Genomic DNA, 54,973 nt, shown 5'->3' on the forward strand with positions numbered 1-54,973 from the left:
CCCGTGTGATAGTTTGGGGGGGGTTGGTGACGTTCCGCCGTCACCAACCGCAGCAAACGTAGACACTCACCGCACGTCAGTGCTTCGTCTTGCCTCCGCTCGAGAGGACGAACTGCTGCTGGGGCGTGTCCGACAAGGCCGCACGGGCCCGAGAGGTCGTCGCCCTCGGCGCCGTCTTCGTGGAGATGCACGCCGGCCTCGATGAGCAGGCGGAGGACGGCTACAGCCTCGACGCCCTGCTCGCCGCCGGCGCGGCCGCCGGAGTTTCGTTCTCCGTCGCCGGCGGCGTCAGCGCGGACTCCGTCGAGGCCGTCCAGCGGGCGGGAGCAGACGTGGCCGTCGCGGGCAGCGCCATCTACGGCGCATCGGACGTCGCCGGCGCTGCCGCCGCCATCCGCTCCGCCATCAGGTGACCACCGCCCACCGCATCCCGTGGTGAGGGGCAGGTGACGGCACGCCCGGACCCTTTCCCCTCCCACCGGGTGCGGTGGACGCAGAAGCGCTCGATCCGCGTCATGGCGATCGTGACGTGCCGGGCGGCGCCGCGGCGCATCCCAACGGCCCCGCCGTGGGCGATGTCGCTGCGGTCCCCTCGGACCTTCTCCGCGCCGGACCCGTGGTGGAGCGGCGCTCGTCCGCGTGACACCCCCGCTGGAGCTGCCCGCCAGGACCGGCGCCGGTGACACCGGTCCCTCCGCGACGTGCGCGAGCCGACGGCCCTGGCACCAGTGATCGTCCACCCTCGCCCCGCGATGCGATCCGAATCGGGGGGTGAGGGGCGTCAGGAGCGTTGCAGCGACCTGCCCCCGTCTCCCCCGATCACACCCCCTACGCACTCGTCACCGCCGCTGAAGCTCCGGCATGCTGGCCCCACCGGCGCCAGGCCCGCCCCGGGCATCGTCCAGGACGGGATCGGCGAAGGATCCGTGCACAGAGCCGGCCCGGGATCAGGCGGGGATCATGCCGTGGGGATCGATGATGAACTTCTCCGAGACACCGGTATCGAACTTCGCGTAGGCGTCGGGGGCCTCGTCGAGGCTGATGACCTTGGTGTTGAGCATGTCGCTGAGGTAGGGCATGCGGTCCCACAGGATCGACATCATCAGCTCACGGTTGTAGTGCATGATCGGGGCCTGGCCGCCGGAGATCCGAGGCGACTTGATCCACGCCTTGCCGAAGTCGAGCGGGTAGGTGCCCTCCTGCTCGGCCTTGGACGAGGCCAGCGGGTCGGGGCCGTAGACGCCGACGATGCCGGTGGCACCGCCTGCGCGGGTGGCGTCCATGACCTGGTTGATGGCGTGTGCGGGGCTCATGTCCTTGGCCTCACTGCCGATCCCGTGGGCTTCGTTGCCGACGTAGTCGACGGCGCAGTCCACCATGGGTTCGCCGAGGATGGCCTCGATCTGATCGGTCAGCGGCACGTCCTGGTTGAGGTCGATGGTCTCGCAGCCGTTGTTCTTCATCAGGTCCAGCCGGTCCTGGTGGTAGTCACCGACGATGATGCAGGAAGCGCCCAGGAGCCGGGCTGCTGCGGCGCCACAGCGTCCCACAGGTCCGGCGCCGGCAATGTAGACGGTCGAGCCGGGCTTCGCCCCGGCCTCCATGAGGCCGTGGAACGCGGTGGGCAGGATGTCCGAGAGCAGGGCGAGGTCACGGATCTTCTCCATGGCCTGGTCCTTGTCCGGGAAGCGGAGCAGCTGGAAGTCGGCGTAGGGGACGAACAGGTACTCCGCCTGCCCACCCTGGAAATCACCCAGGTTGAACCCGTAGGCGCCGCAGGACACGTCGGGGTTCACGGTCTCGCACACCTCGGTGTGGCGGGCACGACAGTTGCGGCATCGGCCGCAGGCGACGTTGAAGGGAACCGAGACCAGGTCGCCTTCGGAGAGGAATTCGACGTCGGAGCCGATCTCAACGACCTCGCCGGTCATCTCGTGCCCCATCACCATGCCCTGGGGTACGGGGAAGGAACCGCGGTAGATGTGCAGGTCGGAGCCGCAGATGTTGGTGGCGACGATCTTGAGGATGACGCCGTGCGGGGCGCTCCTCCCGTTCGGCATCTCGAGCTTCGGGAAGTCGAGGGTCTCGACGCGCATGTCCTTGACGTTCTGGAACACGACGGCGCGGTTGCTGCTTGCCATGACGATCTCCTCCAGTTGGGGATGGCCCGGTCGCGGAAGTGCCACGGTCATATGGATGCCCGTCGTCCGCGACCTCGGCTCGTTTCGAGCATAGGACAAGGCGGAGCCCCGTGCTCCACCCTGGCGCCTGCCCCCGCTGCGGCGACAGGCGCCACGGGCAGGTGGGCCGTGGAGGACGGGGCCGTGCTCCGACCGATGGGTGGAACGCGTTGCTAGTGTCGCCGGCATGGTCGAAGCACGCAGGTCCTCGTCGTCGGACTCCTCACCCGTTCAGCCCGACGTGCTGGTGCTCGGCGCACGCGAGCACAACCTCCAGGACATCGACCTCACGGTGCCCCGCGACGCTCTGGTGGTGTTCACCGGGGTCTCCGGCTCGGGGAAGTCGTCTCTGGCGTTCGGAACCCTGTTCGCGGAGTCCCAGCGCCGTTATCTCGAGTCCGTCGCCCCCTACGCCCGTCGCCTCATCGACCAGGCAGGCGTCCCGGACGTCGATTCCATCACGGGCATGCCGCCGGCCGTCGCTCTTCAGCAGCAGCGCGGGGGCCGCAGCGCGCGGTCCTCAGTAGGCAGCATCACCACGCTCTCGTCACTGGTGCGCATGCTCTACTCCCGGGCCGGCCACTACCCCGATGACCAGCCGATGCTCTACGCCGAGGACTTCTCCGCCAACACCGTGCAGGGCGCATGCCCGGAGTGCCACGGCATCGGCCGGGTGTACGAGGTCACCGAGGACACGATGGTGCCGGACCCCTCACTGACGATCCGCGAGCGGGCCATCGCCTCCTGGCCGACGGCCTGGCACGGTCATCAGCTGCGCGATGTGCTCGTCGCGCTCGGCTACGACGTCGATGTGCCCTGGAAGGACCTGCCGAAGGAGGATCGGGACTGGATCCTCTACACGGACGAGACGCCGTACGTCCCGGTCCACTCGCGGCTCACGCTCTCCGAGGCGCAGGCCGCGACCGCGGCAGGCGTGGAACCGAGCTACTCGGGCACCTTCGTCGGAGCTCGTCGGTACGTCCTGGACACGTTCGCGAACACCAAGAGCGAATCGATGAAACGGCGCGTGGCGCAGTTCCTCACGGTTGCTCCCTGCCCTGCCTGCCATGGGAAGCGGCTGAAGCCGGAGGCCCTGTCCGTGACGTTCGACGGCCTCGACATCGCCGATCTCTCCGCTCTGCCCCTCGCGGAGCTCTCGACGCTGATCGACCGGGCGGTCGAACGGGCCACCAGCGCTCTCGACAGGGCCGATTCGGCGGGCAGCACCGGTGGCCGGGCTGCCCGACGCGACGCCGGGCAGCGGGCCGACTCCGCGGGATCAGCGCCCGCGGCCGCCGACGGCGTGATCCCGGCGCCTGACCGCTCGGTCGAGAAGCTGGCAGCGACAGCGCGATTGGGCGCGGAACTCGTCAACAGACTGCGGCCGATCATCGATCTCGGTCTGGGGTACCTGTCCTTGGACCGCACCACACCCACGCTCTCCGGCGGGGAGCTGCAGCGACTGCGACTCGCGACCCAGCTGACCTCCGAGCTGTTCGGTGTGGTCTACGTGCTCGATGAGCCGTCCGCTGGGCTTCATCCGCAGGACGTCAGCGCGCTGCTCGGCATCCTCGACGGGCTCAAGCGCCGGGGCAACAGCCTGTTCGTGGTGGAGCATTCGGTGGACGTGATGCGGCACGCCGACTGGCTGGTCGACATCGGGCCCGGCGCGGGTGAGCGCGGCGGCCGCGTCGTCTACAGCGGGCCCTACGAAGGGCTCGCCGAGGTGGAGGAGTCCGTCACCCGCGGATACGTCTTCGGGGGCAGCGGCCTGCCCCACCGGACGCCTCGCGAGCCGCAGGGATGGCTGAAGCTCGAGCACGTCACGCGCAACAACCTGCGCGACGTGTCGATCTCCTTCCCGCTCGGGGTTTTCACCGCCGTCACCGGAGTGTCGGGATCAGGCAAGTCCAGCCTGGTCAGCCAGGCCCTCCCCGCGCTGCTCGACGAACGGCAGGGACGAGCTGACCAGGCGGAGGACGCTGACGCCGCCGAAGGGGACGAGTTCCTGCTGTCGGACGAGCCCGACGAGCTCGAGGGAGAGATCCGCGGCGACGTCGACGGGGTGCGCCGCGTCGTGAGTATCGACCAGAAGCCCATCGGGCGCACCCCGCGCTCGAACGTCGCCACCTATACGGGCCTGTTCGACCACGTGCGGCGGAGGTTCGCGGAGACGCCCGAGGCTCGCGCTCGCGGGTACAAAGCGGGCACGTTCTCCTTCAACGTCACCGGCGGTCGCTGCCCGACCTGCAAGGGCGAGGGATCCGTCATGGTGGAGCTGCTCTTCCTCCCCTCGGTCTACACCGAGTGCCCCGACTGCCACGGCACCCGCTACCAGTCCAGCACGTTGGAGATCGCCTGGCGCGGCCGCAACATCGCGGAGATCCTCGCCATGAGCGTCGAGGAGGCCCACGACTTCTTCCACGGCGAGTTCGACATCATGCGGTCGCTCGCGGCGCTGGTCGACGTCGGCCTCGGGTATCTCCGTCTCGGACAGCCGGCCACCGAGTTGTCCGGAGGTGAGGCGCAGCGGGTGAAGCTCGCCTCCGAGCTCCAACGATCCCAGCGCGGGGACACCCTCTACGTCCTCGACGAGCCGACGTCCGGGCTGCACAGCGCCGATTCCGATCGGCTCGTGACCCACCTACAGGCCCTCGTCGACGCCGGCAACACCGTCGTCGCGGTCGAGCTCGACATGCGCATCGTCGCCGTGGCGGACCACGTCATCGACCTCGGGCCCGGGGCGGGGGACGATGGCGGCACGGTGGTCGCCTCAGGCACACCCGCGCAGGTCGCCTCGTCCGGAGCCGGTGCGTCGGCACCGTACCTTGAGGCCGCGCTCCGGGAGGCCGCCTCCCGGACGTGAGCGTCGGACGGATGCGACGGGGTCGATGACCTCGTCGCAGGGAGCGCATCGGACGAACAGGCTGCGTCGCCTGATCGGCGACCCTCGAACGACGCTGACCGGACGTCCTGTGGCGTCGTCGACGTCCTCGTGCCCCGGCGTCCCGGCGTCCCGGCGTCCCGGATGAGATGGCCACGGGCGCCCCGTCGCTGACGTACGAGGTCTACACTGGCTGACGGGCCAGACGCTCACATTCGGCCAGGCCCCGGTGAAGAAGCCCCACCGTCGATGGCGGAACGTCAGCGACGACCTCCGGGCCGAAGGTTTTTCTCCGTCCCCCACCACCCGGCCCGAGAATCGGCAGCCACCACCTGCCGGTACCTCGATGAGCGCAACGACGACTGCACCCGAGTCGTCCTGCACCCGAACCACGCCGCCCGGTACGGACGGCGTGCGGCTCGCCCCCACGGGCGAGCCGTCATCTCTCGCAGAACGGAGCAGAACATGGCAGACGAATTGCATGGCAAGCGGATCGCGATCCTGGCCGCGGACGGCGTCGAGCGCGTGGAGCTCGAGCAGCCGCGACAGGCGCTTCAGGACGCCGGGGCCACGACCGTGCTGCTCTCGCTGCACGATGGCGAGATCAAGGCCCGCGAGAACGACCTGGACGAGGCCGGAACGTTCTCGGTCGACGCCCTGGTGAAGTCCGCCTCGGCCGACGAGTACGACGCCCTGCTGCTTCCCGGCGGCACGGTCAACCCCGATCAGCTGCGCGTGGACGCCGACGCCGTCGGATTCGTGCGCGACATCATGGTCGCCGACAAGCCGGTCGCCGCGATCTGCCACGGACCGTGGACGCTGGTCGAGGCCGGTGTCGCGAAGGGTCGGACGCTGACCTCGTACCCGAGCATCCGCACCGACCTGCGCAATGCCGGAGCGAACGTCGTCGACGAAGAGGTGGCGCGCGACGGGAACCTGATCACCAGCCGCTCGCCCGAGGATCTCCCGGCCTTCAACGCCGCGATGGTCGAGCTGTTCAGCCAGGAGAAGTGAGGAAAACATGGTCAACGTTGCATTGTCGGTCGTCGTTCACGCCAAGCCGGGGAAGGAGCAGGACGTCGCGGACTTCCTCCGCAGCGCCCGCCCCATCGTCGAGCAGGAGGAGGGGACGCAGGCCTGGTTCGCCCTGCAGTTCGACGCATCGACCTTCGGGATCTTCGACGTGTTCCCCGACGACGAGGCCCGCCAGACCCACCTCTCGGGTGGCGTCGGTCAGGCACTCGCTGCGCAGGGAGCTGATCTGTTCAGCACCGAGCCGAGCATCCAGAACGTCGACGTGATCGCGTACAAGCTGCCCGGCGAGACCGCCTAGAGCATCAGCGTCGATTAACGATCTGGCCGCGATATCGCGGCCAGATCGCTATTTCTGCACCAGATGCCCGGGCCACCTTGGGCGACCCACCGCAACGCGGCGCCGGGCAGCCCGCGGCTGCCTAGACTCACGGAGTATGTGCGGCATCGTGGCGATCCATGACCCAACCGGTCCGAACGAACAGATCGGGCGCGAGATGCTGGCCCGTATCCGCCACCGCGGCCCCGACGGCGTCGGCGAACACCTCGCCGGCCCCATCTGGCTGGGCCACGTGCGCCTCTCCATCGTCGACCTCGCGGACGGAGACCAGCCGCTCGGCCCAGCCGACGGCTTCTGGGCCGTCGTGAACGGCGAGATCTACAACCACCGCGAACTGCGCAAGGTCGAGGGCCTGCACTTCCGCCGCGACGCCACGGACTCCGACTCCGAGGCCGCCCTCGCGGCCGCCGTCGACGGTGACCTGGAGGCGCTCGCGGCCCTGCGCGGCATGTACGCCTTCGTCGTCGCGCACCCCGACGGGCGCGTCACCGCCGTCCGCGACCCGCTCGGCGTCAAGCCGCTCTACTGGGCGCACTCCGGCGGCGCGGTCTACTTCGCCTCCGAACTCGCGGCGTTCCCCGAGTCGATGCGCGGCGCCGTCGAGGACTTCCCGCCCGGCTTCCGCTGGACGCCCGACGAAGGCCTCGTACGCTTCCGTGAACTCCACATCGGCGGCGAGTTCGTCGCGTCGAAGGACGAGGCCCGCACCGCCATCCGCGACACCCTCGTCACCGCGGTGCGCCGCCGCATGATGGCGGACGTCCCGGTCGGCGTCTTCCTCTCCGGCGGCCTCGACTCGAGCCTCGTCGCAGCCATCATGGCGCGCTACGCCGACGACGTGCCCGGCCCGATCCACTCGTTCGCCGCGGGCACGGCGGGCAGCTCCGACCTTGCGGCCGCACGCCGCGTCGCCGAGCACCTCGGCCTCACCCACCACGAGCGCATCTACGACGCCGACGAAGTGGTGGCCGTCCTGCCCGAGGTCGTCACGTCGATCGAGTCCTACGAGCCGTCCCTCGTGCGCAGCGCCGTGCCCAACTACCTCCTCGCGGAGACGACCGCCGAGACCGTCAAGGTCGTGCTCACCGGCGAGGGCGCCGACGAACTGTTCGCCGGCTACGCGCACTACCGCGACATCGACGAGGCCCACGACCTCGCCGACGAACTGCGTCGCGGCATCAGCGGCCTGCACAACCTCAACCTCCAGCGCTGCGACCGCGTGACGATGGCGCACGGCCTCGAAGCGCGCGTGCCCTTCCTCGACCGCGACCTCGTCAACCTCGCGGGCCGCATTCCGATCGAGTGGCGCCTGCCCGGAGAGCTCGGCCAGGAGAAGGCGCTCCTGCGCGAGGCGTTCACCGGCTGGCTCCCCGAGGATCTGCTGTGGCGGACCAAGGAGCAGTTCGGAGACGGCAGTGGCACCGCCGACGTCATGACCGAACGCGCGGCCCACCTCGTGCCCGAGGACGACTGGGCCGACGAACGCGTCGCCGGCCTGCCTGCGCCGCGTACCCGCGAAGAACTCGCTTACCAGCGGATGTTCGCGACGCGCCTCGCCGGAGTGAACTCGCACGTCCTGGGCCGGTTCGCGACGGCGTGACGCGTGGCGCGAAGCCCCGACTCACCGTGAGTAGCGGACTGCGCCGTCGGTGTAGCGATACCCGATGGGGAACTCGGTGATGATGACCCCGTTCGGGTAGTCCACGAGGACCTCGTCGGCGTACGCGTCCGCCTCGTCCGCGGTGGCGAAAACCCCGAGCACGGTGTTGTGAGGGGACTCGTCGTGCTGGACGATCCAGACGGAATCCGGCTTGCGTCCGGTCGGCCCGGTCGGTCTGCGCATGCTTGTCATGGTGGCACGCCGATGGCGGCGTAACACCGGCGAGCGCCCCACCCTGCGGGGTTCGATCCTGCGGTGGAAGCCACCCGATCCCTACGTACTGAACGGTAGGTGCTCCGTGGGCGGCACCATGGCCTGAAGAGGTCGCTCGAGCACGCGAGTGACCTCGGGACGTCACGCACACATACCCGTGAGGCGTCAACCAACAGCTTCGACAACAAGGGGAGTTGGCTCAGTTGGCAACGGAATCCGCACACCGACCAGTCGAGAGCGCCGTCGTCGTCGGCGCTGGGATGGTGGGCCTGGCCACGGCGTGGCACCTTCAGGAACACGGTGTCGAGGTCACCGTCCTCGAGCGCTCCGGGGTGGCCGCCGGCAGTTCGTGGGGCAACGCCGGCTGGATCTCCCCGGGCCTGTGTGTGCCGCTTTCCGACCCGTCGGTGCTCAACTACGGCCTCAAGTCGCTGCTTGATCCAGACTCGCCGCTCTACGTCCCGTTCAAGCCGGATCCGTCGCTCGCTCGCTTTCTCCTCGGCTTCGCGCGCCGATGCACGCCGGGTCAGTGGAAGCGGACGATGGCCACCTTCGTGCCACTCAACCAGCGCGCCATCGGCGCCTACGACACCCTCGAACGCGGTGGTGTGCAGTCGACCTCGCACGAGGCGCCGATCGTCGCCGCCTTCAAGAACCCGGATGACGCCGCGGGCCTCGAGCACGAGTTCGACATGATCCGCGGCGCCGGGCTCGACCTCGAGACGGAAGAAACGAGCCCTGACGTCCTGCGCCGCACGGTGCCGATCATCAGCGAGCACGTCCAGCGCGCGGTGAGCATTCGCGGGCAGCGCTTCATCAACCCCGGCGAGTACGCCCAAGCTGTGGCGGACGCCGTCACCGCCCGTGGCGGGCGTGTCATCACGGGCGCCAACGTGCGCGCTTTCCAGCACGTGCGCGAAGGCGTGCGCGTCGACCTGACCGCGGGTGAGCCGTTCACTGCTGACGTCGTTGTGGTCGCCACGGGCGCGTGGCTCCCGGAGCTGACGGCGGGCTTCGGTGTGAAGGTTCCCGTGCGCGCCGGACGCGGGTACAGCTTCAAGCTGCCCATCACCGACCCGGCAGCTCGCCCGGTCGCTCACCCCATCTACTTCCCGTACGAGCGCATCGCGTGCACGCCGATCGACGACGGCCTGCGTGTCGGCGGCACGATGGAGTTCTGCGACACGGACGACCCGCTCCACGTGGGCCGCGCCGACGCCATAGCCCGAAGTGGCCGCGACCTGCTCACCGGCGTCGACTGGGAGGCGCGCGACGACCTGTGGTGCGGCAACCGGCCCGTGCCGCTCGACGGCCTGCCGCTTGTCGGAGCGACCCGGGTGCCGGGCGTCTACGTCAACGGCGGGCACGGCATGTGGGGTATCACGCTCGGCCCGCTCTCAGGCGAACTTCTCGCCGAACAGATCGTCACCGGACGCGTTGCCGACGAACTGCGTCCGCTCGACCCGCTGCGCTGACCACTCCGGACAGCCGAACGCGAAAAACGGTCCGCACCGAACCGGTGCGGACCGTTTCACGTGAAACGTCAGATGACGTCGACCGACTCGTGGTCGCCCACGCCCTGCGCGAGACGTGCGAGGTGGTAGCGGGTGTCACCGAAGGTGCGCTCGATCGATGCGAGGCGTGACGTGTAGTGACCGACTGCGTACTCGGCCGTCATGCCGATGCCGCCGTGCAACTGGATGGCCTCCTGGCCGACGAGACGCCCGTAGGTACCCACGAGGTACTTCGCGCGGGAGACCGCGTCGACGTCGACCTCCTCGGCCAGCGCCATGGCGGCGAACAGCACGGCGCTGCGCGTCAGCTCGACGCCGACGTACATGTCGGCCGCGCGCTGCGTCAGCGCCTGGAACGTCATGAGCGGCACCCCGAACTGCTTACGCGTCTTGAGGTACTCCACCGTCATGCCGAGGGCGGCTTCCATCGCGCCGATCGCCTCGCCCGACTGAGCGACGTTCCCCAGCGCCAGTGCGGCGTCGAGTACCTCGCGACCACCGAGGCGAACGGCTGAGGCGCCGTCGAACGTCGCGACGGCCCGGTCGACCGAAGGCGCCTCCACGAGGTAGACGCCGAGTTCGCCGTCAGCCAGCGCGGTCGTGACGACCGCATGTGCCTCGCTGAGATCGGTGTTGCCGACGCCGACGCCGCTCAGCGTGACGCCGTCACCCGAGCCCGTCGCCGTGCGCGTCGGCTGATCGGGCGCCCAAACGCCGCCCTTCTCACCGAAGGCGGTGAGAACAACCTTCTCGCCGCCGACGACTTCGGCCAGCAGGTCGCTCCCCGCGGCGTCGAGCGCAGCAGCCGCAGCCATGGCGTCGGCGTACGGCAGAGCGACCCGGGCCTTGCCCAGCTCCGACGCGGCGAGAGCGACCTCGATCGACGAGGCGCCGAAACCGCCCGCGTCTTCGCTGAACGGCAGGCCGAGCAGGCCCATCTCCGCCATGCGCGACCACCCGGTGGGGTCGAACGGCTGCGGGCCCGTGGGGGCGCCGTTGCCTTCGTCCTTCGGAGTGAGGCTCGGGGCCATGTCGCGCACGGCCGAGGCCAGCGCGCGCTGTTCTTCGTTCGGCTTGAAATCCATGAGTCAGCCCCTCAGTCCGAGAATGCCGCCGGAGATGATGTTGCGCTGGACCTCGTTCGATCCCGAGTAGATCGAGGCCTTGCGGAAGTTGAGGTAGCGCGGCAGCGTCTCTCCACCCCAATCACCCGTGTGCCAGGTGAGCGCTTCGACGCCGGCGACGTCGACCATGAGCTCGAAGACCTCCTGCTGCAGTTCGCTTCCGCGCAGCTTGAGGATGGACGACGCCGGGTCGGGCCGGCCGTCACGCGAGTCGCCTGCGACGCGCAGCACCGTCAGCTCCAGGGCCATGACCTCGGCCTCGAGTTCGGCGAAGCGTGCGGCGAGCAGCGGTTCGTCGAGGGCGGTGCCGTTCGGCGAGCGGGTCTCGCGGGCGTGCTGCTTCGCCTGGGCGAGAGCGGCCTTGATCGAGCCGACGGGCGCGGCGGACGTGCGCTCGTTTCCGAGGAGGAACTTCGCGTAGTCCCAGCCCTTGTTCTCCTGGCCGACGAGCTGGTCGGCGGGCACGCGCACGTTGTCGAAGAACACCTCGTTGACCTCGACGCCGCCGTCGATCAGCTTGATCGGACGGACCGTCAGGCCCTCGCTCTTCATGTCGATGAGCAGGAACGAGATGCCCTTCTGCGGCTTGTCGGCCTTCGGGTCGGTGCGCACGAGCGTGAAGATCCAGTCGCCGTACTGCCCGAGCGTCGTCCACGTCTTCTGACCGTTGACGACCCACTCGTCACCCTCTCGCACCGCCGTGGTGCGCAGCGACGCGAGGTCGGAACCCGAGTCCGGCTCGGAGAAGCCCTGGGACCACCAGATCTCGAGGCTCTTCGTCTTCGGGAGGAAACGCTCCTTCAGCTCCTGGGAGCCGAACGCCGCGATGACCGGCCCGACCATGTTGATGTTGAACGGCAGCGGGCTCGGCAGCCCGGCGCGCTGCAGCTCGGAGCGGTAGATGTGCAGTTGCAGCTCGTCCCAGCCGCGGCCACCCCACTCTTCGGGCCACTGTGGGGCGGCGAGGTTGTGCTCGTCGAGGAACTTCTGCGATTCACGCAGGATCTCGGGGACGGCTTCTCCGTCCTTCATGTAACTGTTCTTGAGGTGGTCCGGCACCTCGTTCTCGAAGAACGCGCGCAATTCGTCCTGCAGCGCGACGTCCTCCTCGCTCAGTTTTCGCTCCACGGTGACTCCCTGGTGTGTTCGAGGCGAAAGGCGAACCTTCCTCATCCATGTCTACACCGTTGTTGAGCAATGCTCAATAAGCAGTATGCGGCCTGGAACGCGAAAGCGGCCCGGAGCGTCCGTGACGGACGTTCCGGGCCGCTCGTGCGAGCGCTTCGGCTCAGTGCCCCATGGCAGGTTCGGCCGGCTTCTTGACGAAGAAGGTGAGCGCGACGGCGAGGCAGCAGATACCCGCGGCCACCCACATCGCGAGCGAAACGCCACCGGAAACTGCGTCGGCCTGGTTCTCGCCCGCTTTCGCGAGCGACTCGGCGCGTGACGTCATCACTGTGACGGCGAGCGCCGTTCCGGCGCCGGCGGCCACCTGCTGCAGGGTGCCGAGGATCGACGAGCCGTGCGAGTACAGGTGACCCGGCAGCGAACCGAGACCCGCGGTGAACAGCGGCGTGAACATGAGCGCGAGGCCCAGGCTGAGCAGCGGGTGGATGAACAGGTAGACCCACCACTCGGCGTGCGGTGCGACGAGCCCGCCGAGCGCGGTGGCGACGACGACGATCATCGCGCCCGGTGTGACGAGGGGCTTCGGCCCGACCTTGTCGTAGAGGCGCCCGATACGCGGGCCGAGCAGACCCATCATGAGCCCACCGGGCATCATGACGAGGCCCGCCTCGAGCACGCTGAGGCCGCGGGTGGCCTGCAGCCACAGGGGCAGCAGGATCATCGTGCCCATCATCGCGAGCATCGCGATGCACATGACGGCGACCGCGACGCCGAAGCCGGGCGAGGCGAGGGCACGCAGGTCCATGAGGGGCGCGCCGCCGTTGCGGGCCAGGCGCAGCTGACGCCACACGAGCACGGCGATGCATGCGGCGCCGACGATGACGGCCACCCAGGGGTCGACGACGGGCTCGCCGCCCGGCGTGTGCCCGCCGAACTGGCTCATGCCGTAGACGAGGCCGCCGAAGCCGACCGCTGCGAACGGGATCGAGATGAAGTCGAGCGTTTCGCCCGCCTGCGGTCCACTGCGCGGCATGAGGCGGAAACCGATGACGCCGCACACAACGGCGAGCGGCAGCACGAGGAGGAACAGCCAACGCCACGAGGCGAACTGGAGGATGAGCCCCGACGTCGTCGGGCCCAGGGCCGGTGCCACCGAGATGGCGAGCGAGACGTTGCCCATCGTGCGGCCGCGCTCGGCGAGCGGCACGATCGTCATGACCGTCGTCATGAGCAGCGGCATCATGATGGCCGTACCCGTCGCCTGCACGATGCGCCCGACGAGGATGACCCCGAAGTTCGGCGCGATCGCGGCGAGCAACGTGCCCAGCGCGAACGAGATCATGGCCGCGGCGAACACGGCGCGGCGTTCGAAGCGCTGCAGCATCCAGCCGGTCGTCGGGATGACGACGGCCATCGTCAGCATGAACGCCGTCGAGAGCCACTGCGCGGCGTGGGCCGTGACGTGGAGCGACGACATGAGCTGCGGAATCGCGTTGACCATGATCGTCTCGTTGAGGATGACGATGAACGTGGCCACGGTGAGGATGCGCAGCACGAGCTTGTAGTCACCCACCGGCTCGGGGGCGCCGGGCGCACTCACCGCGTCGCTCTCGGCGGCGTGCTCGGAGAACTCGTCGCTGGTGGCGGCCGGCGGCACGGGGGTGGGGATCTCGTCGGTTGCGGTTGCCGATGACGTGGGGGTTTCGGGCATGCGGGTGCTCCGGCATCGTGGAGGGTGGATTCCGGCGAAGGTGACGAGCGTCGATGTCCGGAGAAAAGTCGGGCTTCATACTCTACGGTGAAGCGCGCTGACACAGCGAACGATTTTCGCGCCGTGACGTATGGTCTTCGTCGCGCTCCCCACGAAACGGTTCCCTCACCGGACGGCTCGAAGCCGCCCGTCGTCGACCCGGCAGACTGGGCGCAGTGGAAGGGACGAGGTGTGAGCACCGACCGCATGACGTGGGCCAGCCGGGGACGGCGAAAGCCGGTCTACCGCCACCCCGACAAGATCGAGCGCAGCGGACGCCATCTGGGTCGTGCGTGGGTGGAGAACGTCTTCTTCGTCCTCGTCATGCTGCTGTCGTTCGGCTTCGCCGTCCTGCTCCTGCTTGAGGTGCGCTGGTCGTGGTCGCTGCTGCTGTTCCTCGTCCTGTTCTGGGTCGTCATGGCTTACCTCGCGCTGCCGCGACTGCAGCGTGTGCTCACGTCGATCTACGTTCCCGACTACTTCATCGGCCGCAGCCGCACGAGTGACGGCCTGCTCGGCGATCCGCTCAACCTCGCCGTCATGGGCAGCGAGGAGCAGATCCACGAGGCGATGACGCGTGCGGGTTGGACGCGCGCCGACCCCGTCACGCTCGCCTCGAGCGCCCGGATCGTGTACTCCTCGCTCGCCCGACGCAGCTATGCCGCGGCGCCCGTGAGCCCACTCGTCCTGTTCAACAAGACGCAGGCTTTCGCCTACCAGCAGGAGGTCGAGGGCAACCCGTCGCAGCGCCACCACGTGCGGTTCTGGCCGACGCCGGAGGGTTGGCTGCTGCCCGGCGGCACGCGCGTCGACTGGTTGGCTTCGGGTACGTACGACCGCGCGGTTGGTCTGTCGCTGTTCACACTCCAGGTGACGCACAAGATCGACCGCAACATCGACGTCGAGCGCGACTACGTCATCGGCACGGTGCTCCACGCCGTCGAGGAAGCCGACGTCCACGTCATCGAGAACTTCTCCACGGGGTACCACTCGCGCAACGGCGGCGGCGATGCCGTTCAGACCGACGGCAACCTGCCGACCCTGCACCTCGAGAAGGTGGAGGTGGCGCCCGAAGCCGGGGGATCGGCGGATGCGGTGTCGTCCGGCGCCACGAGGGTGCAGACATCCACTCCAGGCGACCGAACTCTCGAGGCGACCAACAGCGACAGCGCTCGCGACGTGCTGACGGAGGTCGGTCGACGGCCCATCCCGGTCGTCGCGGCCTTCGTCCTGACGGTGGCATCGGCGCTCCTGGCCATGGTCGGGTTGTTGTGGCGCGACCACGAGGCGCTCGGTGACAGCGGCCCGGACGTCATCAACGGGGTGCCCGTTGGTGTTTCCGAGACGACGGCGCTGTGGATCAGCGTGCTCGCCTACGCGCCCATCCTCTGGCTCGCGTGGCGCACGTTCCGAGGCGGCCTGTGGGCGCGGCTGACGATGATCGCGCTCGTCACGGCGTCCCAGGCGTGGCAGATGTGGCAGTACCTGCAAGGTGGACGCCCCACGATGACGGCGCTGCTGGCCCTCAGCATCGACCTGCTCATCGTGTTCGCGCTGACGAGCCTGTCGGCCCGTGAGTGGGTCGAACACCGGCGCTCCGAGACCGAGGGCGCGGACGTCGACTGACGGCGCTCGCCGCGTCACAACGTCGTGGCGGCCTCAGTCCGTCGCAGCGGGGTAGGTGGCGCGTCCGTTCTTGACCACGGCACCCGGCGTCAGCGTGGCGGGCTTCGGCTCGCCCGGCCCCATGATGTGGCGGACGGTCTCTCCGGCGGCCAAGAGCTGGTCGGCGATGAGGCGACGGTGGCAGCGCCACCACACCGCCTCGGAGCACAACATCGCGGGAACCTCGGCGTCGAGTGAACGCAGTTGCGCGAGGCCCTCGGCGAACTCGTCGCTGAGTGTGAAGTCTGCGTAGTTGTGGAAGCTGCGGTTCTGCCAGAGGGCGTTGACCTCGTCGGGCACGTCCGGCTGTTTGGGCCTGCGGCCGGTGAGCGCAGTGAGGTGGACGTAGCAGATGGCGCGCTCCTGCAGGCTGGCCGTCAGTGCGTCCTGGTCGAACCACTGATACTTGCGCGAACCGGGTAGGCGGCGCACGTCGACGACGACATCGACGCGGGCTGCCTCGAGCAGTTCGAGGAACTCCGCGATGCTGCGGTCGGAGTGGCCGATCGTCAGGAACTCGACCGGTGAGTCAGTCATCCTTGACGAGACTCAAGGCCGATTCCTTGTGCGCGGCGACGTGATCCGTCTTGTCACTCTTGATCTCGTACTGCGGCTCGTCCTGCGACGCGTGGCGGGTGCGGCCCTTGTACTCGAAGTCGGACGTGTGGACCGTGGTGATCGTGCCGGAGACGTGGCCGGCCTCGGAGTTCCAGGTGACGTGGTCACCCTTGCTGAATCGCGTGCTCATGACGTACCTCCTGCCTCGACGATAGCGCTGCGAGTTCCCACCCCCGGGGAGGCTGGAACGTGAGGGCAAAGGTGTCTACATTCGAGGCATGAGCGACAACGAGAACGAGACCTTCAAGCCCGAAGTCGACCAGCAGGACGGCGGCCCCGGCGCCCAGACCGGCGGCGACGGCGGTGAGTACAACGACACGGCCAGCGGCGGCCAGTCCGACGCCGGCAGCGAGGACGAGGGCCAGCACGGCGACGCCGACAACGCCTGATTCACCGCACGAGGGGCCACCGAGCAACGCGCTCGGTGGCCCCTCGTACCTCGGTGGGATGCGCAGGCAGCGAGAAGGCTGGTTGCGCGACTCACCGGGCCGAAGGTCCCTAAGCCTTCGGGGTGGCTGCGCCTAGCGTGGGAAGTGATCCTTCGAAGAAAGGCAGTCGCCATGTCAGAGCAGGAGCTTCGCCCCATCGTCGTCGGATTCGACGGCTCCGAGCCCTCCCACCGCGCCCTCGCGTGGGCCACGCGGCAGGGGCAGGTCACCGGCGCGCCGGTCGAGGTGTTGACGACGTGGCAGTGGCCGACCAACTACGGCTACGCGATGGCCTTCGAAACCACGTACCGCCCGGACGACGTGGCCCGCGAAATGGTGGAGGAGGTCGTGCGCAAGGCTGCGTCGGAGCACCGTGACGTGACGTTCTTCGCGCACATCGTCGAGGGCGAGCCGCGCAACGTTCTCGTCGACCGTTCCTCCGAGGCCGAGATGCTCGTGCTCGGATGCCGCGGCCACGGTGAACTCACCGGCATGCTGCTGGGCTCCGTGAGCGGCTACTGCGTCACGCACGCCCACTGCCCGGTGCTCGTCGTCCGCGACTGAGACCCTGGCCCCGACGACCGTCGGCCCCTGATCCGGTGGTCCGCCTCTTCCTGGGGAGAGGCGGGCCACCGATGTTGAGCGGTGAGTGCGGCATCCGTGCCGCGTTCATCGCTCAACATCGCACGCTCAGGCGGCGGCCTCGGCGCGCTCGCGCTTGCGGTCGTACATGCAGAACGCGGTGGCCACGACGATGAGCACCATGATGAGGCCCATCGAGATGCGGAACGACGTGGGCCACGCCGTGCCACCCTCCGTCAGCGTGAACAGCACGCCGGGGATGAGCGCCGTGCCGACGGCCGTGCCGACGCGCTGACCGAGCGACAGCACACCGCCCGCGACGCCGCCGAACTTGGGGTCGACGGCATTGAGCGTCAGCGTCTGGTTGGGGGCGATCGTCATGCCCTGGCTGACGCCGATGAGCGTCAGCGGCACCGCGAATGCCCAGTACGGCAGGGAACCGGACTCGACGGGCCCCGCCACGAGAACGACGCCGAGCACCGCAATGAACGCGACGACGAAGCCCGCGATGACGAGGCGACGCCCGAGCGTCATGACGTAGCGCCCGGCGATCTGCGAGGAGACAGCGGCGCCCACGGACGAGGGCAGCCCGACGATCGACGACTCGAACGCCGAGTGGTGCAAGTGCATCTGCAGGTAGAGCGGGATGAGGATCCAGATGCTCGTCATGCCCATGAAGAACGCCGTGACGATGAGGATGCCGTTGCGGAACGACTCGGCACGGAAGATGTCGAGGTCGACCATCGGCGGGCGTCCACGGCCCTTGTACCGCTTCTCCCAGACGACGAACGCCGCCACGAGCGCGAGGCCCACCGGCAGGAGCGCCCAGACGGCAGCCCCGGCACCGCGCTCCATGAACGGCAGCATGATGACGAGCACCGCGACGGCGAGCAGCACGGTGCCGACAGGGTCGAGGTCGAGCTTCTGATCGGGTCGACGACGGTCGTTGGGCACCCAGCGCAGGCCGAGGAGGAGCGACGCGAGGCCGAGCGGCACGTTGATGAAGAACATCCAGCGCCAGCCGGCGTCGTTGCCGAGGATCTGGATGAGCAGACCACCGATGACCGGTCCGACGGCGGTGGCGACAGCGACCGTCGTCGCCATGAGAGCGAACGCCTTCGCGCGCTCCTGGCCGCGGAAGTGCTGCTGGATGAGCCCGATGGCCTGCGGGTTGACGAGGCCCGAACCGAGGCCCTGTACGACACGGGCGATGTTGAGGACGACGATGTCCTGCGCCAGGCCGGCCATGAGCGAGCCGAGCGTGAACAGTGCGATGCCGACGAGGAGCATGCGGCGCCGGCCGATGACGTCGCCGGCGCGGCCCGACGGCACGAGGAGGACGCCGAAGGCCAGTGCGTAACCGGAGATGACCCACTGCAGGCCACCCGAACTCGCGCCGGTGGACTCGCCGATCGCCGGGAGCGCGACGTTGATGACCGAGATGGCGACGAGCGCCATGAAGAGGGGGATGAGGAGCACCGTCAGGAGCCGACGGGGCCCGACCTCGGGGGTTTGTTCGGTCGTCTGTTCGCTGCTCACCGAACGACTGTACGCCCGCCCTCGCGCCGGTCTATAGCAGACGTGGGCACGATCACTTTTCCGCGTGGTTCCGGGTGTTCCGGGCCACTTCAGGGATGAGATTCGCCCCGGCACACGACCGACCGCGAAGGGCGGATCGCGCACCGGGGCGAATCGAAGGGAGGCCGTCAGACGGCCGCGCGCACGACCTCCGTGATCGTCGTCGGTGCGTGACCCATGAGCTCCTCGAGGGCGTTCGAGTCGGTGTGCATCTCACCGGCGGCGATCGAACGGTCCACGCGTGCCTGGATGTTCGGCCACGTGGCGTCTTGGCCGTCGCTCGTCATGGTGGCGACGAGTTCGTCGGCGCTGACGACGCGGTGCACCACCGTCGTACCCGTGGCCTCGGTGATGGCCTCCGCCAGCTCGGTGAGCGTGAAGGCAGGGCCGCCCAGTTCGAACGTGCGCGACTCGGCGCCCGCGGAGCGCAGGGCGCCCACAGCGGCAGCGGCGAAGTCTGCGCGTGCCGCAGCGGAGATCGGGGCGTCGTCCGTGGCGCTGAGGATCTCGCCGGTGGCGAGGTACTGCGGCAGCTGCGTCGTGTAGTTCTCCGAGTACCAGGCGTTGCGTAGGACGGTGTGTGCGACGCCGCTGGCGGTAAGCACCTTCTCCGTCGCGATGTGCTCGTCGACGAGGGGGTTGCTCGAGGCGTCCGCGTTGAGGATCGAGGTGTAGACGATGTGAGCGACGCCGGCGTCCCTGGCCGCTTCGATGACGTTGGTGTGCTGCTCGACGCGCGCGCCGACGGCGTCGCCGGAGATGAGCAGAAGCCGCTCGACACCCTCGAGCGCCGTGCGCAGCGCGGCCGGGTCGGCGTAGTCGGCCTCGCGGACGGTGACACCCTGCTCGGCGAGGCTCGCAGCCTTGGCGGGGTTACGGACGACGGCGACAACCTCGTCCGGTGCGGTGCCGCTCTCGAGGAGGTCGGCGACGACGAGGCGGCCGAGCGCTCCGGTGGCGCCGGTAATGGCGAGGGTGGTCATGGCAGGTCCTTTCCAGGGGCGGATGCTGTACATGCAACAGCGCCCCCACGCGGATGCTTCCGAGGCGCCACCCGAGGACCAGCAGGTGGACGCGTCAGGGCTGCCGAACCGCGCGTACGACGGCGTCGACCCCGCCCATCTGGTCGTCGCGGCGGCGGTTCTCCAGGGTGACGATCTCCCACTCGTCGCCTCGTAGCGCGGCGCCCGCCTCGTCGATGCTCACCTGGTGCTGCCCTGCGGCACGGGTGGGTTCGCCCGTGGCCGGATCGACGCTCTGGCGGCCGACCATGAACAGCGTCCCGCCGGGTGCGACGCCGCTGGCGAGGCGCGTGATCATCTCGGCCATGTCGCCCGCGCAGTGAACGTAGAGGCACAGGACGACGTCGTGCGCGCGAGGCTCCGGCGCCCACACGCCGAGGCCGCCCTCGACCCAGGTGATGCGCTCGGCGACGTCGGCCCCGGCCTGTGCTGCGTTGCGTTGCCCGAAGTCCAGCGCAGCGGGCGAGAAGTCGACGGCGGTGACGTTCCAGCCGTGCGCGGCGAGCCACAGGGCTTCCGCGCCGTGGCCGGCGCCGGCGTCGAGAACGGACGGTTCGCTGTCAGGGCGACGTGTGGTGAACAGCTCCTCGAGCTCACCCGTGACATAACGGGTTCGGCGCCTTCGTGGCAAGCATGTCGGCGTGCGACGCCATGACCTACTACCAGCGCTGCTCCCAGCCGTCGCGGTCGAACGAGGGGGTGTTCATCGCGCGATCAGACGTGGCCGCTGAGCTGCGCCATGCGTGCTTCGAGCGTGGCGAGCAGCGAGTCGAGCTCCTTGGAGTTCTCGGCGCTCACGGGCAGCACGTCGATGGAGATCTTCGCGCCGCCTGCGAGGGCGCGCAGTTCGTCGAGCTTCGCGGCGAAGGGCGAACCGCTGCCGGGAGAGTAATAGCGCACCGCCTCCTCCAGCCGGTCAGGGTAGAGATCGGCCTTCGTCACGGCGATGACGACCCACACGGGGCGCTCGCGACGCACCGCCATGGCGGCGATGCGGTGCGCGGTGATCGTCCAGTCCTCGAGCTCGGCCGCGAGCTGCTCCTCGACGCTCCGCTCCGGCGCACTACCGCTGACGCCGCCGCTGCGTCGGGGCGTGGCGTGGCCGTGGGCGACGACGTGGATGACCCCGTCGACGGGTGCCTCGTAGAAGACCTCGTCGAGGGCCGTCAGGCGCGTCGCCGCGTTGTCACCCGGCACCACGCGGAAGCGGAAACCCTTGAGTCGCGCGGATTTGGACGTACGGCGCTCCATCGTCGCCGACCCGTTCTCGGTGACGGCCTCCGGCGTCGTGCGTCGAGCAAGCCGGTCGACGAGACGTGTCTTGCCGACACCCGTCATGCCGGTGACGGCGACGGTCGGATAACGGCGGTGCAGCAGGGTCGACAACTTCTCCGGTGCCGTGGACACCGCGGTGAGAGCGCTTCCGGCGATGCTCGTGCCGATGGCGGCCTTGCCGGAGCCGCTCACGGCCTTTCCGATGGTATTCACGTTCTACCTCGCGTGACGTCGATGTACATCGGGGTCAACCTTACGGACGTCACCTGCGTACTCGTGCACGTCAGCGCGGCCACCGCGACAGCAGGGGACGAAACTCCCTCCAAGGGGTGGGGGTGCGAAGGGTCGTGCCGGTTAACGTGGGGGCATGACACGCGATGACATTCACGAAGCAGCCGAGAACGACGAGCCCAAGGGCGAGAAGCCGGGCTCCGGTGCCGAGCGTTCCGAGGGCGGGAGCGGGCTGAGCGGTTCCGACGCCGGCGCCGACGCCGTGCCCGAGAACACGACGGGTGGCACGAGCCCGCGCACGCCCAACCAGAGCGACTCGCCGAAGACCGCGAACTGAGCGCGCCGACCGGCGGGTAATGGCGTCGCGGCGCGCTTCCAGGGGTGAAATCCGTTGGGGGGTACCGGTTGTCGGAGGGCGTTGCTAGTGTCGCGAACATGACCGACATGAATGCACAGCAGCCGCCCACCGACCCCGACAGTGCCGCGGCGCAGGACGCTGGCGCCGCGCGTGAGCCGTCCGGCGCCCAGGGTGGCGCAGAGACGATCGGCGCCACGCCGAACAGCGACGCGGGCCGCAACGACGCGCTTCAGCGTGACCCGCAGGAGTGGGCCACGGGTGACGAGCCCATGACCGAGGCGCAGAAGTCGTACCTCGACACGCTGGCCAAGGAATCCGGCGAGCAGCTTCCGGCCGACCTCACGAAGGCCGAGGCGAGCGAGCACATCGATCGCCTGCAGGGTAAGAGCAACCGCGTCGACTGAGGTCGGCTCACTCCTCTCGCCGGGGCGGGTTCGTCATCGCCTCGGCGAGCTCGTCGTGCGCGTGTCCCTCTGACTCGCGCACGACGCCGTCCCGCGCGCCGAGCCGATCGGCGTCGGTGCGGTGCGAGCCCACCTTGAAACGGCCCTCGAAGCGTTCGATCGGCAGCGAGATGCCGACAATCTTCGTCAGCATGTCGTCGATGTAATCGCCGGGGGCTTACCCCATGTGCCAGGGGTTGTCGCGCCCGGCCTCCATCGCGCCGGTGAGCCGGGCGACGACGCCGCGCACCCACTTCGGGTCGTCGTGGACGACGAGCGGCCCCCACGCGTGAACGACGAGGTAGTTCCACGTCGGCACGACGCGGTGGTGCTCGGCCTTGCTCGGGTACCACGTGGGCGAGATGTAGTGCTCGCCGCCGCCGAACGTTACGAGGCTCGTGCCCACGTGTTTGCCGTCCTCCCACAGGGGGTTCGCGCGGGCCACGTGTCCGACGAGGGCCTTGCCGCTCGGCGTCTCGGCATCGTCGACGGCGAGTAGTGGCACGAGATCGGCCTGCGGCGTCACGCCGTCATGTGTGATGAGCGTGGCGAGGGGGTGGGCGCCGACGAACTCTGCGAGCACGTCGACGTCGTCGACCCGGTCGTGGTCGGGGTTGTAGCCCATGCGTCGACTCCTGTGCTGACGTGCGATGTTGCGAGTTCCGGACGTGACGACGGCCCGCGCGGGCGGCCGATCGGGCCGGTGAGGCCTCAGTGTCGCACTGTGTCGGGCGGATTGGCGGGCGACCTCGCGGCACCGGTGTCGGTGGCTGCCGCTAGCGTGAGCGCATGTCGAACACCCGTCACCTCAGCGTCGTCATCGCCCGTGAGCCGGAGGCCGTCTACGCCTTCGCCCGCGATGTCGAGAACCTGCCGCGCTGGGCGGCGGGCCTCGCGACCGCCGAGGTGCACCCGGGTGATCGCGACGGCGAACTCGTCGCCGAATCTCCCATGGGCACAGTGACATTCGCGTTCGCCCCCGACAATCCGTTCGGGGTGCTCGACCACGACGTCACACTGCCGGACGGCGCCGTCGTCCACAATCCGCTGCGCGTCCTCGCTCACCCGGACGGCGCGGAGGTCGTGTTCACGCTGCGGCGCCTCGCGATGAACGACGAGGAATTCGACCGCGACACCGCGATGGTCGAGGCAAACCTCGAGCGGCTCAAGGGGTTGCTCGAAGCGCCCTGATCCGCCGCCGCTCGACGGCCCTGAGCCGCGGATTGCCGCGCGGATTTCCGCCTCTGGGCGGAGGCGCACCCTGAGTCTCGGCGCTAGCGTCGAGACATGAGCAAGAAGTCAGCGTTCGACGTCGGCCCGTCGCCGGAGGAGGTTCGTCGCGTCGCGCAGGAAGCACGAGACCTCCCGCGGGAACAGCTCGAACGGGGCGTGCTGGGATGTCTCGGGCTCGTCGTCGCGGTGTGGGCCGTGACGGTGGCGGTGGTCGCGACGAAGCTGCCGGAGCGGGTTCCGACGCACTGGTCGGGTGAGACGCCCGACGGGTGGTCGAGCCGCACGGGCGCCATCGCCCTGTTCGTTCTCACGCCCATTGCCATCTCGGCTCTGCTGGTGCTCGTCAGCGGGCTGGTGATGCGCTGGCCCCAGAGCATCAACGCGCCGCAGAAGGAGGAGTGGCTGCGCACACCGCAACGGTTGCGCACGCTCGAGCGGCTGATGCGGGAGGACATGGTGCTTCTGTCGGCGCTCATCTTCGCGCTCTTCGCCCTCATCACCGCGACGACGGGCTGGGCCGCACATCAACCCGGTGGCGCCATGCCCGGCTGGCTCATCGGCGGGGTGCTCCTCCTGTTCGTGGTGGGCATGCTCACCTTCCTGGTCACCCGGATGCTGGGCAGTCGCTACACGCCGACCGACACCGTCGACTGAGCACATGCGTCGCCCCAATCGCCCCGAGTGTCGGCGCGGCAGGGCACAGTGGGGGCATGGCTGAGATGTGGAGAGACGACGAACTCGTCGTGGGCGAGTTCACCTTCGACGCGCTGCGCTGCGGCCCGAGCGACGGCGAGACGATCCTTCTGCTGCACGGCTGGCCCGAGTCGAACGCCCAGTGGCGCGACGTGGGCCCGATTCTCGCCGAGGCGGGCTACGACGTCGTCGCCCCGAACCTGCGCGGCTACGCGCCCGGTGCGCGCCCCGCGGGCGTCGAGGCGTACGGCGTGGAGCAGCTCAGCGGAGACGTCGTCGGCATGATCGAGGCGCTCGGCACGGAGCGCGTGCACCTGGTCGGCCACGACTGGGGCGGCATCATCGGGTGGTTCGTTGCCGGCGAGCACCCCGAGTTCCTCACGACGTACACCGCCGTCAGCACCCCGCACCCGCAGGCCGTCGTGCGCGCCACGATGGCAGACCCCGAGCAGCACGAGAAGCTGCAGTACATCAACCTCCTACGTCAGGAGGGGGTGGCCGAGGAGAAGCTCGCGGCCGACGACTGGGCGTACCTGCGCCGGATGATCGGCAACCTCGGCGGCGCGCGCCTCGACGAGCATCTGCGTCTGCTCGGCCAGCCCGGCGCCCTCACCGCCGTCCTCAACTACTACCGCGCCTACCGCCCCGAGACGGGCCTCGCGCTTGGCCCCGTCACCGTGCCGACGACGTACGTCTGGGGCAACACCGACGTGGCCTTCGGGCGCCGTGCCGCCGAGGGCACGGCCGACTTCGTCAACGCGCCGTACACCTTCGTCGAACTCGACGAGGGGCACTGGATCAGCGATTTGCAGCCGGAGCCGTTGGCCGACGCGATTCTCGCCCGGGTGCGCGGCTGATCAGCGCGGCAGCATCATGCCGAGCGAGTGCGGGGCCGTCTCGACGAAACCGAGCTTCGCGTAGAGCGGTCGCCCCGGCTCGTCGGCCATGAGCGTGACGTAGGGGCGAGGCGGCGCTTCCTCGCGGATTTTCTCGAGGAGCGCTTCGAGCACCGCCTGCCCGAGGCCCTTCTTCTGGTGCTCGGGCAGCGTCGCCATGTCGGCGATGTGGAAGTACCACCCGCCGTCGCCGATGACGCGGCCCATCGCGACAACCTCGCCGCTCGCGCGGTGGCGCACGTGCACCCACGCCCACGAGTTCACGAGCGGCGGTTCGCCCTGGGCCTCGGTGACGGGTGACAGGCCCGAATCGGCGCGCAGCCGAAGGTAATCCGCGAGCGGCGGAGGCGAGAGCGTGAGGTCGTAGTCGGGGTGCACGGTGGCTCCTCTCGGGTCAGGGGGTCGTCGTGGTGAACAGTGGCCTCAGAACAGGCTCTGCTGGCTCATCGTCTCCGGGGAGCGCACGTCCGCCGGGGCGATGCGTCGCCCGCGCAGCGCGTCGAGGTCGACGACGAGTGGGGCGTCGTCGTCATTGACGGTGACGAGCGCGACACCGCCGACAACAGCGGTCGGGGTGAGGCAGTGTTCGCCGCGGCTGAGCGGGTGCGGGTACGTGCCGAACACACCGTCCCCGGTGAAGAACCCCGCGTGCTGCGCTGGTGGGTCCCACGGGTCGAGCGCGAGCTCGAGGCCACTGGCTTGGAGGAACGCGCGGGCGTGTTCGACCGCGTCGGCGTGCGCGCCGTCGAGGCGCTCGCGGGAGAGCGGTTTCGTGAGAGACCCGGCCTTGCTGCTCCTGTGTTTCGTCTGCGGGATGCCGGTCTCGGCCGTCACCGCGTCCTCGTGCACGCGGACGGCGGTGCCGTCGGCTGCTCGGGCAATGTAGGTGGCACGCACGGCGCCCTGCTCGTCGAGGCGTGCCCTCCCGCGCGACGCCGACGCGGTGCCGACCTTGCTCGCGCCGTCCGCGAATGTCGCGATGTAGAGCCAATGCGGCCGCGCGAGATAGCCCGTCAGCGACTCGGGCACGTAGCCCCCGCGGTGCACGTGATGCATGAAGCGCGAGTCGTCGCGCTGGGCACACTGCTCGCACTGCACTCCGACGGTGACGGTGCGCCGCCCGTCGCAGGGCACGTGACGGGCGTCCCCGGGGCGGGCTGCGTCGAAGCGGCCGGTGCAGAAGCGGACGTCGGGCTGGACGCGGAACGCCATGCGGCGGTCCATGATCGGCGCGCGGAGCCGTTCGCCGTGGTCGGTCAGGACGACGAGGTGCGGCTCACCGCCCGCCCACGAGGTGGTCTGCACGAGAGCAGGGGCGTCGGAGCGCCAGAAGTAGTCGTGCATGGTGCCCAGCAAACCACGGTGGCGGTCGGGTCGAGTTGGCCGGTCGTCGCAGCTGACGCAGTTCGGCGCGCCTGATGCGTTGTGAGCGGGTTCAGAGTGCGTCACGTGCACCGAAATGTATCAGCTGCCCACTAGTTCGGCGGAACATGTGCGGCTCGTTCCCTGTTGGCTCCTGCGAACCACGACCCCGAACAAGGAGTTCGACATGTCGAAGATTCTCTTCGTCGTCAGCGCAGCCACGAACTGGACGCTCGCGGACGGCACGCAGCACCCCACCGGATTCTGGGCCGAGGAGCTGCTCGCCCCGTACCGCCTCTTCACCGAGGCCGGTGACACCGTCGAGTTCGCGACGCCCGGCGGCGTCGCACCCGTCGCGGACGAGGCGAGCCTCGCCCCCGAGATGAACGACGGCAACGACGTGCGGCCCGAGCTCGACGCCATCGACGCGCTCAAGCAGCCGCTCAACCTGTCCGACGTCGCACTCGACGACTACGACGCCGTCTTCTACCCCGGCGGTCACGGCCCGATGGAGGACCTCGCGGTCGACGCCACGTCCGGCAAGCTCATCGCCGACACCCTCGCAGCGGGCAAGCCCGTCGCCATCGTCTGCCACGGCCCGGCGGCGCTGCTGCCCGCGCGGGACGAGAACGGCGACCCGGTCGTCAAGGGCCGCAAGCTCACCGCCTTCTCCAACGAGGAGGAGCGTGCAGGAGGCAACGCCGACAACGCCAAGTGGCTGCTCGAAGACCGCCTCCGTGAGGACGGCGCCGAACTCTCCGTCGGTGAAGCGTGGCAGCCCAACGTCGTTGTCGACGGCGACCTGCTCACCGGCCAGAACCCGGCCTCCAGCAAGCCCCTCGCCGAGGAGCTCAAGAAGCGCCTGGGCTGACGCGTCGCCGCGCCCGAGCGCCTCAGGGCGCTGGGTCGATCTCGGTGCGGTTGGGCAGGGTGTGCGACTACCCAACCGCACCGAACTCTGCCCAAGGCAGGCTCCGCACCCGAGGCGCGTGGAGTCACGTTGTCGGTGGCGGGTGTCATGCTCGATTCATGAAGACTCCGGACGGCGGGCACACCACCAACTACGCCGACACTCTCATCACGGTCGCGCCAGGCACCCGCGCCGTGGCGGGCTCGCCGCCGCCCACCGGCAAGGGCAGCGTGGCCGAGCGTCAGTTCGCGCTGCTCCATGGGCATGACTACGAACTGACGAGCGACGACGTTCTGTTCACCGTGAGCGCCGATCGCAGCGGTGTCCCGGACGGCGAGCGTCACGCCGCACGCGAGGCCTTCTTCTCCAACGGTCAACCGTGCCTGCGCACGTCACCGCTGGCGAAGACGTACGGGTGGGGTTTCCACTTCGACGCCGACAGCCGCGTCGCGCTCGTGGCCGTCGACTCGCCCCGTTACGCCGAACTCGTCGAGGACGACGCCGTGACCAAGCACCCGTCCATGAAGTCGCGTCGTTGAGCGGTTTTCGAGCGCTCTCTGAAGCACCTCAGAGCCTTGAGGGGTGAGGAACCCCACCCCTTCCGTCTTGGGTGAACCGCACATCGGTGACAAGGTGGAAAGGCGAATCCGTTGCGGCAGCGCTTTCTTCGCCTTGCCTACGGGCCCGCTGTGGGGGCTGCCGTGACCTGTTGACGACAAGGAGGTCACATGGCGAACTCATCCGACGCTCCGCCAGAGAGCGAAGCATCACAGGGCGCGTCCGCGTTCGACGAACACGCGTCCACTTACTCGTCCACCCTGCAGAGTTCCTTCCCTGAACTCGACGTCGAGGTGCGCGACTCGGCCAAGCCGATCGCCCCGCACCTGCAGATCGCGGAGGAGGACGACGACGAGACCATCACCGAGAAGCTGAAGCTCCAGGGAGTTCGCCTCGGCAAGGGAATGGTTTCCCCGCGGGTCTTCTGGCCGGCGCTCATCGTCATCCTCGCGGTCGCCGTGGTCGGCATCGCCGCCCCGGAATCGACGAGTGACGTCCTCGTCGACATGCAGTCGTGGATCGTCACCAACTTCGGTTGGTACTACATGCTTGCGATCGGCTTCTTCATCGCCTTCACGGCGTTCGTGGGCTTCAGCAAGTACGGCACCATCCGTCTCGGCCGCGACGGGGAAGACCCTGAGTTCGGGCTCCTGTCGTGGTTTGCGATGCTCTTCGCCGCCGGCATGGGCATCGGCCTCGTCTTCTACGGCGTCGGCGAACCGCTCACCTACGCGACGAGTGACCCGAAGCCCGGCTGGGAGGGCAGCGAGACGGAGAAGGCGCAACTCGCCATGGCGCAGACCTTCCTCCACTGGGGTCTGCACCCGTGGGCGGTCTACGCCGTCATCGGTCTCGCGCTCGCGTACGCCATCCACCGCCGTGGTCGTCCGATCTCGATCCGCTGGGCCCTCGAGCCCCTCTTCGGCGATCGGGTCAAGGGCTGGCTCGGCGACCTCGTCGACGTCCTCGCCATCTTCGGCACCGTCTTCGGTGTCGCCACGTCGCTCGGTCTCGGCGTGCAGCAGATCGCGTCGGGCATGAAGTCGATCGGCATCGTCGACAACACCGACAACGCCGTGCTCGTGACGCTCATCGTCGTCATCACGTTCCTGTCGACGCTCTCGTGCGTCTCGGGTCTCGGCAAGGGCATCAAGTACCTGTCGAACATCAACCTGAGCTTCGCGGGCCTGCTGCTCATCTCCATCCTGCTGCTCGGCCCGACGCTGTTCCTCTTCCAGAACTTCGTCGAGTCGCTCGGCGTCTACCTCGCCAACGTGCTGAACATGACGTTCGACGTCGGTGCTTACACGGGTGAGAAGGGCGCCACCTGGAACGCGAGCTGGACGATCTTCTACTGGGGCTGGTGGATCTCGTGGGCACCCTTCGTCGGTGTCTTCATCGCGCGCATCTCGCGCGGTCGCACGATCCGCGAGTTCATCGCGGGCACGCTGTTCGTGCCGACGATCGTCGGGTTCCTGTGGTTCTCCGTGCTCGGTGGCACGGGCCTCGACCGTGAGCTCTTCGGCAAGGGCGGTCTCGTCGACCCGAAGGAGGGCGTGGACGCCTCGACGGTGCTGTTCACCGTGCTCAAGGACCTGCCGCTCGGTTCGGTGCTGTCGATCCTCGCCATCGCACTGGTGGCGGTCTTCTTCATCACCTCCTCCGACTCGGGTTCGCTCGTCGTCGACATGCTGGCCTCCGGCGGTCACCCCAACCCGCCGACCTGGTCGCGTGTGCTGTGGGCTGTGCTCGAGGGTGCGCTCGCCATCGGTCTGCTCCTCGCGGGCGGTCTGAGCGGGCTGCAGTCCGCGGCGATCGCCACGGCGCTGCCGTTCAGCGCGGTGCTCATCCTCATGTGCTTCGCCACGCTGCGAGCGCTGCGTGCGGATTTGGCGCTGCGCCGTCGTGACGAGACGGCTGAGCGCATCCGAGCGCTGCAACAGGAGTTCCAGGAGAGCTTCAACGAGCACTTCGGCCGCCACGTCGAGCCGCGCATCGACTACCGCATCTCGCGGACGACGTCACCGCGCGGCGGCGGACGCGGCGCCCCGACGTCGCGTCCTCCCGAGGCCGACTGACGCTGCGGCACGCGAACGGCGGGCCACCCTCACGAGGGGTGGCCCGCCGTTCGTTGTGGGCGGCCGGATCGAACCCGCGTCAGCGCAGGTCGCGCGGGAGCTGTTCGAGCATGCGCAACCACAGCTCCGACGCCGTCGGGTAGCTCGGCACGGCGTGACGCAGCACGCTGACAGGCACCTCGCCGACGATGGCGATCGTCGCGGCGTGGAGCAGTTCAGCCGCGTCCGGGCCGACGAACGTGGCGCCCATGACGACGCCGCGACGGCGGTCGACGACGATCTTCGCGCGCCCGTCGGCATCGTCACGCAGCAGCGACGTTCCGGCGGCGGTGCCGAAGCCCACCTCGGAGGTGACGACGGCGTCGTCGCCCAGCGCGGAGCGCGCCTCGGCCTCGCTCTGGCCGACGGAGGCGACCTGTGGGTCGGTGAAGACCACCTGCGGCACCGGCACGTTGGCGGGAGCGGGAGCCTCGTCGGCACCCGCGAGCTTCGAGCCGAGCACGCGCGCCTCGTACTTGCCCATGTGGGTGAGCGGGGCGCCGGGGCCGGCGTCGCCGACGGCGTGCAGCCACTCGGGCAAGGTGCCGCTTCGCACGTCGTCGGCGGACAGACCGAGCGCGTCGAGGCCGACGTCGGCGAGGTTGGGGCGGCGTCCGGTCGCGACGAGAACCTCGTCAGCGGTGAACGTGCCCGACGCGGACGTCGTCACCGTCACCTCGCCGCCGTGGACGCGCCCCAGGCCCGTGTCGTCCGCGTGCTCACGAACGGCGGACGTGACGTCGGCGCCGAGGACGACGGCGATGCCCGCCTTCTCGAGGGCGGAGCGCACGATGTCGCCCGCGAACGGTTCGTTCTTCTCGAGCAGTGCCGGGCCGCGCACGAGCATGCGCACCTGCGAACCGAGGGCCGCCATCCACGTGGCCGCTTCGACGGCGATGACGCCGCCACCGACGACGAGGAGCCGCTCGGGCACCTCGACGACGCCCGTCGCGTCACGCGAACCCCAGGGGCTCACGCCGTCGAAGACGGGCGGAACGACCGGCACCGAGCCGGTCGCGAGCACGACAGCGCGCTCGGCCGTGACGGTGCGCGTGCCGTCGGGGCCGCTGACCTCGACGCGCCTCTCCCCGACGATGCGGCCGTGGCCGCGCACGAGCGTGATGTCGGCGCCGTCGGCCCACTTCACCTGGCCGGAGTCGTCGTAGTGCGACACCCACGTGTCGCGGCGGGCGAGGAGCTCCTTCGGCTGGACGGCAGCGTCTTCGACGCCGGGCAGGTGCGCCGTCGTGTGGGCCACGTCGATGGGGCGCAGGAGCGCCTTGCTCGGCATGCACGCGTAGTACGAGCACTCGCCGCCGAGCAGTTCGCCCTCGACGAGCGCGGCGCTCAGGCCACCCTCGACGGCGTACTGGGCGACGTTCTCGCCCACCGGCCCGCCGCCGATGACGACGACGTCGGCGTTGAGTTCGTCAGTGTCAGTCATCCGGGTCAGTCCTTCGCGGTGGTGGCGGGGGCGCCGTAGACGAGCTCGACGTATTCGCGGTGACGACCGATCCAGCCCTTGATGAACGGGCACAGCGGCAGCACCTTGCGGGTGCCCTCGTCACGCACGTCGTCGAGCGCGAAACGGGCGATCTGCGAGCCGACGCCCTTGCCCTCGTAAGCCGGGTCGACCTCGGTGTGGGTGAACACGGCGAGCTCGTCGGTGAGCTGGTACTCGGCGAAACCGGCCAGCGCGTCACCGTCCCACGCCTCGTAGCGGTTGGCTTCGGTGTTGTGCTTCATGGTCAGGTCGGACATGGCGATCTCCTCGGGGGATCTGGGTGCGTCGGGACGGTCGGATCGGAGGCGGGGTCAGCCGCCGATACGGCCGCGACGGTTGCGCGGGCGCAGGTGGACAGGCGGGATGGGCGGTGCCGGAATGCGGTCGGTCTTGCCGGTGTAGCCCTCGACGTGGCCGAAGCGCGGGTCCCCGGCCTCGTACTGTTCACGGGCTTCGACAATCTCCTCGTGGCTGCGGCCGACGAAGTTCCACCACATGACGATCTCCTCCTCGAACGGCTCGCCGCCGAGCAGAACGAGACGGGCGGGGAACTGGCCGATCGAGAAGTGCAGCTGCGAGCGGCCCGGGTCGAGGCACGCGAGGTCGCCGCGCTTGAGCTGCGTCCCCTCGAACGTCACGTCGCCGGAGTCGACGAGGACGGCGTGCTCGAACGACGAGTCGACGTCGAGGGTGAGTTCGGTGCCCGCCTCGAGGCGCAGCTCTGCGCCGAGCAACGGCGTGTACGTCGTCATGGGCGAGCGATCGACGCCGGGCAGCTCACCGAGGAAGACGAGCGCGACGCCGGCGAAGCCACCGTCGTCACCGGTGAGGTCGACGTCGTCTGGGGCGTGGTGCTCGAACGCGCGTGCCGTCTCGCGGTCGGCGTCCGGCAGCGCAACCCACAGCTGGACGCCGTGCAGTGTGTCGGTCTCCGGCGTCGAGACCTCCGAGTGGGCGATGCCGTGACCGCTCGTCATGAGGTTCATCTCGCCGGGGCGCACCATGCCGTGCACGCCGCCGGTGTCGCGGTGCTCGATCTCGCCGTCGAACAGCCACGAGACCGTCTGCAGGCCGGTGTGCGGGTGCGGCGGCACGTCCATGCCGTCGCGTTCGAGGTCGCGCACGGGCTCGGGGCCGTAGTGGTCGACGAAGCACCACGCGCCGACGAAGGAGCGATCCTTGTGCGGAAGGGTGCGGCGCACCTCGAGCGATCGCATGCCGCCGAGGGGAACCTGACGGGCCTCGAGTACCTGGACGTCGTTCATGTGAACCTTCGTTTCTCCTCGCGGTGCGTCGTCCTGGCGGACGGCGCGGCGGGCACGTTCGGTGCAACGACTCGCGGCGCCTACCCCTTCCCGCACCCCGCTCGGGGCGCGTCGCGGACACGAGCGTGCATCTGAAACGTATGACGCCGTCGGCGCCCCGGCAACGTCGGTCGGCGTCTCGGGGCCGATGGCCGTTAGGTTGGGCCCGTCCCCCGAACGATTCGGCCGGGCCGCCCACGGTGCGGTGCGGTGAGAAGGAGTCCGACATGAGCGGTGGCGACCCGGAGCGCCCCTACATCGACAAGGTTCAGCCCCTCACGCACGCGGCGATGATCGAGGCCGCGAAGAGCTCGCGCGCCGCGTCGAAGGAGGCCGGCCTCGACGTCGGGCTCATCGAGCTCGTCAACACGCGCGTCTCGCAGATCAACGGCTGCGTGACGTGCCTGAGCGTCCACGTGCCCGCCGCCCGCGACGCCGGCGTCGACCCGCTCAAGATCGACCTGCTGCCCGCGTGGCGTGACGCCGACCTCTACACCGACGTCGAGCGCGCGGCGTTGGAGCTGGCCGAGGCCCTCACCAACCCGCGCGAACTCGATCTGCGCGCGGCCATCGCTGACGCGTCGGACGTCATGTCGACGGAGGCGCTCGCGGCCCTCGAGTGGGCCATCGTGCTCATCAACGCGTTCAACCGCGTGTCGATCGCGAGCGCGCACCCGCCGCGCCGCCGCCGCTGATCTCGACGACGATCGTGGCGAGTGCCGCCACGCCGAACGCGACGAGGGAGGCGCTCAGCCACGTCGGTGCGCTGAGGCCGATGGCCTCGCCGATGGAACGCCACATGTCCGACCACGCGCCGAGCGTGCCGGGCGCGACGAGCTCGTAGGCGACGAACCCGGCTGCCCAGGCGACGAGCATGAGCGGACGCGAGGGTGCGTCGACGGTGGTGTTCCAGCGGTGACGCCCGCCGAACAGGTAGTAGTCGACGAGGAAGACGCCGAGCAGCGGCACGAACACCGAGCCGATGAGGGCGAGGAAGTGCGCGAAGCCGTAGATGTCGACGGCGAGGGCGAGCACCGTCGAGGTGACGCCGAGCGCGATCGAGATGAGGCGACGGTCGAGGCGCGGCGCGATGTTCTGCAGGGACACCGTCGTCGAGTAGACGTCGACGAAGCACTGGTCGATCTCGCGCAGCGTCAGCACGAGGAAGCACAGCGAGCCGCCCGCGACGCCGAGGAAGATCGAGAACACGGCGTCGCCGTTGCCGCCGGCCAGCAGCAGGGTGATGATGCCGATCGAGTAGACCGCGATCTGGGTGACGCAGTAGCCGAGGTAGCTGCCGAGCACCGCGGCGCGGTGGGACGTGGAGTGGCGCGCGTAGTCGCCGGCGACCGGCACCCACGAGACGGACAGCGCGATGATCGCGTCGACGGCCACCATCCAGCCGCCCCAACCGTGCCCGGCGTGGGCCGGCACGTCGCGGGTGAGCAGCTGCGAGGCGAGATAGATGAGCGTGACGATGACCGCCACCGTCACGTACTTGCGCAGCACCTTGACCCAACGCAGCGGGTAGAGCGCGAGCAGCGTCGTCACGGCGCCGATGACGACGACGATCGGCCAGCGCGGCAGCTCGGGCCACAGGGTGCGGGCGGCCATCGTCGTCGTGACGATCTCGAACGTGCCCCAGCCGAGGAGCTGGATCATGTTGAACACCGTCGGCACGTACGACAGGCGGCCGCCGAACAGGCCGCGCAGCATGACCATGGCGGGCTGACCCTGCTGCGACGACGCGAGGGCCATCGCGGAGACGCCGGCCGTGCCGACGAGGGTGCCGACGACGAGCGCGAGCACGGCCTGCCCCATCCCCATGCCGGGCTCGCCCAGGGGCTGCAGGACGACGATGGCGCCCGCGAACGCGAGCAGGCTCATGCCGAGGTTGCCCCACATGCCGAGCTGGTCGAGCAGGCCGAGGTTGCGCGGGGCCGGCCCGCCCTCGAGGGTCGTGGGCACGTCGTGGAGGTCGTCCACGTCGGGGGTGCGTCGGGCGGCGGTGCCCTCGTTCTGCGTAGCGGCGCTCGCGGTACTCACTGGCGTGCTTCCCTCCTGCCGGGCTGCGCCGGGGGAGGCGGCTAGCGCGGGTCGTCGATGCGCCGGATGACGCATCGGCAGACTATCGGCGCGAAAGTGCCAGAAATCTCGTTTGGCACGGACGTGCCACGGCGGGTTGGGGACAGGTTTGCCGGGTGGGTGGACCGATTCTGTAGACGTTCGGCGTCACATGCGACGCCGAACGTCTACAGAACCCAGCGTTCGCCGCGCTTCAGCGGCCTTCGACGTGCAGGGGCGTGTTCGCTGGGTCGACGACCTCGGCCTTGAGCGGCGGCGGGGGAGGCGTGCCGCCGTCGCCCCACGTGTTGGCCTCGAGGTGGTCGCGTCCGTGCGGGGTGAGCCAGCCATCCAACGCCGGACCCTTCGGGACGATACCCGTCGGGTTCACGTCGGTGTGGACGATGTAGTAGTGCTCCTTGATCTGCACGAAGTCGTTCGTGTCTCCGAACCCCGGCGTCTGGAACAGCTCTCGGGCGTAACCCCACAGGTTCGGCAGCTCGTCGAGCTTCTGCCGGTTGCACTTGAAGTGGCCGTGGTAGACGGCGTCGAAGCGCACGAGCGTCGGGTAGAGGCGAACGTCGGCCTCGCTGATGCTCGGGCCCATGAGGTAGCGACGCAACTCGAGCCGCTTCTCGAGTTGGTCGAGCGCTGACCAGAGTTCGTCGTAGGCCTTGTCGTACGCCTCCTGCGATGTCGCGAAGCCGCACTTGTAGACGCCGTTGTTGACGGTGTGGAAGACGAACTCCATGAGCTCGTCCATCTCCTCGCGCTGTGCCTCGGGGTAAAGATCGGGTGCGCCCGCGCGGTGGAATTCCTTCCACTCAGTGCCGAAGTCGAGCGTCATCTGGTTGAAGTCGTTCGTCACGACCTCGCCGGTGCGCTCGTCGACGATGGCGGGCACTGTGATGCCGCGCTCGTAGTTCGGGAAGCGCTTGTTGTAGGCGTCGCGCAGGAAGTGGATGCCGAGCACGGGGTCGACGCCGCCCGGGTCGAGATCGAAGGTCCAGCTGCGTTCGTCGTGGGTCGGGCCGGCCATGGCGACGGAGATGACGTCGTCGAGGCCGTAGAGGCGGCGCGCGATGAGCGCACGGTTCGCCCACGGGCACGCACGTGCCGCGGCGAGGCGGTAGCGGTGCGCCTCCACCGGGTAGCCGTCCTCGCCGTCGCGGGTGATGCGGGTCTGGATGTAGTTGGTGTCGCGCTTGTAGGAGCCGCTCTTGTCGGCCATGAGTCCCCACCTCTCATCGGATTGCCCTTCGACCGTAGCGCCCTGTGCGCCGCCGCGAACAGTCGCAGGCGTGTGGATCAGGAGAGCGTGAGGAAGAGTTTCTCGAGCGTCTTGGCGTTCTCCTCGCTGACGGAACCCTCCTCGGCGAGGCACTGCTGCAGCCCCGAGGAGAGGATGGCGAAGCCGGCCCTGTCGAGGGCGCGACTCGTCGCGGCGAGTTGCGTGACGACGTCCTGGCACTCGGCGCCACTCTCGATGAGTCGGATGACACCGCCGAGCTGACCCTGAGCCCGCTTGAGGCGGTTGAGCACGGGCGTCATGTCATCGGGTGAGAGCTGCATGGCAAGCCTTTCGGTTCGGTGGTCGCGGGGCCTCGGTGGTGCCCGAGGGAGACGGTGCCGCCCCGGCGACGCAGAGTCCCAGCATACGGGGTGGGGTATCGAATGTCGCTCCCGTCAACGTCGGGCGCTCCCCGGATCATCCGTAGCGGAATCCGCGGAAATGCGGGCGAAGGCACCCCGCTTGATACGGGTGGGGGTATATGTGATCTAATGGAGCCAGATACCCCAGGGGGTATAAATCGAAGCGAGACGCGGCCCGGTGGTCGCGCGGAAGGAGGGCACGATGGTTGCCATCGTCCCGATCGACACGCCGTCACTCGGCGACCGCTCCTACTTGGCCCACGACGGCGAGGTCGCCCTCGTCGTCGACCCGCAACGCGACGTCGACCGCGTCCTCGCGGTGGCGGAGCGCGAAGGGGTGCGCATCACGCATGTCTTCGAGACGCACGTCCACAACGACTACGTCACCGGGGGCCGGGCGCTCGCGAACGAGACAGGCGCTACGTACCACGTCAACGCGGACGACGAGGTCTCGTTCGAGCGCGTCGGTGTGCGTGACTGTGATGTCGTCACCGTCGGCAGCATGAGCGTCACCGTCCTCGCGACACCAGGCCACACCTTCACCCACCTGTCGTACGCCCTCGCCGGCGACGAGGGCACGATCGGCGTCTTCTCCGGCGGATCGCTGACGTTCGGCTCGACCGGGCGCCCCGACCTGCTCGGCGAGGAGAACACCGACGCACTCGTCCACCACCAGTACGACTCCGTCCAGCGCCTCGCCTCCGAACTGCCCGACGAGGCGCAGGTGCTTCCGACACACGGTTTCGGCAGCTTCTGTTCCGCGACGCAGTCCGACGCCGATTCCTCGACCATCGGCACCGAGAAGCGCACCAACCCGGCCCTGACGAAGAGCGAGGACGAGTGGGTCGAGGAGATCCTCGCCGGCCTGTCCGAGTGGCCCGCGTACTACGCGCACATGGGGCCGGCGAACGCCGACGCTCCGCAGGACGCCCCTGATCTCACCCTGCCCGCCACCGTCGACAAGGATGAGATCCGTGCCTCCCTCGAAGCCGGGGAGTGGGTCGTCGACCTGCGCAATCGCGAGGCGTACGCCAAGGGGCACGTCGGCCGCACGGTCAACTTCGGCGTCGACGGCCAGTTCGCCACGTACCTCGGCTGGATCATGCCCTGGGGCGCCTCGCTCACACTGCTCGGGGACAGCCCCGAGCAGGTCGCCGAAGCGCAGCGCGAACTCGTGCGCATCGGCATCGAGCGCCTCCGGGGGCAGGCCACGGGCGCTCCGCAGAAGTGGACCGACGAGGCGCTCCAGTCGTTCGAGCGCGCCACGTTCGCCGACCTCGCTCAGGTGCGTCACCACCGCGAAGTGACCGTCCTCGACGTGCGACGCGCCGACGAGTTCGGCCCGTCCCACATCGACGGCGCCGTCAACGTGCCGCTTCACGACGTGCTCGAGCGCCTCGACGAGATTCCTTCCGGCGAACTGTGGGTGCACTGCGCAGGTGGCTACCGCGCCTCGATCGCGTCCTCCCTCCTCGCAGCTGCGGGCCACCACGTGGTCGCCGTCGATGACAGCTTCGCGAATGCAGCCGAGACGGGCCTGAGCCTGGTGGCAGGCTGATCCTCGTGCTCATCGCTCTTGTCGCTGGGGTGGTCGTCGGGCTTCTCATCGGTGGCCTCGGCGGAGGTGGCGCCGTCCTCACCGTCCCGGTGCTCGTGTACGCGGTGGGCAAGGATCCGCACGAGGCGACGACGGCGTCGCTCGTCATCGTCGGTGTGAGCTCCCTCGTCGGTCTCGTGCCGCACCATCGTCGCGGCGCCGTGCAGTGGGGCCAGGGCGTGACGATCGGTGTGCTGGGCGTCGGCGGCGCCTACCTCGGCACCCGCGCAGCGGCCGGGGTGGACGGCAACCTCCTGCTCGCGATGTTCGCCGGCTTGCTCGTCGTCGTCGCGGCACTCATGATCCGCAAGGCGCTCGTGGGTTCCGCAGACGTCGAGGACCGGCCTCGCGACGTGCTTCACTTCCACGACGAGGGCAGGTGTGACGTCGGCGGAATCATGAAGCTCGTCGTGACGGCGACCGGGGTAGGGTTGCTCACCGGCTTCTTCGGCGTCGGTGGTGGATTCACCATCGTCCCGGCTCTGACTCTGGTTCTCGGCTACGGCATGCCGTTTGCCGTCGGTACGTCGCTGCTCGTCGTCACGATCAACAGCGTCAGTTCGTTTCTCTTCCACTCCTCCGGTGGGAGCGTCATCGATTGGTCGATCGTGACGCCCTTCCTCGCCATGGCCGTCGCGGGTGCGCTCGTCGGTGGCCGACTCATGACGAAGATCCCGAAACGTACCCTGCAACTCGGGTTCGCGTCCTTACTTCTGCTCGTCTCGTTCTACACGGCGTGGCGCAGCATTCCTCACCTGTTCTGATCAACCTCTCGAAGGAGAACCCCCATGACCATCACGCCCCGTATCGACGCCGCCGGCCTCGCCTCGGCGAACTCGGACGACCTGCTCCTGCTCGACGTGCGAACGCCTGCCGAGTACGGCACCGCCCACATCCCCGGCTCGATCAACGTGCCGGTCGATCTGCTCGACGCGAACGCCGCCGTCATCGGTGGTCGTATCGACAGGGACGCCGTGCTCATTTGCCGCGCCGGGCCGCGCGCCGAGCGCGCTCAGCGAGCACTCGCCGGTGTCGGTGTCACCCGCACGTCGGTGCTCGAGGGTGGCTTCGAGGCGTGGCGTGACGCCGGCCAGGACGTCGAGTACGGCGAGGCACGCTGGGATCTCGAGCGGCAGGTGCGCCTCGTGGCGGGTTCCCTCGTCGCCACGGGTGTGCTGGCGAGCACGCTCGTGCCGAAGGCGAAATGGCTCTCGGGCGCGGTCGGCGGGGGTCTCGTCTTCGCGGCCCTGTCGAACACCTGCGCCATGGGCAACCTGTTGTCGAAGCTGCCCTACAACCAGGGTGCCGGCGCGCCGTCGGTGCGCCAGGTGACGGCTCAGCTGCGTTGAGGGCGAGCCCCTCACTCGTCCCGCTACCGTATGGCGCATGAGTGACGCGCCCTCCGGACTGACCCATGTCGCCGTCGTCGGCGGCGGAATCGCGGGCCTGACGTTGGCTGCGGCGCTCGACCCGTCGCGCTTCGACATCACTCTCGTCGAGGCCCAACCCGAGCGGACGACGGGTGCCGCGCTCGGCCTGTGGCCCGGCGCTCGCCGCACGCTCACGCGCCTCGGTGTCGCACTTCCCGCGCCGACGAAGGCCGACCACGGCGGCCTCTACCGCCTCGACGGCGCCCGCGTCGCGACGGTCCGCGGCCCGGATCTCGCCATGGTGATGCGCCCGGCCCTCATGGAGGCGCTCGCTGCGGCTGTGCCCGGAAGCGTTCGTCGCGTGATGGCCGAGGTCACCGATCCGAGCACCCTCGACGCCGACCTCGTCGTCGGCGCTGACGGCGTGCGCTCGCGGGTGCGGGGCCTCGTCCAGCCCGGCGCGGCCGAGCGTCGTGAGACGCCCTACGTCACGTTGCGTGGCATCGTGCCCGCCGGCGCTGCGGCCGGCAGGTTGCGGCCACTGGTCGGTGAGTACTGGGGCGCCGGAACGCTGTTCGGGCTCGCGCCGGTCGGGGATGCGCTCTACTGGTTCACCGGACACGTGAGCGACCTCGGCCCGGAGCCGCTCGACGTGACGACCGTGGTCGCCGAGGCGCGCGAGCGCTTCGCCGCGGCTGCCCCGCATCTGCGGGAGGTGCTCGACGCCGCGGGCGATGACACACTCGCGACCCGCCTGTGGGTCACGCCGCCGATGCATCGCTACGTCTCCGGGCGGTACGTCGTCATCGGCGACGCCGCCCACGCCGCTCTGCCGAACCTGGGACGCGGTGCGAGTGACGCCGTCCTCGATGCGGCCTGCCTGGCGCGCACCCTGAACACCAATCGGTCGCTCGCATCGTGGCAGGTGCGCCGACTGCCCGTCACCCAGGTCGCCCGCACGGCGGCCGGGTGGGGAATGCGGGTTGCCCTGTCGCCCACCCGCGATCTCCTGTGGCGGCGGCTCGGCACGAAGTAGGCACCTGATCCCGTCGTGTGCCCCAGGGATGTTTCACGTGGAACCACACACCCCTGCGGGTTGAATCTCATTTGAATTGAATGATTCTCGACGACCCACTGTTCCCCCTCGTGAGAAGTGAGATCACTTCACGAAGCACGAAGGGAGATCCATGACCTACCGCATCGAGAACCCCGCCACCGGCGTCGTCGAGAAGGAGTTCGACTCCACCTCCGACGCCGACGTGCGCGCAGCCGTCGAACGTGCCCACGCAGCTTTCGACACTTGGCGTCGTGAATCGGCTCAGACGCGCGCCGACGCCATGAAGCGCGTCGCCGATGCCTACGACGAGCGAGCTGACGAACTGGCGCGCACCATCGCGACGGAGATGGGCAAGCCCCTCACAGAAGCCAAGGGCGAGGTCGAGCTGGCCGGCTCGATCTTCCGTTGGTACGGCGAGCACGGCCCCGCCCTGCTTGAGGAGGAGAAGCTCGACATCGGTGACGAGGCGTCGTCCGTCGTCGTGACCGACCCGATCGGTGTGCTCATGGGCGTCATGCCCTGGAACTTCCCGCACTACCAGGTGGCCCGCTTCGCGGCGCCGAACCTCATGCTGGGCAACACGATTCTGCTCAAGCACGCGTCGATCTGCGGCTCGTCCGCTGTGCTCATCGAGGAGATCCTCCACGCTGCCGGGGTACCCGAGGACGCGTACATCAACCTCTTCGTCAGCAACGACCAGGTGACGAGCATCATCGAGGACTCGCGGGTGCGCGGCGTCTCCCTCACCGGGAGCGAGGGCGCCGGAATCGCCGTCGCGGAAACGGCGGCGAAGAACCTCAAGAAGAGCGTGCTCGAACTCGGCGGGTCGGACCCGCTCATCGTCCTCGACGACGTGGATGTCGCAGCGACGGCCGAGGCGGTCGCCAAGGCGCGGATGAGCAACGCCGGGCAGGCGTGCAACTCGCCGAAGCGAATCTTCGTGCCGCAGGCCATGTTCGCCGAGTTCACCGACGTCGTCGTCACGACGGTCGGGGAGCTCAAGGTCGGCGACCCGCTCGACGAAGCCACCGAGATGGGTCCGCTGTCGTCGATCGAGGCGCGTGACGGCGTCGTCGAGCAGGTGCGCAAGGCCGTCTCCGAGGGCGCGACGCTGCGTGCCGGCGGTGATGCGCTCGACAAGGACGGCGCATGGATGGCGCCGACCGTGATCACCGGCGTCACGAGCGAGATGGACGCGTACGCCGAGGAGATCTTCGGCCCGGTCGCGATGATCTTCCCGTACAGCTCAGTCGACGAAGCCGTGCGCGTGGCCAACGACTCGTCGTTCGGCCTGTCCGGCTCCGTCTGGGCCAAGGATGTCGAGAAGGCTGAAGAGATCGCTCGGCGCCTCGAGGTCGGCATGACCTACGTCAACGAACACGGCACGACAAAGGCCGGTCTGCCCTTCGGCGGCGTGCGCCGCTCCGGGTACGGGCGCGAGCTCGGACGATGGGGATTCACCGAATTCGCCAACACGAAGCTCGTCCGAGTCGCCTCCTGATCGAGGGTTCTTCGACGCGCCGGTCGCCGGCGGGGAGACTGGTGGCATGACTGCTGACACGCTCCTCATCGGCGCCGGCGACCTCGGCACCGAGATCGGCCTTCGTCTCGCTGCGGCCGGGCGCTGCGTCGTCGCCGTCCGACGACGGGCAGCACTCGTGCCCGCTCCGCTCGTCGGTGTGGCGGGCGACGTTTCGGACAGACTGCCTGATCTGCCCGCCTTCGACGGTGCTGGTGACGGTCCACGCCTCCTCGTCATCTGCCTCACCGCGGGCGGCCGAAGTGAAGAGCGGTACCGTGCCACCTTCCTCGACGGTGTCGACGCCGTTCTGCGTGACGTCGCAGCACGCGGCTGGGCGCCGGAGCGGGCCCTGTTCGTCTCGTCGACCGGCGCGATGGGGCATGCGCAGAACGGCGACGCGTGGGTCGACGAAACCTCGTCCGAAGCGGCGGACACCCCCACGGGCCGCGTGCTCGCCGAGGCCGAGCAGAACTTCCTCGCGGGCCTGCCGGTGGGAACGCGGGGCATCGTCGTGCGCCCCAGCGGTCTCTACGGACCGGGACGCGAGTGGTTCATCGACCAGGTGCGTGCCGGCAACCTCGCCGACCCCGACCGCATGACGAACCGCATCCACCGCGACGACGCCGCGGCGGCCGTCGTCCACCTGCTCACGGTGAGCGCCGAAGCCGACGAGCTGTACCTGCTCACCGACGACGCACCTGCTCCGGCGCGCGAGGTTGCGACGTTTCTCGCCCGCGAACTCGGCGTCGACACCGAGCCGTTCACGGAGCACGAGGGCGCGGCGCGCCCCTCGGCCACCCGGCGGCTGAGCAACGCGCGCCTGCGTGGAACGGGCTTCACCCTCACCTACCCGACCTTCCGCGAGGGCTACGCGAGCATCCTCGCCGGTGAGGGCGAGCGTCATCCCTGACTGATCGCCAACGTGCAGGTTGTGCGTGAAATATCGCGCACAACCTGACCTTTCCCGAATCACCGGGGCGCTCCGCGAAATTCAGGTGACGTGTGCTCGGTTCGCGCCGGATGGTTCCCCCTCATCCGAGGCAGCTGACGGTGTGGATCAGAAGACGCGTCGACGCGTTCCACCGATCGGCACGAGGTTGAGGATGAGGCCCACGACGATGAGGACGAGGCCGATGGTCCACAGGATCGACATCTTCGCGATGAGGCCGATGATGAGCAGGATGAGCCCGAGGGTGATCATGGCTGAAACCTTTCTGAGAAAAGGATATCAGCATGACGTTACGCGGTTGACGTAATAGTCACCTACACCCATAAGGGTGCTTATTTGCGTGGGCGCTTCTTGCGTAAAAGAGCGGCACTGAACAGCATCGTGGCGCCAAGGGTCGCTCCGAGAAGAACCCCCATGAGGACGACGCGGTTGAACATGCCGATGGGGGTGGGAGCGCCCAGGAAGTACCACGTGCCCGTGGTGAAGTAGATGTACGTCTGGTACGCGATGGCGAAGAGGATCCACGGGGAGGCCAGGATTCTGGTGGCGGCCAGCACCGAGGCGCCTGCGTTGCGCAGGGCCTCCTCTACGCGCACGACCGGGGTGGTCGATGCGCGTCGCTGGGCCAGCTGGGTCTTCATGAACTGAGAATAATGAGAAACCGTCTGGTTTCCTACTTTCACGTCCCCAAAGTTCGAGTTATGCGAGTTCCACTCGGCGGAGAAATCGTGAGTCGGACGACCGTCTCTTAATTTGTCGAGCCTACGTCAGACGACGGAAATTCGTCGGCCTAAGCTGCGCGCGCCCTCACTGCACGACGTCGAACTCCGCGAGCCGGATGCCGTTGGAGTACGTCTCGGTGTTGCGAAGGCGTAGATCCGTTCGACCGATCCCTTCGGCCCACAGCCGTTTACCCGAACCGAGGACGACGGGGAACTCGAGCAGCGTGAACCCGTCGACGAGCCCGGCAGCCAACAGGCTCTGAACGAGGGCCGCCGAACCGTGGACGAGGATCGGGCCGCCGTCGGCCTCCTTGAGCTTTGCGACCTCGTCAAGCGAACGCAGCACGTGGCAGTCGGCCCAGTCGATGTCGGTGACGGCCGCATCGTCCAACGTCCGCGAGACGACGTACTTCGGCATGGCGTTGTACGTGGCGAAGTCGTCCATCGTCGGCCAGACGGGGGCGAACTCCTCGAACGTCACGCGGCCCAGGAGCAGCGCAGAGGCCTCCTCCTGTTCGCGACCTTTGACGGCGTAGGCCTCCGGGACGAACTCGATGTCCTTGAACGTCCAGCCCGCGTGCTCGTACGCACCGCCGCCGGGGGAGTCGACGACGCCGTCGAGGCTGATGAATTCGGTGACGACGATGGGGCGCAGGGGGTTCCTCTCGGGCGGGGCGCTCGGCTTCGCCCAAGGCTGCCACGCGCCCGCAAACGCGAAAGGGCAGTGCCATAGGCTGAACGTATGAGCCTCGGGCCGACGACGACGGTGCGCCTTCTGCGCAGCCTGCTCGTTGCCGCCCTCACGGCCTGTAGCGCCGGCATCGCCCACGTCGTCGGGGGCGCCCACGAAGCGCCCGTCGGGCTGCTCGTCCTTCTCGCCGCCGTCGGCACGCCGATCATGTTCACGCTGAGCAGGCGCCGCTGGAGCTTCGCCCAGATCGTCGTCGTCATGGGCCTCGCGCAGGTTCTGCTGCACGCCGTCATGACGATGTCGATGCCGGCCGGGCACCATGTGCAACCGCAACTTGTCGAGGCCGACGAGGGCTGGCCGCAGATGGCGGCCGCTCACATCGTCGCCACCGTGCTCTTCTCGCTGTGTCTCGCGTACGGCGAACGCGCACTCGCGTGGACACTGCGCGGCGTCCTGCCGCACCTCGTCGTCCCCGCCTGGGGCCAGTTCGTCGTTCGCCACACGGCTTTCGACGCCGTCCGAGTGCCTCGTCCGACGTTTGTGCGCAGCCCTCGCGCCTCCCGCGCGCCGCCTGCGGTTTTCGTTCTCTCGCACTGATTCCCACCCCACGCGCCCTCACCGGGACGCGCTACCTGCGCACCCCGAGTGATCGCGGCGCCGCCGCCTGCGCGCGGCACGAGAAACGAAAGACCTCACCATGATTCGCTCCACCCTGCCCACCGTTCCCCGAGTCGCCGCCACCGCGCTCATCGCCCCGCTCGCCTTCACGGCCGCAGCCTGTTCGAAGGACGACACTGCGTCGTCGAAGAGCCCCCAGAGCACGTCGTCCACTTCGTCGAAGGTGACGATGGCGACCTCCCTCAAAGCCTCAGACGGTTGGGCCAAGGCAGCCGAAAGCGGCATGAGCGCCGCTTTCGGCACCTGGAAGAACACGGGTAACGAGCCCGTCGTCATCACCGGCGCGAGCGGCGACGCCGGGCCCGTCCAACTCCACGTCACGACGAAGACCGCGAACGGCATGGAGATGAAGCAGACGTCGAACTTCACGCTGGCGCCCGGTGGCACCTTGAAGCTCGCCCCTGGTGGCAACCACCTCATGTTCATGAAGCTGAGCAAGGCGCTCGCGGCCGGCGACGAGCAGCAGCTCACCGTCACCTTCAAGGACGGTTCGAGCACGAAGCTGACGTTCCCCGTGCGGGCCTACGACGGCGCCAAGGAGAAGTACTCCGACGCCGGGTCGGGTGACGCGTCGCCGTCGTCCGGTGCATCGGGCACGTCAGAAATGCCCGGCATGACGCACTCGTCGTCGCACTGATCCCACTCGTCCCGACACGGCCGGGCGCGAGGCTTCACGCCCCGCGCCCGGTCCGGAGGAACCCATGGAGAACTTCTTCGCCGGCCCCTGCCCGGTGACGAGCGACGACGGAACGCCGGCAGTTCGTCCCACGCGACGAGGCGTTGTCGCCGGCGCGCTCTCCGGCCTCGGCGCCCTGGCGCTCACCGGTTGCGAGGCGCAGTCTCGCGGCTCGTCGTCGGCGTCGAACTCGTCGTCGGCGGCGACATCGGCCCAACGCGCCACCTGGACGGTGGCCTCCGGGCCGCCGCGTCAGAGCGGCGTCACGACGAAGCCCGGCACGCACGCGCACTGGGTCGGGCTCGACCTACCGGACGACGCGACGAAGGACGAACTGCGTCGCGCCCTCGTCGTCCTCGACGACGCGGCGGCGCGCTTCGTCAAGGGCGCGTCACCCCTGCCCGACGTTGCCCACGAACTGGCTCCACGAGCCGGGGACGTGGCGATAGCCGTCGGCGTCGGCCCCCGCGTCTTCGACCTCGACGGCATGCGGGCCGAGGCTCCCGCGTGGCTGAAGCCCATTCCGTCCATGACGATCGACGACTTCGAGAAGCCGTGGAAGCAAACGGATCTCGTCGTCCAGGTCGACACCGACAACCCGGTCACGGTGAGTCACGTCGTCGGCCAGCTCGTCAGCGCACTCAAGGGCACGGCAACCCCGCGTTGGCAGCAACGGGGGTTCGCCGCTGGAGCTCGCCCGAGCGACGGCGGGGTGACGCGAAACCTCTTCGGTCAGCTCGACGGCATGGAGCAGCCGAACGTCGCGGGCACCGAGGCGGGCCGCGTGTGGAACGCGGCCCAGCCCGGCGCGTCCTGGATGGAGGGGACGACCGGCATGGTCATCCGCCGCATCCGCATGAACGTCGACGTGTGGCAGTCGCTTGACCGCACGGCTCAGGAGAACGCGATCGGCAGGCGCCTGACGAACGGCGCTCCGCTCACGGGGACGAAGACCACCGATCCGATCGACCTCGAGAAGACCGACGAGCTCGGCCTCACCGTCATTAACCCTGCGGCGCACGTGCCGCGGGCTATGCCGAAGAAGACGGGTGAGCGGATCCTGCGGCGTCCGTACAGCTACGAGGTCGCGCGTGACGACGGCACGAGTGATCGCGGGCTCGTGTTCGTCGCGTTCTGCGCCGACGTGGTCAGACAGTTCGTCCCCATCCAGCAACGGTTGGCCGAAGCCGACCTGCTCAACACCTGGACGACACCGATCGGCTCGGGGGTCTACCTCCTGCCTGCGGCGCCACGTCCGGGCCGCTACCTTGGTCAGGACATCGTCGAGGCCTGACGGCGCGCTTCCCGCCCACCCGCGTGGGCGGGAGTTCCCCGTATGCCGGGAGCACGGGACGCGCTGGGGCCGCTTTCGCGCGCCGGCGGCGAGCGTCACATGTGCGAGCGGTTGACGCTAGCGGTGGCTGGTACTTGACTGATCAGAGCTTTCAGGGTTTTTCCACGCCCCGCCAAGCGCGGGTGCGGCCCGTCGATGCCGAGGAGTACGGATGAAGCTGGCAGAGCAGATCGTCGAGCAGTTGCAGGCCGCAGGGGTGCGCCGCATCTACGGAATCGTGGGCGACAGTCTCAACCCGATCGTCGATGCGGTGCGTCGCACCGGCGGTGCGGCTCGCGGCGGCATCGACTGGATCCACGTGCGTCACGAGGAGGCCGCAGCCTTCGCCGCCAGCGCGGACGCGCAGGTGACAGGTGAACTCGCCGTGTGCGCGGGCTCGTGCGGCCCGGGGAACCTCCACCTCATCAACGGCCTCTACGACGCCAACCGCTCGGGTGCGCCGGTTCTGGCGATCGCCAGCCACATTCCCAGCGCCCAGATCGGCCAGGGCTTCTTCCAGGAGACCCACCCGGACCGCCTCTTCATCGAGTGCAGCGTCTACTCCGAACTCGTCAGCACACCGACGCAGAGCCCGCGGGTCGTGCAGGCCGCCATTCAGCACGCTGTGTCGATCGGAGGCGTCTCGGTCGTCACGCTGCCCGGTGACATCGCCGACGAGGAGGCCACGGCCGAGGTCACCCCCGTCGCCATCCCGACGAAGGGCGTCGTCATGCCCACCGACGACGTCGTGCGTCGGCTCGCGAGCGAGATCAACCGCGCTGAGACCGTGGCGATCTTCGGTGGGGCCGGGTGCGAGGGCGCGCACGCCGAGCTCATGGCGCTCGCGGAGAAGATCAAGGCCCCGATCGGGCACTCGCTGCGCGGCAAGGACTTCATCCAGTACGACAACCCGTTCGACGTGGGTATGACGGGTCTGCTCGGCTACGGAGCCGTCGCCGAGGGCATCGAGGACGCGGACCTCATGATCATGCTCGGCACCGACTTCCCGTACGACCAGTTCCTGCCCGACACACGTACCGTGCAGGTCGACACTCGCCCCGAACACCTCGGACGTCGTACGGCCGTCGATCTGCCGGTGCACGGAGATGTGAGGGCGACGCTCGCCGCCGTCCTGCCGCTCGTCGAGGAGAAGAAGAACTCGAAGTTCCTCGACCGCATGCTCAAGAAGCACGAGAAGCTCATGGACAAGGCCGTCGGCGCCTACACGCGCAAGGTGGAGAAGCACACGCCGATCCACCCGGAGTACGCCGCGTCGGTGCTCGACCGGACGCTCGCCGACGACGCGATCGTCACGGCCGACACCGGCATGTGCAACGTGTGGTCGGCGCGCTACATCCACCCGTCGGGTCGCGGACGGCTCATCTCGTCCGCGCTGCACGGTTCGATGGCCAACGCGCTGCCCCACGCGATCGGCGCTCAGTTCGCCTACCCCGAGCGGCAGGTCGTCTCCATGTCCGGTGACGGGGGGCTGTCGATGCTCATGGGCGACATGCTGACGGCGCACGCGTACGACCTTCCACTCACGGTCGTACTGTTCAACAACTCGACGCTGGGCATGGTCAAGCTCGAGATGCTCGTCGACAAGCTGCCTGACTTCGGTGTCGACGTGCCCGGCACGAACTACGCCGCCATCGCCGAGGCCATGGGCTGGCACGCGGTGCGCGTGGAGGATCCGAAGGACCTCGAGGCGGCCTACGCCGAAGCGTTCGCCCACAAGGGTCCGAGCCTCGTCGACGTGGTCACCGACCCGAGGGCTTTGTCGATCCCGCCGAAGATCACCAGCGACCAGGTCTTCGGTTTCGCCACGGCGATGAGCAAGATCGTCCTCAACGGCGGTGCGGGCGAGGCCGTCGCCATGGGACGCTCGAACCTGCGCAACATTCCCCGAACCTGGTGACGTTCGCGTGAGTCGGCCGCCGACGCTGAGATTTCGGAGCGTCCGGAACAGGCATAGTGTGAGGTGTCCCGTTCTTGAGGAGTGCTCTCATGTCTCAACCCGCGTCGGTGTCCGCTCACAACGACCAAAGGCAGTTCGTCCGCTCGATGGTGCCGCGCATGATCATCCTGGCGTTCATGTGCATCCTCGTGCAGGGGCTCATGGGTCTTTCCTACATGGGCGCCTTCGGCAAGCCTGACGCGAAGAACGCGCCGTTCCTCGTCGTCAGCCACCACGAGGGCAACGCGGGGTACATCGCGAACAAGCTCAACGCCGTCGAGGGTCAGCCGGTGCGCGCCACGATCAGCACCGATGAGAAGGCGGCGCTTCAGCAGGTGCGCGAGGACAAGGTCGTCGGCGTCTACGTGTTCAACCCGTCGAAGACAGAGAAGAAGGGCAGCGACGATCTGTACTACGCCTCCGCTCAGGGCGCCTCGCGCGCCCAGGTCGCGCAGACGGTCGGCCGAAACGTCGCGGACAAGGCCGAACGCGGGTTGAAGACGCACGATCTCGTCAAGGCAGCGCCGGACGACGCTCGCGGTACGGCCTCGTTCTACCTCGTGCTCTCCTGGCTCGTGGGCGCCTACCTCCTGCCCTCGGCGATGACGACGGCCGTCGGCACTCGTGCGCGTTCCGCTCTCGGCGCGCGCATGCGCCTCCTCCTCTTCGCGGGTTACGCCCTCCTGTCGGGCGTCGTCGGCACGGCTATCGCGCAGTACGGCCTCGACGCGTTGCGCGGTGACTTCTGGCCCATTGCGCTCATGGGGGCGGCACTCGTCTTCGCCGTGAGCACGTTCACCTACGGGCTCACCTCGTTGTTCGGCACGATCGGTATCGGCCTGTCGATTCTCATCTTCGTCATTCTCGGAAACCCCTCGGCCGGTGGCGCCTTCGCCTACGACGTGCTGCCGGAGCCCTGGCGCACGGTCGGCCCGTACCTGCCCAACGGCGCGGGAGTCGACGCGGTGCGCTCCCTGTCCTACTTCGGGGGCGTCGACCTCGAACGCCCGCTGTGGGTCGTGCTGGCCTGGGCCGTCGCCGGTCTGTGGATGATCTGGATGGTCGGCAACAACACCTACCGCTTCTCGCCACAGGGTGTCAGCGAGATCGAGGACGACTCGGTGGGCGTCGTCGGCGAGTTCGTCGAGCACCACCTGCCGTCGCACAGTGAGGCCGATGCGAGCGAGGCGCGCGAGCCGGCTGAGAAGGACGCTGGCGATGCCGACACCGCTGACGACACGGACGTTGACGCCGACTCCGACGCGGGTGACCACCCGGCACCACGAGGGCGCCACGCGGCGCCGGAGCCGGACGAATCGCCGCGCCACGACGGCTGACACGCCTGGTGTGAGCAACGCGGCCGCAGCCCCGATGAATTTCGCTTCACCGTGGGGGAATTGAGAAACTGGCGGGTATGACGACCGTCCTCGCCGTCCAGCCCGCCGAGCGTGTCGAAGGTGGACCCACCTCCGGCATCGCCGGTTTCGCCGTCGACCTCATGGAGAGCATCGGCGGCGTGGGGGCAGGGCTGCTCGTCGCTGCGGAGAACCTCTTCCCGCCGATTCCCAGCGAGGCGATCCTGCCGATCGCGGGTTTCGCCGCGGCCCAGGGCGTCATCACCCTGTGGGGAGCCATCCTCTGGACGACGGCGGGCTCGGTCATCGGTGCACTTGCCCTGTTCTGGCTGGGCCGAGCCATCGGCCGCGAGAAGCTGGTGCGCATCCTGGATCGCATGCCGCTCATGAAGGTCGAGGATCTCGAACGTACTGAGCGCTGGTTTGCCCGCCACGGCGACAAGGCCGTGTTCCTCGGGCGCATGGTGCCCGTGTTCCGTTCGCTCATCAGCGTTCCCGCAGGATTCACCGGCATGGCCGTGTGGAAGTTTACCGTCCTGACGACGATGGGCAGCCTCCTGTGGAACACCGCTTTCGTCCTCGCCGGTTATGTCCTCGGAGCGAACTGGCCGGTGATCGAGCCGTACGTCGGCGTGGCAGAGAAGATCGTCATCGGGCTGGTCGTCGTGGCACTCGTGTACTTCGTTCAGCACCGTCTGAGGCAGCGTCCGAGCGCGTCCTCCTGACGATAGTTTCTTAATTCCATACCGTCTGTGGGCGATTTTCCCAACAAGTGCATAAAGAGACTTTTCAACGAAAATCATTGCCGGGCAACGCTATTCGCGCATTTGCGTGCGGTTACTTCTCTTAAATAGATGCCATGCACACCCATCATGCAGACGATCGATTTATGAACGACATCATGATCGAGTTGGGGGCTCGACGTCGGGGGGGCGAATCGGACGTCGAGTGTGCACAGGAGAGCCTGAGGTTCGCCGGCCTCACCGCAGATGGAGTGGAATCGTCGTCGCCGATGACCCGCGCGCCCCGGGTCGTGCTGGCCACTGCAGAATCCATGCCGGAGGGGGCGGCGCAGCTGGCGCGCGACATCGTGGGGGCGATGTTGCCGGCGCGCCTCGACGTCTGTGGCATCCTCGCGCTCGGTGACGGGCCCGAGGTCTCCCTCGCGTATCCCGTCGAGCCCGATCCGGAGTTGGCCGAGGCCGTGGGTCGCCTGCGTGCTGCCGTGCCGGGCCTGCGCCGGGCCGTGTGGTTGCCGCACGTCACCGTCGCGCACCAGGTGCCGCGTCGCAAGGTGCCCGAGGCGATGGCCGAGCTGGGCGGAATCCCCGGTTCGTTCTTCGCCACGCAGCTGCGCTACGTCGACACGCGCGCACATGAGGCGCAGTCGCTGGTGGGCGTCTCATCCTCCGTCCTGTGAATCGGTGACGCGGCGGGGTCGCCTCTAGGGTCGACACCCATGAGTGACCCTGCCGCGCCCTTCTCCGACCTCGTCTCCGGTGACCGCGAACTCCTGCTGTTCGCCATGACGCCACCGCGGCGCACGACGAGCGACGAGCGGGTTCAGGAGATCGCCGACGCAGCTCTCTCGCGCCTCGACAAACTGGATGTCGACGCGCTCATCCTTTACGACCTCGACGACGAATCCGACCGTGCAGGTGACGACCGCCCGTTCCCCTACCTCGAGACGATGGACCCTGCGGCCTTTCTCGCCGGGCCTCTGTCCGCGTGGCAGGGCAACGCCATCGTCTACCGCTGCGTCGGTAAGTACGACGAGCAGGAACTGGCCTCGTTCCTCCACGGGTGCGCCGACGGTGACGCGACCGTCTTCGTCGGATCGAGTTCGACGGACAAACCCGTACGCACGAGTCTGCCGCGCGCCATTGAGGTGCACGCCGAGGTCGAGCGTGACGTGCTGCTGGGTGGCGTCGTCATTCCCGAACGGCACGCGCGGAGCAAGGACGAGCACGAGCGTCTGCTGCGCAAGCAGGACGGTGGGGTGGGCTTCTTCGTCAGCCAGGTCGTCTATGACACGGGCGAGGCGAAGGACGTGATCTCCGACTACGTCTATGCGTGTGAGGAGCGTGGCGTCGCGCCCGCGCGCGTCGTGTTCACCCTGTCGCTGTGCGGTTCGGAGAAGACGCTCGACTTCCTCCAGTGGCTCGGAGTCGACGTGCCGCGCTGGGTGCAGAACGAACTGCGCCGCAGTCACGACACGCTCGAGGCGTCGTACGAACACTGCATCGCGGCCGCGCACGAACTGGCGCGCTTCTGCCGGTATCTCGGGTTGCCGTTCGGCTTCAACGTCGAGAGCGTCTCGACTCGCAGGGTGGAGATCGAGGCCACGGTGCAGCTTGCGCAGGATGTCGCGCGCATTCTCGATCGGGGTCCGCAGGCCGGACCGGAGTCCAGTGTGTCCGGGGCTTCGCCGCGCTCGGCGTTCGCGCGGACCGGAACGCGCTGACGCCGCGCGGTCGACGCCACGAGACGGACGAGCGACCTTTTTCGAGTTTCGGGAAGGGGCCCAATCGGACGATCGGGCTGGCTACTGTGACGTAAACCACACCCCACGAACGAAGGACCCGTCGTGCGACCCTCCCGTTTCACCGCCGCCCTCGGTCTAGCCTGTGCCGCCTCCCTCGGCCTCGGCGTCACCACGACCGCCACCGCCTCTTCCGCCTCCGCGGCGACGGGCGACTTCTACACGCCCCCGGCTGCTGTTCCGGCTCAGCCGGGCACCCTCATGAAGTCGGAGAAGTTCTTCACCGGCCTCAACATGTGGGGCAACACGACCCGCATCATGTACTCCTCCAAGGACGACAACGGGCAGCCCACGGCCGTCACGGGCGCCTACATCGAGCCGTGGGCCGCGTGGAAGGGCCCGGGTCCGCGCCCGGTCGTCGTCTACGGCGTCGGCACGATCGGCCAGGGCGACCAGTGCGCGCCGTCGCGGATGATGGCGAGCTCCATCAACCTCTCGACGCCCGGGTCGCTCGGGGTGAACTACGAGACGCAGGGTATGAACAACCTGCTCGCCAAGGGCGTCGCCGTCGTCGTCACCGACTACATCGGGCTCGGTACGCCGGGCCGCCCGCACACGTACATGAACCGTGACGACCAGGCGCACGCCATGCTCGACGCCGCGCGCGTCGCGAGCAAGGTGCCCGGCGCCACCGTGAAGGCGAACTCCAAGGTCGCGACGTACGGCTACTCCCAGGGCGGCGGCGCCTCGGCCGCTGCCGTCGAGGCCGCGCCGACGTACGCCCCGGATCTCGACGTCGCCGCCGCCTACGTGGGAGCCCCGCCGGCCGACCTCGAGAAGGTGCTCGCCGGTGTCGACGGCAGCCCGATCGCGGGCGTCATCGGCTACTTCATCAACGGGGCGGCCAGCTCGAGCGCGGCCGTCAAGGCGTTCGCCGACGAGAGCGTCAACGCCACGGGCAAGACGATGCTCTCGCGCACGTCGGGTCAGTGCACGGTCGACACCGTCGTGTCCTACGGCTACCGCAAGACGAGCGACTTCACGGCCACCGGTGAGCCCATCGCGGCCGTCATGGCGCGCAACGAGGAAGTCACCGGGTTCGTGCGCGCGCAGCGCACCGGCACGATGAAGCCGACGGCGGCCGTGCGCGTCGCCACGGGCGTCGCGGACGACGTCGTCCCGCACGCTCAGTCGAAGCAGCTCGCACTCGACTGGTGTGGCAAGGGCGCGAACGTGACGTACGCGCCGATTCCGGGCCTCTCGCTCGGGCCGAAGTCGCTTCTCAACCACGCCAACCCGATGCTGGCCGACCAGCTCACCGCGCGTGACTGGGTCGTGCAGCGACTCTCCGGAGCGCCCGCGACGGGCAACTGCTCCACCGCGGCGGGCCTCAAGTAGCTCGTCCGGTACGCATGAAGGCGCCCACCCGTGAAGTCGACGGGTGGGCGCCTTCGTGCGCGCGGAGCGTCAGGCCTGTTCGACCCGGGCGCGGTGGATGAGCGCACCCGACCCGAGCCCGATGACGAGGCCCGCGAAGAACGCACCCATCGCTGGGTACTTGACGAAAACGATAGGCGACAGCGCGACGAGCACGAGGCAGGCAGCGGCCACAGCTGCCGGCGGGATGCGCAGCAGCGCGCGGAAGGCGACGAAGCCGACCACGTTGCCGATGAGCCAGCCGACGACCGGGTCGATGAGCCAGCTCGGCTCGGGCAGGAGGCCCTTTTCCGGCTGGAAAATCCACAGGAGGAGGACGAGGACGCCGAGAGCGACGAGGTCGATGGCGATCCAGGCGGCGGCAGAGAAGGTGATGTCACCGTCGACGCGGCGACGGTCGGTGTGGTTGGTCATGGCGGTTCCTCTCAGGAAGGGGTCTCCATCACTGTGCCCACGCGCCGTGATCATGCGTGCGTCACTGCGGCGAATGGAGACGAAACAGTTACCTGACAGTAATTTCCCGAGGTTGTGATCAGCGACCGGTCCGCATGCGGAACAGGACGAAGCAGATGAGCGCCAGGACGATGGCGACGACCGCGGCGAGTGAACCTCCGGACAGCTTGGCCAGCGCGATACCCAGGGTCACCCCGGCGAGGCCGAGCAGGAAGACGCGCAGACGCGGAGAGTTGCTCATTCCACCAGGGTAGACGCCGCGCGGGCGTCCGCGCGGCGGCGAAGGCCGCGGCGGATCGTGAAGCGCAGGGCTCGGGCGGCGCTCGTGCCGAAGACGAGGCCGAGGGCGATGGCGAGCACGACGCTCGTCGCGTT

58 protein-coding genes and 2 pseudogenes (1 of these 60 cut by a window edge) are annotated in these 54,973 nt (G+C 68.8%); 33 read left to right on the forward strand and 27 right to left on the reverse strand.

Annotated features, from left to right (window positions below):
* Positions 1-122: 122 nt before the first annotated feature.
* Positions 123-413: pseudogene (locus tag K9D12_RS04355) on the forward strand (3-hexulose-6-phosphate synthase); the annotation flags it as partial.
* Positions 414-947: 534 nt separating this feature from the next.
* Here the strand turns inward: K9D12_RS04355 and K9D12_RS04360 are convergent.
* The gene (locus K9D12_RS04360) at positions 948-2,141 is read right to left on the reverse strand and encodes an alcohol dehydrogenase catalytic domain-containing protein (protein ID WP_047311246.1); all 1,194 of its coding nucleotides are present in this window, start codon (positions 2,139-2,141) and stop codon (positions 948-950) included.
* 226 nt (positions 2,142-2,367) lie between these two features.
* On the opposite strand from K9D12_RS04360, the gene K9D12_RS04365 reads away from it, so the two are divergent.
* The 4 genes from K9D12_RS04365 to asnB all read left to right on the forward strand — a co-directional run bounded on the left by K9D12_RS04365 (position 2,368) and on the right by asnB (position 8,036).
* Positions 2,368-5,046: an excinuclease ABC subunit UvrA gene (locus K9D12_RS04365; protein ID WP_223059576.1), complete on the forward strand. Its 2,679-nt coding sequence runs from the start codon at positions 2,368-2,370 to the stop codon at positions 5,044-5,046.
* Between the two features lie 483 nt (positions 5,047-5,529).
* Positions 5,530-6,078, forward strand: a complete 549-nt coding sequence (locus K9D12_RS04370) for a type 1 glutamine amidotransferase domain-containing protein (protein ID WP_047310907.1) — start codon at positions 5,530-5,532, stop codon at positions 6,076-6,078.
* A 7-nt stretch (positions 6,079-6,085) separates the two neighbouring features.
* The gene (locus K9D12_RS04375) at positions 6,086-6,397 is read left to right on the forward strand and encodes a putative quinol monooxygenase (RefSeq protein WP_047310908.1); all 312 of its coding nucleotides are present in this window, start codon (positions 6,086-6,088) and stop codon (positions 6,395-6,397) included.
* 136 nt (positions 6,398-6,533) lie between these two features.
* Positions 6,534-8,036, forward strand: a complete 1,503-nt coding sequence (gene asnB, locus K9D12_RS04380) for an asparagine synthase (glutamine-hydrolyzing) (RefSeq protein WP_129665819.1) — start codon at positions 6,534-6,536, stop codon at positions 8,034-8,036.
* Positions 8,037-8,057: 21 nt separating this feature from the next.
* Here the strand turns inward: asnB and K9D12_RS04385 are convergent, their stop codons facing one another.
* Entirely contained in the window at positions 8,058-8,279 is a 222-nt protein-coding gene (locus K9D12_RS04385; RefSeq protein WP_223059577.1) for a hypothetical protein, read from the reverse strand.
* A 233-nt stretch (positions 8,280-8,512) separates the two neighbouring features.
* On the opposite strand from K9D12_RS04385, the gene K9D12_RS04390 reads away from it, so the two are divergent.
* The gene (locus tag K9D12_RS04390) at positions 8,513-9,784 is read left to right on the forward strand and encodes an FAD-binding oxidoreductase (RefSeq protein WP_225910930.1); all 1,272 of its coding nucleotides are present in this window, start codon (positions 8,513-8,515) and stop codon (positions 9,782-9,784) included.
* Positions 9,785-9,852: 68 nt separating this feature from the next.
* On the opposite strand, the gene K9D12_RS04395 is transcribed toward K9D12_RS04390, so the two are convergent.
* From K9D12_RS04395 to K9D12_RS04405, 3 genes are all read right to left on the reverse strand, one after another.
* Positions 9,853-10,908: an acyl-CoA dehydrogenase family protein gene (locus K9D12_RS04395; RefSeq protein ID WP_223059578.1), complete on the reverse strand. Its 1,056-nt coding sequence runs from the start codon at positions 10,906-10,908 to the stop codon at positions 9,853-9,855.
* Between the two features lie 3 nt (positions 10,909-10,911).
* On the reverse strand, positions 10,912-12,075 hold the full coding sequence (locus K9D12_RS04400; RefSeq protein WP_223059579.1) for an acyl-CoA dehydrogenase family protein: 1,164 nt from the start codon (positions 12,073-12,075) through the stop codon (positions 10,912-10,914).
* A gap of 160 nt (positions 12,076-12,235) precedes the next feature.
* Positions 12,236-13,786, reverse strand: coding sequence for an MDR family MFS transporter (locus K9D12_RS04405; RefSeq protein ID WP_223059580.1), 1,551 nt, complete (start codon positions 13,784-13,786; stop codon positions 12,236-12,238).
* A 231-nt stretch (positions 13,787-14,017) separates the two neighbouring features.
* Between K9D12_RS04405 and K9D12_RS04410 the strand changes: the two genes are divergently transcribed.
* On the forward strand, positions 14,018-15,451 hold the full coding sequence (locus K9D12_RS04410) for an LssY C-terminal domain-containing protein (RefSeq protein WP_240730210.1): 1,434 nt from the start codon (positions 14,018-14,020) through the stop codon (positions 15,449-15,451).
* A 33-nt stretch (positions 15,452-15,484) separates the two neighbouring features.
* Here the strand turns inward: K9D12_RS04410 and K9D12_RS04415 are convergent, their stop codons facing one another.
* Both K9D12_RS04415 and K9D12_RS04420 read right to left on the reverse strand, forming a co-directional pair.
* Positions 15,485-16,027: a DUF488 family protein gene (locus K9D12_RS04415; RefSeq protein ID WP_223059581.1), complete on the reverse strand. Its 543-nt coding sequence runs from the start codon at positions 16,025-16,027 to the stop codon at positions 15,485-15,487.
* The gene (locus K9D12_RS04420; RefSeq protein WP_047310914.1) at positions 16,020-16,238 is read right to left on the reverse strand and encodes a DUF2945 domain-containing protein; all 219 of its coding nucleotides are present in this window, start codon (positions 16,236-16,238) and stop codon (positions 16,020-16,022) included. Before K9D12_RS04420 ends, K9D12_RS04415 begins: the two co-directional genes overlap by 8 nt.
* A gap of 88 nt (positions 16,239-16,326) precedes the next feature.
* Between K9D12_RS04420 and K9D12_RS04425 the strand changes: the two genes are divergently transcribed.
* Together K9D12_RS04425 and K9D12_RS04430 are read left to right on the forward strand one after the other, a co-directional pair.
* On the forward strand, positions 16,327-16,497 hold the full coding sequence (locus K9D12_RS04425; RefSeq protein ID WP_156170170.1) for a hypothetical protein: 171 nt from the start codon (positions 16,327-16,329) through the stop codon (positions 16,495-16,497).
* Positions 16,498-16,668: 171 nt separating this feature from the next.
* Positions 16,669-17,100 carry a universal stress protein gene (locus K9D12_RS04430; RefSeq protein ID WP_047310915.1) on the forward strand — a complete coding sequence of 144 codons (432 nt, stop codon included), beginning with the start codon at positions 16,669-16,671 and terminating at the stop codon, positions 17,098-17,100.
* A 126-nt stretch (positions 17,101-17,226) separates the two neighbouring features.
* Here K9D12_RS04430 and K9D12_RS04435 read toward each other — a convergent pair whose 3' ends face one another.
* The 4 genes from K9D12_RS04435 to K9D12_RS04450 form a co-directional block, all read right to left on the reverse strand.
* Positions 17,227-18,657, reverse strand: coding sequence for an MFS transporter (locus K9D12_RS04435; RefSeq protein ID WP_370633453.1), 1,431 nt, complete (start codon positions 18,655-18,657; stop codon positions 17,227-17,229).
* Positions 18,658-18,824: 167 nt separating this feature from the next.
* On the reverse strand, positions 18,825-19,679 hold the full coding sequence (locus K9D12_RS04440; protein ID WP_047310916.1) for an SDR family oxidoreductase: 855 nt from the start codon (positions 19,677-19,679) through the stop codon (positions 18,825-18,827).
* A gap of 94 nt (positions 19,680-19,773) precedes the next feature.
* Positions 19,774-20,349, reverse strand: coding sequence for a bifunctional 2-polyprenyl-6-hydroxyphenol methylase/3-demethylubiquinol 3-O-methyltransferase UbiG (locus K9D12_RS04445; RefSeq protein WP_223059582.1), 576 nt, complete (start codon positions 20,347-20,349; stop codon positions 19,774-19,776).
* 83 nt (positions 20,350-20,432) lie between these two features.
* Positions 20,433-21,206: a GTPase domain-containing protein gene (locus tag K9D12_RS04450; RefSeq protein WP_223059583.1), complete on the reverse strand. Its 774-nt coding sequence runs from the start codon at positions 21,204-21,206 to the stop codon at positions 20,433-20,435.
* Between the two features lie 154 nt (positions 21,207-21,360).
* Here K9D12_RS04450 and K9D12_RS04455 point away from each other — a divergent pair, with 154 nt between their 5' ends.
* Positions 21,361-21,561, forward strand: a complete 201-nt coding sequence (locus K9D12_RS04455; RefSeq protein WP_047310919.1) for a hypothetical protein — start codon at positions 21,361-21,363, stop codon at positions 21,559-21,561.
* Between the two features lie 98 nt (positions 21,562-21,659).
* Positions 21,660-21,986: a DUF3072 domain-containing protein gene (locus tag K9D12_RS04460; protein ID WP_047310920.1), complete on the forward strand. Its 327-nt coding sequence runs from the start codon at positions 21,660-21,662 to the stop codon at positions 21,984-21,986.
* 7 nt (positions 21,987-21,993) lie between these two features.
* Here K9D12_RS04460 and K9D12_RS04465 read toward each other — a convergent pair whose 3' ends face one another.
* Both K9D12_RS04465 and K9D12_RS04470 read right to left on the reverse strand, forming a co-directional pair.
* A complete protein-coding gene (locus K9D12_RS04465; RefSeq protein ID WP_223059584.1) occupies positions 21,994-22,179 on the reverse strand; it encodes a hypothetical protein in 186 nt (61 codons plus the stop codon).
* 24 nt (positions 22,180-22,203) lie between these two features.
* Positions 22,204-22,650, reverse strand: a complete 447-nt coding sequence (locus tag K9D12_RS04470; RefSeq protein ID WP_223059585.1) for an FMN-binding negative transcriptional regulator — start codon at positions 22,648-22,650, stop codon at positions 22,204-22,206.
* A gap of 164 nt (positions 22,651-22,814) precedes the next feature.
* On the opposite strand from K9D12_RS04470, the gene K9D12_RS04475 reads away from it, so the two are divergent.
* The 3 genes from K9D12_RS04475 to K9D12_RS04485 all read left to right on the forward strand — a co-directional run bounded on the left by K9D12_RS04475 (position 22,815) and on the right by K9D12_RS04485 (position 24,808).
* Complete coding sequence (locus K9D12_RS04475) at positions 22,815-23,216, forward strand: SRPBCC family protein (protein WP_223059586.1); 402 nt, start codon at positions 22,815-22,817, stop codon at positions 23,214-23,216.
* Positions 23,217-23,312: 96 nt separating this feature from the next.
* On the forward strand, positions 23,313-23,912 hold the full coding sequence (locus K9D12_RS04480) for a DUF1648 domain-containing protein (protein WP_118913591.1): 600 nt from the start codon (positions 23,313-23,315) through the stop codon (positions 23,910-23,912).
* Positions 23,913-23,968: 56 nt separating this feature from the next.
* Positions 23,969-24,808 (forward strand): alpha/beta fold hydrolase, encoded by an 840-nt coding sequence (locus tag K9D12_RS04485; protein ID WP_223059587.1) that lies wholly within the window; start codon positions 23,969-23,971, stop codon positions 24,806-24,808.
* On the opposite strand, the gene K9D12_RS04490 is transcribed toward K9D12_RS04485, so the two are convergent.
* Positions 24,809-25,225 carry a GNAT family N-acetyltransferase gene (locus K9D12_RS04490; RefSeq protein ID WP_223059588.1) on the reverse strand — a complete coding sequence of 139 codons (417 nt, stop codon included), beginning with the start codon at positions 25,223-25,225 and terminating at the stop codon, positions 24,809-24,811.
* A 45-nt stretch (positions 25,226-25,270) separates the two neighbouring features.
* The gene (locus K9D12_RS04495) at positions 25,271-26,191 is read right to left on the reverse strand and encodes a DUF2797 domain-containing protein (RefSeq protein WP_225910932.1); all 921 of its coding nucleotides are present in this window, start codon (positions 26,189-26,191) and stop codon (positions 25,271-25,273) included.
* A 205-nt stretch (positions 26,192-26,396) separates the two neighbouring features.
* Between K9D12_RS04495 and K9D12_RS04500 the strand changes: the two genes are divergently transcribed.
* The 3 genes from K9D12_RS04500 (at position 26,397) to K9D12_RS04510 (ending at position 29,755) form a co-directional block, all read left to right on the forward strand.
* Positions 26,397-27,080, forward strand: a complete 684-nt coding sequence (locus K9D12_RS04500) for a type 1 glutamine amidotransferase domain-containing protein (protein WP_118913619.1) — start codon at positions 26,397-26,399, stop codon at positions 27,078-27,080.
* A gap of 158 nt (positions 27,081-27,238) precedes the next feature.
* Positions 27,239-27,658, forward strand: a complete 420-nt coding sequence (locus K9D12_RS04505; RefSeq protein ID WP_223059589.1) for a DUF6157 family protein — start codon at positions 27,239-27,241, stop codon at positions 27,656-27,658.
* Between the two features lie 189 nt (positions 27,659-27,847).
* Complete coding sequence (locus tag K9D12_RS04510) at positions 27,848-29,755, forward strand: BCCT family transporter (RefSeq protein WP_223059590.1); 1,908 nt, start codon at positions 27,848-27,850, stop codon at positions 29,753-29,755.
* A 79-nt stretch (positions 29,756-29,834) separates the two neighbouring features.
* Here the strand turns inward: K9D12_RS04510 and K9D12_RS04515 are convergent, their stop codons facing one another.
* The 3 genes and pseudogenes from K9D12_RS04515 to K9D12_RS04525 form a co-directional block, all read right to left on the reverse strand.
* Positions 29,835-31,238: an NAD(P)/FAD-dependent oxidoreductase gene (locus K9D12_RS04515; protein WP_223059591.1), complete on the reverse strand. Its 1,404-nt coding sequence runs from the start codon at positions 31,236-31,238 to the stop codon at positions 29,835-29,837.
* Positions 31,239-31,243: 5 nt separating this feature from the next.
* Positions 31,244-31,576, reverse strand: a pseudogene (locus tag K9D12_RS04520) (GNAT family N-acetyltransferase); the annotation flags it as partial.
* A 33-nt stretch (positions 31,577-31,609) separates the two neighbouring features.
* A complete protein-coding gene (locus tag K9D12_RS04525) occupies positions 31,610-32,563 on the reverse strand; it encodes a pirin family protein (RefSeq protein ID WP_223059592.1) in 954 nt (317 codons plus the stop codon).
* 266 nt (positions 32,564-32,829) lie between these two features.
* On the opposite strand from K9D12_RS04525, the gene K9D12_RS04530 reads away from it, so the two are divergent.
* Positions 32,830-33,297 (forward strand): carboxymuconolactone decarboxylase family protein, encoded by a 468-nt coding sequence (locus K9D12_RS04530; RefSeq protein WP_047311255.1) that lies wholly within the window; start codon positions 32,830-32,832, stop codon positions 33,295-33,297.
* On the opposite strand, the gene K9D12_RS04535 is transcribed toward K9D12_RS04530, so the two are convergent.
* The 3 genes from K9D12_RS04535 to K9D12_RS04545 all read right to left on the reverse strand — a co-directional run bounded on the left by K9D12_RS04535 (position 33,248) and on the right by K9D12_RS04545 (position 36,238).
* A complete protein-coding gene (locus tag K9D12_RS04535; protein ID WP_197078941.1) occupies positions 33,248-34,648 on the reverse strand; it encodes a cytosine permease in 1,401 nt (466 codons plus the stop codon). The genes K9D12_RS04530 and K9D12_RS04535 overlap by 50 nt on opposite strands.
* Before the next feature lie 232 nt (positions 34,649-34,880).
* Entirely contained in the window at positions 34,881-35,897 is a 1,017-nt protein-coding gene (locus K9D12_RS04540; protein ID WP_223059593.1) for a glutathione S-transferase family protein, read from the reverse strand.
* 77 nt (positions 35,898-35,974) lie between these two features.
* Entirely contained in the window at positions 35,975-36,238 is a 264-nt protein-coding gene (locus tag K9D12_RS04545) for a metal-sensitive transcriptional regulator (RefSeq protein WP_047310930.1), read from the reverse strand.
* A 283-nt stretch (positions 36,239-36,521) separates the two neighbouring features.
* Between K9D12_RS04545 and K9D12_RS04550 the strand changes: the two genes are divergently transcribed.
* The 6 genes from K9D12_RS04550 to K9D12_RS04575 all read left to right on the forward strand — a co-directional run bounded on the left by K9D12_RS04550 (position 36,522) and on the right by K9D12_RS04575 (position 42,775).
* Positions 36,522-37,877, forward strand: a complete 1,356-nt coding sequence (locus K9D12_RS04550; protein ID WP_223059594.1) for a rhodanese-like domain-containing protein — start codon at positions 36,522-36,524, stop codon at positions 37,875-37,877.
* A 5-nt stretch (positions 37,878-37,882) separates the two neighbouring features.
* On the forward strand, positions 37,883-38,680 hold the full coding sequence (locus K9D12_RS04555; protein ID WP_223059595.1) for a sulfite exporter TauE/SafE family protein: 798 nt from the start codon (positions 37,883-37,885) through the stop codon (positions 38,678-38,680).
* A 24-nt stretch (positions 38,681-38,704) separates the two neighbouring features.
* The gene (locus tag K9D12_RS04560) at positions 38,705-39,265 is read left to right on the forward strand and encodes a rhodanese-like domain-containing protein (protein ID WP_047310932.1); all 561 of its coding nucleotides are present in this window, start codon (positions 38,705-38,707) and stop codon (positions 39,263-39,265) included.
* Between the two features lie 37 nt (positions 39,266-39,302).
* Entirely contained in the window at positions 39,303-40,322 is a 1,020-nt protein-coding gene (locus K9D12_RS04565; RefSeq protein ID WP_223059596.1) for an FAD-dependent oxidoreductase, read from the forward strand.
* 151 nt (positions 40,323-40,473) lie between these two features.
* A complete protein-coding gene (locus tag K9D12_RS04570; RefSeq protein WP_129665865.1) occupies positions 40,474-41,844 on the forward strand; it encodes an NAD-dependent succinate-semialdehyde dehydrogenase in 1,371 nt (456 codons plus the stop codon).
* Between the two features lie 46 nt (positions 41,845-41,890).
* Positions 41,891-42,775, forward strand: coding sequence for an SDR family NAD(P)-dependent oxidoreductase (locus tag K9D12_RS04575; RefSeq protein ID WP_223059597.1), 885 nt, complete (start codon positions 41,891-41,893; stop codon positions 42,773-42,775).
* 147 nt (positions 42,776-42,922) lie between these two features.
* Here the strand turns inward: K9D12_RS04575 and K9D12_RS04580 are convergent, their stop codons facing one another.
* From K9D12_RS04580 to K9D12_RS04590, 3 genes are all read right to left on the reverse strand, one after another.
* Positions 42,923-43,066 carry a hypothetical protein gene (locus K9D12_RS04580; protein WP_182434735.1) on the reverse strand — a complete coding sequence of 48 codons (144 nt, stop codon included), beginning with the start codon at positions 43,064-43,066 and terminating at the stop codon, positions 42,923-42,925.
* A gap of 80 nt (positions 43,067-43,146) precedes the next feature.
* Positions 43,147-43,455: a hypothetical protein gene (locus K9D12_RS04585; RefSeq protein WP_223059598.1), complete on the reverse strand. Its 309-nt coding sequence runs from the start codon at positions 43,453-43,455 to the stop codon at positions 43,147-43,149.
* A gap of 166 nt (positions 43,456-43,621) precedes the next feature.
* Positions 43,622-44,383, reverse strand: coding sequence for a dihydrofolate reductase family protein (locus K9D12_RS04590; RefSeq protein WP_370633454.1), 762 nt, complete (start codon positions 44,381-44,383; stop codon positions 43,622-43,624).
* Between K9D12_RS04590 and K9D12_RS04595 the strand changes: the two genes are divergently transcribed.
* From K9D12_RS04595 to K9D12_RS04635, 9 genes are all read left to right on the forward strand, one after another.
* Positions 44,279-44,824, forward strand: coding sequence for a hypothetical protein (locus tag K9D12_RS04595; protein ID WP_223059599.1), 546 nt, complete (start codon positions 44,279-44,281; stop codon positions 44,822-44,824). The genes K9D12_RS04590 and K9D12_RS04595 overlap by 105 nt on opposite strands.
* 100 nt (positions 44,825-44,924) lie before the next feature.
* A complete protein-coding gene (locus K9D12_RS04600) occupies positions 44,925-45,542 on the forward strand; it encodes a copper chaperone PCu(A)C (RefSeq protein ID WP_223059600.1) in 618 nt (205 codons plus the stop codon).
* Between the two features lie 64 nt (positions 45,543-45,606).
* On the forward strand, positions 45,607-46,875 hold the full coding sequence (locus K9D12_RS04605; protein ID WP_129665877.1) for a Dyp-type peroxidase: 1,269 nt from the start codon (positions 45,607-45,609) through the stop codon (positions 46,873-46,875).
* Positions 46,876-47,086: 211 nt separating this feature from the next.
* Positions 47,087-48,832 (forward strand): pyruvate dehydrogenase, encoded by a 1,746-nt coding sequence (locus K9D12_RS04610; protein ID WP_129665879.1) that lies wholly within the window; start codon positions 47,087-47,089, stop codon positions 48,830-48,832.
* 89 nt (positions 48,833-48,921) lie between these two features.
* Positions 48,922-50,208, forward strand: a complete 1,287-nt coding sequence (locus K9D12_RS04615) for an ABC transporter permease (protein ID WP_129665881.1) — start codon at positions 48,922-48,924, stop codon at positions 50,206-50,208.
* A gap of 77 nt (positions 50,209-50,285) precedes the next feature.
* On the forward strand, positions 50,286-50,951 hold the full coding sequence (locus K9D12_RS04620; RefSeq protein ID WP_129665883.1) for a DedA family protein: 666 nt from the start codon (positions 50,286-50,288) through the stop codon (positions 50,949-50,951).
* A 287-nt stretch (positions 50,952-51,238) separates the two neighbouring features.
* Positions 51,239-51,646, forward strand: coding sequence for a hypothetical protein (locus K9D12_RS04625; RefSeq protein WP_223059601.1), 408 nt, complete (start codon positions 51,239-51,241; stop codon positions 51,644-51,646).
* A 39-nt stretch (positions 51,647-51,685) separates the two neighbouring features.
* Positions 51,686-52,690 (forward strand): methylenetetrahydrofolate reductase, encoded by a 1,005-nt coding sequence (locus K9D12_RS04630; protein ID WP_223059602.1) that lies wholly within the window; start codon positions 51,686-51,688, stop codon positions 52,688-52,690.
* Between the two features lie 123 nt (positions 52,691-52,813).
* Entirely contained in the window at positions 52,814-54,106 is a 1,293-nt protein-coding gene (locus tag K9D12_RS04635; protein WP_129665887.1) for a lipase family protein, read from the forward strand.
* Positions 54,107-54,175: 69 nt separating this feature from the next.
* On the opposite strand, the gene K9D12_RS04640 is transcribed toward K9D12_RS04635, so the two are convergent.
* The 3 genes from K9D12_RS04640 to K9D12_RS04650 form a co-directional block, all read right to left on the reverse strand.
* Positions 54,176-54,559: a hypothetical protein gene (locus K9D12_RS04640; protein WP_047310940.1), complete on the reverse strand. Its 384-nt coding sequence runs from the start codon at positions 54,557-54,559 to the stop codon at positions 54,176-54,178.
* Between the two features lie 118 nt (positions 54,560-54,677).
* The gene (locus K9D12_RS04645; RefSeq protein WP_165357948.1) at positions 54,678-54,839 is read right to left on the reverse strand and encodes a hypothetical protein; all 162 of its coding nucleotides are present in this window, start codon (positions 54,837-54,839) and stop codon (positions 54,678-54,680) included.
* A protein-coding gene (locus tag K9D12_RS04650; RefSeq protein ID WP_223059603.1) for a threonine/serine exporter family protein crosses the window boundary here: on the reverse strand, positions 54,836-54,973 show its 3' end. It continues 1,146 nt past the right edge of the window; 138 of the gene's 1,284 nt are visible here — the last part of the coding sequence; its start codon lies beyond the right edge, outside the window — the gene reads right to left on this strand; its stop codon occupies positions 54,836-54,838. The genes K9D12_RS04645 and K9D12_RS04650 overlap by 4 nt, the downstream gene beginning before the upstream one ends.

This window comes from Dermacoccus sp. Tok2021 (genome assembly GCF_019895135.1).
Taxonomy (GTDB): Bacteria; Actinomycetota; Actinomycetes; order Actinomycetales; family Dermatophilaceae; genus Dermacoccus; species Dermacoccus abyssi.

Bases quoted from the DNA above. Each gene is read 5' to 3' on its own strand.
- K9D12_RS04360 (WP_047311246.1), bottom strand. From the start codon at position 2,141: ATGGCAAGCAGCAACCGCGCCGTCGTGTTCCAGAACGTCAAGGACATG.
- K9D12_RS04365 (WP_223059576.1), top strand. From the start codon at position 2,368: ATGGTCGAAGCACGCAGGTCCTCGTCGTCGGACTCCTCACCCGTTCAG.
- K9D12_RS04370 (WP_047310907.1), top strand. From the start codon at position 5,530: ATGGCAGACGAATTGCATGGCAAGCGGATCGCGATCCTGGCCGCGGAC.
- K9D12_RS04375 (WP_047310908.1), top strand. From the start codon at position 6,086: ATGGTCAACGTTGCATTGTCGGTCGTCGTTCACGCCAAGCCGGGGAAG.
- asnB (WP_129665819.1), top strand. From the start codon at position 6,534: ATGTGCGGCATCGTGGCGATCCATGACCCAACCGGTCCGAACGAACAG.
- K9D12_RS04385 (WP_223059577.1), bottom strand. From the start codon at position 8,279: ATGCGCAGACCGACCGGGCCGACCGGACGCAAGCCGGATTCCGTCTGG.
- K9D12_RS04395 (WP_223059578.1), bottom strand. From the start codon at position 10,908: ATGGATTTCAAGCCGAACGAAGAACAGCGCGCGCTGGCCTCGGCCGTG.
- K9D12_RS04405 (WP_223059580.1), bottom strand. From the start codon at position 13,786: ATGCCCGAAACCCCCACGTCATCGGCAACCGCAACCGACGAGATCCCC.
- K9D12_RS04415 (WP_223059581.1), bottom strand. From the start codon at position 16,027: ATGACTGACTCACCGGTCGAGTTCCTGACGATCGGCCACTCCGACCGC.
- K9D12_RS04420 (WP_047310914.1), bottom strand. From the start codon at position 16,238: ATGAGCACGCGATTCAGCAAGGGTGACCACGTCACCTGGAACTCCGAG.
- K9D12_RS04425 (WP_156170170.1), top strand. From the start codon at position 16,327: ATGAGCGACAACGAGAACGAGACCTTCAAGCCCGAAGTCGACCAGCAG.
- K9D12_RS04430 (WP_047310915.1), top strand. From the start codon at position 16,669: ATGTCAGAGCAGGAGCTTCGCCCCATCGTCGTCGGATTCGACGGCTCC.
- K9D12_RS04440 (WP_047310916.1), bottom strand. From the start codon at position 19,679: ATGACCACCCTCGCCATTACCGGCGCCACCGGAGCGCTCGGCCGCCTC.
- K9D12_RS04455 (WP_047310919.1), top strand. From the start codon at position 21,361: ATGACACGCGATGACATTCACGAAGCAGCCGAGAACGACGAGCCCAAG.
- K9D12_RS04460 (WP_047310920.1), top strand. From the start codon at position 21,660: ATGACCGACATGAATGCACAGCAGCCGCCCACCGACCCCGACAGTGCC.
- K9D12_RS04465 (WP_223059584.1), bottom strand. From the start codon at position 22,179: ATGCTGACGAAGATTGTCGGCATCTCGCTGCCGATCGAACGCTTCGAG.
- K9D12_RS04470 (WP_223059585.1), bottom strand. From the start codon at position 22,650: ATGGGCTACAACCCCGACCACGACCGGGTCGACGACGTCGACGTGCTC.
- K9D12_RS04475 (WP_223059586.1), top strand. From the start codon at position 22,815: ATGTCGAACACCCGTCACCTCAGCGTCGTCATCGCCCGTGAGCCGGAG.
- K9D12_RS04480 (WP_118913591.1), top strand. From the start codon at position 23,313: ATGAGCAAGAAGTCAGCGTTCGACGTCGGCCCGTCGCCGGAGGAGGTT.
- K9D12_RS04485 (WP_223059587.1), top strand. From the start codon at position 23,969: ATGGCTGAGATGTGGAGAGACGACGAACTCGTCGTGGGCGAGTTCACC.
- K9D12_RS04495 (WP_225910932.1), bottom strand. From the start codon at position 26,191: ATGCACGACTACTTCTGGCGCTCCGACGCCCCTGCTCTCGTGCAGACC.
- K9D12_RS04500 (WP_118913619.1), top strand. From the start codon at position 26,397: ATGTCGAAGATTCTCTTCGTCGTCAGCGCAGCCACGAACTGGACGCTC.
- K9D12_RS04505 (WP_223059589.1), top strand. From the start codon at position 27,239: ATGAAGACTCCGGACGGCGGGCACACCACCAACTACGCCGACACTCTC.
- K9D12_RS04510 (WP_223059590.1), top strand. From the start codon at position 27,848: ATGGCGAACTCATCCGACGCTCCGCCAGAGAGCGAAGCATCACAGGGC.
- K9D12_RS04515 (WP_223059591.1), bottom strand. From the start codon at position 31,238: ATGACTGACACTGACGAACTCAACGCCGACGTCGTCGTCATCGGCGGC.
- K9D12_RS04525 (WP_223059592.1), bottom strand. From the start codon at position 32,563: ATGAACGACGTCCAGGTACTCGAGGCCCGTCAGGTTCCCCTCGGCGGC.
- K9D12_RS04530 (WP_047311255.1), top strand. From the start codon at position 32,830: ATGAGCGGTGGCGACCCGGAGCGCCCCTACATCGACAAGGTTCAGCCC.
- K9D12_RS04540 (WP_223059593.1), bottom strand. From the start codon at position 35,897: ATGGCCGACAAGAGCGGCTCCTACAAGCGCGACACCAACTACATCCAG.
- K9D12_RS04545 (WP_047310930.1), bottom strand. From the start codon at position 36,238: ATGCAGCTCTCACCCGATGACATGACGCCCGTGCTCAACCGCCTCAAG.
- K9D12_RS04550 (WP_223059594.1), top strand. From the start codon at position 36,522: ATGGTTGCCATCGTCCCGATCGACACGCCGTCACTCGGCGACCGCTCC.
- K9D12_RS04560 (WP_047310932.1), top strand. From the start codon at position 38,705: ATGACCATCACGCCCCGTATCGACGCCGCCGGCCTCGCCTCGGCGAAC.
- K9D12_RS04565 (WP_223059596.1), top strand. From the start codon at position 39,303: ATGAGTGACGCGCCCTCCGGACTGACCCATGTCGCCGTCGTCGGCGGC.
- K9D12_RS04570 (WP_129665865.1), top strand. From the start codon at position 40,474: ATGACCTACCGCATCGAGAACCCCGCCACCGGCGTCGTCGAGAAGGAG.
- K9D12_RS04575 (WP_223059597.1), top strand. From the start codon at position 41,891: ATGACTGCTGACACGCTCCTCATCGGCGCCGGCGACCTCGGCACCGAG.
- K9D12_RS04580 (WP_182434735.1), bottom strand. From the start codon at position 43,066: ATGATCACCCTCGGGCTCATCCTGCTCATCATCGGCCTCATCGCGAAG.
- K9D12_RS04585 (WP_223059598.1), bottom strand. From the start codon at position 43,455: ATGAAGACCCAGCTGGCCCAGCGACGCGCATCGACCACCCCGGTCGTG.
- K9D12_RS04595 (WP_223059599.1), top strand. From the start codon at position 44,279: ATGAGCCTCGGGCCGACGACGACGGTGCGCCTTCTGCGCAGCCTGCTC.
- K9D12_RS04600 (WP_223059600.1), top strand. From the start codon at position 44,925: ATGATTCGCTCCACCCTGCCCACCGTTCCCCGAGTCGCCGCCACCGCG.
- K9D12_RS04605 (WP_129665877.1), top strand. From the start codon at position 45,607: ATGGAGAACTTCTTCGCCGGCCCCTGCCCGGTGACGAGCGACGACGGA.
- K9D12_RS04610 (WP_129665879.1), top strand. From the start codon at position 47,087: ATGAAGCTGGCAGAGCAGATCGTCGAGCAGTTGCAGGCCGCAGGGGTG.
- K9D12_RS04615 (WP_129665881.1), top strand. From the start codon at position 48,922: ATGTCTCAACCCGCGTCGGTGTCCGCTCACAACGACCAAAGGCAGTTC.
- K9D12_RS04620 (WP_129665883.1), top strand. From the start codon at position 50,286: ATGACGACCGTCCTCGCCGTCCAGCCCGCCGAGCGTGTCGAAGGTGGA.
- K9D12_RS04625 (WP_223059601.1), top strand. From the start codon at position 51,239: ATGACCCGCGCGCCCCGGGTCGTGCTGGCCACTGCAGAATCCATGCCG.
- K9D12_RS04630 (WP_223059602.1), top strand. From the start codon at position 51,686: ATGAGTGACCCTGCCGCGCCCTTCTCCGACCTCGTCTCCGGTGACCGC.
- K9D12_RS04640 (WP_047310940.1), bottom strand. From the start codon at position 54,559: ATGACCAACCACACCGACCGTCGCCGCGTCGACGGTGACATCACCTTC.
- K9D12_RS04645 (WP_165357948.1), bottom strand. From the start codon at position 54,839: ATGAGCAACTCTCCGCGTCTGCGCGTCTTCCTGCTCGGCCTCGCCGGG.